The organism is Arthrobacter sp. G119Y2 (assembly GCF_038069765.1).
GTDB lineage: Bacteria > Actinomycetota > Actinomycetes > Actinomycetales > Micrococcaceae > Arthrobacter_B.
Window position 1 is genome coordinate 1 of the sequence record NZ_JBBPFS010000006.1, and the last position, 57,211, is coordinate 57,211.

49 protein-coding genes (1 of these 49 cut by a window edge) are annotated in these 57,211 nt (G+C 65.7%); 34 read left to right on the forward strand and 15 right to left on the reverse strand.

Going from position 1 to position 57,211, the window contains the following annotated elements; translation table 11 throughout:
• The 5 genes from WKB88_RS13650 to WKB88_RS13670 all read left to right on the forward strand — a co-directional run.
• A partial coding sequence (locus WKB88_RS13650; protein ID WP_341395103.1) for a transposase occupies window positions 1-440 on the forward strand: 440 nt, incomplete at its 5' end.
• Between the two features lie 104 nt (window positions 441-544).
• A complete protein-coding gene (locus WKB88_RS13655; RefSeq protein ID WP_445818934.1) occupies window positions 545-2,050 on the forward strand; it encodes an AbgT family transporter in 1,506 nt (501 codons plus the stop codon).
• A 113-nt stretch (window positions 2,051-2,163) separates the two neighbouring features.
• Complete coding sequence (locus tag WKB88_RS13660; protein ID WP_341395105.1) at window positions 2,164-3,126, forward strand: ATP-grasp domain-containing protein; 963 nt, start codon at window positions 2,164-2,166, stop codon at window positions 3,124-3,126.
• 102 nt (window positions 3,127-3,228) lie between these two features.
• Entirely contained in the window at window positions 3,229-4,917 is a 1,689-nt protein-coding gene (locus tag WKB88_RS13665) for a long-chain-fatty-acid--CoA ligase (protein ID WP_341395106.1), read from the forward strand.
• A gap of 248 nt (window positions 4,918-5,165) precedes the next feature.
• Window positions 5,166-6,089, forward strand: a complete 924-nt coding sequence (locus WKB88_RS13670) for a YsnF/AvaK domain-containing protein (protein WP_341395107.1) — start codon at window positions 5,166-5,168, stop codon at window positions 6,087-6,089.
• Window positions 6,090-6,156: 67 nt separating this feature from the next.
• Here the strand turns inward: WKB88_RS13670 and WKB88_RS13675 are convergent, their stop codons facing one another.
• A complete protein-coding gene (locus WKB88_RS13675) occupies window positions 6,157-7,059 on the reverse strand; it encodes a LysR family transcriptional regulator (RefSeq protein ID WP_341395108.1) in 903 nt (300 codons plus the stop codon).
• Between the two features lie 144 nt (window positions 7,060-7,203).
• Here WKB88_RS13675 and WKB88_RS13680 point away from each other — a divergent pair, with 144 nt between their 5' ends.
• The 3 genes from WKB88_RS13680 (at window position 7,204) to WKB88_RS13690 (ending at window position 12,299) form a co-directional block, all read left to right on the forward strand.
• Window positions 7,204-10,680 (forward strand): bifunctional proline dehydrogenase/L-glutamate gamma-semialdehyde dehydrogenase, encoded by a 3,477-nt coding sequence (locus WKB88_RS13680; protein ID WP_341395109.1) that lies wholly within the window; start codon window positions 7,204-7,206, stop codon window positions 10,678-10,680.
• A gap of 413 nt (window positions 10,681-11,093) precedes the next feature.
• Window positions 11,094-11,423: a hypothetical protein gene (locus tag WKB88_RS13685; protein ID WP_341395110.1), complete on the forward strand. Its 330-nt coding sequence runs from the start codon at window positions 11,094-11,096 to the stop codon at window positions 11,421-11,423.
• A gap of 120 nt (window positions 11,424-11,543) precedes the next feature.
• Entirely contained in the window at window positions 11,544-12,299 is a 756-nt protein-coding gene (locus tag WKB88_RS13690; RefSeq protein ID WP_341395111.1) for an SDR family NAD(P)-dependent oxidoreductase, read from the forward strand.
• A gap of 37 nt (window positions 12,300-12,336) precedes the next feature.
• Here the strand turns inward: WKB88_RS13690 and WKB88_RS13695 are convergent, their stop codons facing one another.
• The gene (locus WKB88_RS13695) at window positions 12,337-12,567 is read right to left on the reverse strand and encodes a hypothetical protein (protein WP_341395112.1); all 231 of its coding nucleotides are present in this window, start codon (window positions 12,565-12,567) and stop codon (window positions 12,337-12,339) included.
• Window positions 12,568-12,706: 139 nt separating this feature from the next.
• Here WKB88_RS13695 and WKB88_RS13700 point away from each other — a divergent pair, with 139 nt between their 5' ends.
• Both WKB88_RS13700 and malQ read left to right on the forward strand, forming a co-directional pair.
• Window positions 12,707-13,036 (forward strand): DUF6221 family protein, encoded by a 330-nt coding sequence (locus WKB88_RS13700; RefSeq protein ID WP_341395113.1) that lies wholly within the window; start codon window positions 12,707-12,709, stop codon window positions 13,034-13,036.
• Between the two features lie 58 nt (window positions 13,037-13,094).
• Window positions 13,095-15,275, forward strand: coding sequence for a 4-alpha-glucanotransferase (gene malQ, locus WKB88_RS13705; protein ID WP_341395114.1), 2,181 nt, complete (start codon window positions 13,095-13,097; stop codon window positions 15,273-15,275).
• Here malQ and WKB88_RS13710 read toward each other — a convergent pair.
• The 4 genes from WKB88_RS13710 to WKB88_RS13725 all read right to left on the reverse strand — a co-directional run bounded on the left by WKB88_RS13710 (window position 15,272) and on the right by WKB88_RS13725 (window position 19,759).
• Window positions 15,272-16,504, reverse strand: a complete 1,233-nt coding sequence (locus WKB88_RS13710) for an ABC transporter permease (RefSeq protein WP_341395115.1) — start codon at window positions 16,502-16,504, stop codon at window positions 15,272-15,274. The genes malQ and WKB88_RS13710 overlap by 4 nt on opposite strands.
• Window positions 16,501-17,382 carry an ABC transporter ATP-binding protein gene (locus tag WKB88_RS13715; RefSeq protein ID WP_341395116.1) on the reverse strand — a complete coding sequence of 294 codons (882 nt, stop codon included), beginning with the start codon at window positions 17,380-17,382 and terminating at the stop codon, window positions 16,501-16,503. Before WKB88_RS13715 ends, WKB88_RS13710 begins: the two co-directional genes overlap by 4 nt.
• A gap of 112 nt (window positions 17,383-17,494) precedes the next feature.
• Window positions 17,495-18,250: a response regulator transcription factor gene (locus WKB88_RS13720; protein ID WP_341395117.1), complete on the reverse strand. Its 756-nt coding sequence runs from the start codon at window positions 18,248-18,250 to the stop codon at window positions 17,495-17,497.
• 108 nt (window positions 18,251-18,358) lie between these two features.
• A complete protein-coding gene (locus tag WKB88_RS13725; protein WP_341395118.1) occupies window positions 18,359-19,759 on the reverse strand; it encodes a sensor histidine kinase in 1,401 nt (466 codons plus the stop codon).
• A 147-nt stretch (window positions 19,760-19,906) separates the two neighbouring features.
• Between WKB88_RS13725 and WKB88_RS13730 the strand changes: the two genes are divergently transcribed.
• Together WKB88_RS13730 and WKB88_RS13735 are read left to right on the forward strand one after the other, a co-directional pair.
• Window positions 19,907-21,082, forward strand: coding sequence for a M20 metallopeptidase family protein (locus tag WKB88_RS13730; RefSeq protein ID WP_341395119.1), 1,176 nt, complete (start codon window positions 19,907-19,909; stop codon window positions 21,080-21,082).
• Window positions 21,083-21,091: 9 nt separating this feature from the next.
• Window positions 21,092-21,550, forward strand: a complete 459-nt coding sequence (locus tag WKB88_RS13735) for a DoxX family protein (RefSeq protein ID WP_341395120.1) — start codon at window positions 21,092-21,094, stop codon at window positions 21,548-21,550.
• A gap of 262 nt (window positions 21,551-21,812) precedes the next feature.
• Here the strand turns inward: WKB88_RS13735 and WKB88_RS13740 are convergent, their stop codons facing one another.
• Window positions 21,813-22,901 (reverse strand): SMP-30/gluconolactonase/LRE family protein, encoded by a 1,089-nt coding sequence (locus WKB88_RS13740; RefSeq protein WP_341395121.1) that lies wholly within the window; start codon window positions 22,899-22,901, stop codon window positions 21,813-21,815.
• 304 nt (window positions 22,902-23,205) lie between these two features.
• On the opposite strand from WKB88_RS13740, the gene WKB88_RS13745 reads away from it, so the two are divergent.
• The 4 genes from WKB88_RS13745 to WKB88_RS13760 all read left to right on the forward strand — a co-directional run bounded on the left by WKB88_RS13745 (window position 23,206) and on the right by WKB88_RS13760 (window position 26,817).
• Window positions 23,206-23,913 (forward strand): DUF6308 family protein, encoded by a 708-nt coding sequence (locus WKB88_RS13745; protein WP_341395122.1) that lies wholly within the window; start codon window positions 23,206-23,208, stop codon window positions 23,911-23,913.
• Between the two features lie 275 nt (window positions 23,914-24,188).
• The gene (locus WKB88_RS13750; RefSeq protein ID WP_341395123.1) at window positions 24,189-25,559 is read left to right on the forward strand and encodes an HNH endonuclease; all 1,371 of its coding nucleotides are present in this window, start codon (window positions 24,189-24,191) and stop codon (window positions 25,557-25,559) included.
• Window positions 25,560-25,564: 5 nt separating this feature from the next.
• The gene (locus WKB88_RS13755) at window positions 25,565-26,113 is read left to right on the forward strand and encodes an acyl-CoA thioesterase (protein ID WP_341395124.1); all 549 of its coding nucleotides are present in this window, start codon (window positions 25,565-25,567) and stop codon (window positions 26,111-26,113) included.
• Window positions 26,114-26,190: 77 nt separating this feature from the next.
• Window positions 26,191-26,817: a dihydrofolate reductase family protein gene (locus tag WKB88_RS13760; RefSeq protein WP_341395125.1), complete on the forward strand. Its 627-nt coding sequence runs from the start codon at window positions 26,191-26,193 to the stop codon at window positions 26,815-26,817.
• Between the two features lie 108 nt (window positions 26,818-26,925).
• On the opposite strand, the gene WKB88_RS13765 is transcribed toward WKB88_RS13760, so the two are convergent.
• Window positions 26,926-29,739, reverse strand: coding sequence for a beta strand repeat-containing protein (locus WKB88_RS13765; RefSeq protein WP_341395126.1), 2,814 nt, complete (start codon window positions 29,737-29,739; stop codon window positions 26,926-26,928).
• A 396-nt stretch (window positions 29,740-30,135) separates the two neighbouring features.
• Between WKB88_RS13765 and WKB88_RS13770 the strand changes: the two genes are divergently transcribed.
• The 3 genes from WKB88_RS13770 (at window position 30,136) to WKB88_RS13775 (ending at window position 32,892) form a co-directional block, all read left to right on the forward strand.
• Window positions 30,136-31,536, forward strand: coding sequence for an OFA family MFS transporter (locus tag WKB88_RS13770; RefSeq protein WP_341395127.1), 1,401 nt, complete (start codon window positions 30,136-30,138; stop codon window positions 31,534-31,536).
• Window positions 31,533-31,643, forward strand: coding sequence for an MFS transporter small subunit (locus WKB88_RS18245; RefSeq protein ID WP_445818925.1), 111 nt, complete (start codon window positions 31,533-31,535; stop codon window positions 31,641-31,643). The genes WKB88_RS13770 and WKB88_RS18245 overlap by 4 nt, the downstream gene beginning before the upstream one ends.
• 214 nt (window positions 31,644-31,857) lie before the next feature.
• Window positions 31,858-32,892, forward strand: a complete 1,035-nt coding sequence (locus tag WKB88_RS13775) for an NAD(P)-dependent alcohol dehydrogenase (protein WP_341395128.1) — start codon at window positions 31,858-31,860, stop codon at window positions 32,890-32,892.
• Here the strand turns inward: WKB88_RS13775 and WKB88_RS13780 are convergent.
• The 4 genes from WKB88_RS13780 to WKB88_RS13795 form a co-directional block, all read right to left on the reverse strand.
• On the reverse strand, window positions 32,889-34,007 hold the full coding sequence (locus WKB88_RS13780) for a phosphotransferase family protein (protein WP_341395129.1): 1,119 nt from the start codon (window positions 34,005-34,007) through the stop codon (window positions 32,889-32,891). The genes WKB88_RS13775 and WKB88_RS13780 overlap by 4 nt on opposite strands.
• A gap of 3 nt (window positions 34,008-34,010) precedes the next feature.
• Window positions 34,011-35,270, reverse strand: a complete 1,260-nt coding sequence (locus WKB88_RS13785; protein WP_341395130.1) for an acyl-CoA dehydrogenase family protein — start codon at window positions 35,268-35,270, stop codon at window positions 34,011-34,013.
• A complete protein-coding gene (locus WKB88_RS13790; RefSeq protein ID WP_341395131.1) occupies window positions 35,267-36,070 on the reverse strand; it encodes an SDR family oxidoreductase in 804 nt (267 codons plus the stop codon). The genes WKB88_RS13785 and WKB88_RS13790 overlap by 4 nt, the downstream gene beginning before the upstream one ends.
• Window positions 36,071-36,292: 222 nt before the next feature.
• The gene (locus tag WKB88_RS13795) at window positions 36,293-38,266 is read right to left on the reverse strand and encodes an acyl-CoA dehydrogenase family protein (protein ID WP_341395132.1); all 1,974 of its coding nucleotides are present in this window, start codon (window positions 38,264-38,266) and stop codon (window positions 36,293-36,295) included.
• Window positions 38,267-38,526: 260 nt separating this feature from the next.
• On the opposite strand from WKB88_RS13795, the gene WKB88_RS13800 reads away from it, so the two are divergent.
• The 6 genes from WKB88_RS13800 to WKB88_RS13825 all read left to right on the forward strand — a co-directional run bounded on the left by WKB88_RS13800 (window position 38,527) and on the right by WKB88_RS13825 (window position 43,579).
• The gene (locus WKB88_RS13800; protein ID WP_341395133.1) at window positions 38,527-38,964 is read left to right on the forward strand and encodes a MarR family winged helix-turn-helix transcriptional regulator; all 438 of its coding nucleotides are present in this window, start codon (window positions 38,527-38,529) and stop codon (window positions 38,962-38,964) included.
• A gap of 84 nt (window positions 38,965-39,048) precedes the next feature.
• On the forward strand, window positions 39,049-39,387 hold the full coding sequence (locus WKB88_RS13805; protein ID WP_341395134.1) for a bifunctional 3-phenylpropionate/cinnamic acid dioxygenase ferredoxin subunit: 339 nt from the start codon (window positions 39,049-39,051) through the stop codon (window positions 39,385-39,387).
• A gap of 181 nt (window positions 39,388-39,568) precedes the next feature.
• A complete protein-coding gene (locus tag WKB88_RS13810) occupies window positions 39,569-40,618 on the forward strand; it encodes an iron-siderophore ABC transporter substrate-binding protein (protein WP_341395135.1) in 1,050 nt (349 codons plus the stop codon).
• Between the two features lie 134 nt (window positions 40,619-40,752).
• Complete coding sequence (locus WKB88_RS13815) at window positions 40,753-41,967, forward strand: mechanosensitive ion channel family protein (RefSeq protein ID WP_341395136.1); 1,215 nt, start codon at window positions 40,753-40,755, stop codon at window positions 41,965-41,967.
• Between the two features lie 116 nt (window positions 41,968-42,083).
• The gene (locus WKB88_RS13820; RefSeq protein WP_341395137.1) at window positions 42,084-42,395 is read left to right on the forward strand and encodes a PRC-barrel domain-containing protein; all 312 of its coding nucleotides are present in this window, start codon (window positions 42,084-42,086) and stop codon (window positions 42,393-42,395) included.
• Between the two features lie 107 nt (window positions 42,396-42,502).
• Entirely contained in the window at window positions 42,503-43,579 is a 1,077-nt protein-coding gene (locus WKB88_RS13825) for a YihY/virulence factor BrkB family protein (protein ID WP_341395138.1), read from the forward strand.
• Window positions 43,580-43,683: 104 nt separating this feature from the next.
• Here WKB88_RS13825 and WKB88_RS13830 read toward each other — a convergent pair whose 3' ends face one another.
• Window positions 43,684-45,015 carry an APC family permease gene (locus WKB88_RS13830; RefSeq protein ID WP_341395139.1) on the reverse strand — a complete coding sequence of 444 codons (1,332 nt, stop codon included), beginning with the start codon at window positions 45,013-45,015 and terminating at the stop codon, window positions 43,684-43,686.
• A 66-nt stretch (window positions 45,016-45,081) separates the two neighbouring features.
• Here WKB88_RS13830 and WKB88_RS13835 point away from each other — a divergent pair, with 66 nt between their 5' ends.
• On the forward strand, window positions 45,082-46,065 hold the full coding sequence (locus tag WKB88_RS13835; RefSeq protein ID WP_341395140.1) for an NAD(P)/FAD-dependent oxidoreductase: 984 nt from the start codon (window positions 45,082-45,084) through the stop codon (window positions 46,063-46,065).
• Here the strand turns inward: WKB88_RS13835 and WKB88_RS13840 are convergent.
• On the reverse strand, window positions 46,031-47,068 hold the full coding sequence (locus tag WKB88_RS13840; RefSeq protein ID WP_341395141.1) for an NAD-dependent epimerase/dehydratase family protein: 1,038 nt from the start codon (window positions 47,066-47,068) through the stop codon (window positions 46,031-46,033). The two genes, WKB88_RS13835 and WKB88_RS13840, sit on opposite strands and share 35 nt — an antisense overlap.
• 194 nt (window positions 47,069-47,262) lie before the next feature.
• On the opposite strand from WKB88_RS13840, the gene WKB88_RS13845 reads away from it, so the two are divergent.
• From WKB88_RS13845 to WKB88_RS13870, 6 genes are all read left to right on the forward strand, one after another.
• Window positions 47,263-48,321 (forward strand): glutathione S-transferase family protein, encoded by a 1,059-nt coding sequence (locus WKB88_RS13845; RefSeq protein ID WP_341395142.1) that lies wholly within the window; start codon window positions 47,263-47,265, stop codon window positions 48,319-48,321.
• 203 nt (window positions 48,322-48,524) lie between these two features.
• Window positions 48,525-49,547 carry a FecCD family ABC transporter permease gene (locus tag WKB88_RS13850; RefSeq protein WP_445818935.1) on the forward strand — a complete coding sequence of 341 codons (1,023 nt, stop codon included), beginning with the start codon at window positions 48,525-48,527 and terminating at the stop codon, window positions 49,545-49,547.
• Complete coding sequence (locus WKB88_RS13855; RefSeq protein ID WP_445818926.1) at window positions 49,544-50,590, forward strand: FecCD family ABC transporter permease; 1,047 nt, start codon at window positions 49,544-49,546, stop codon at window positions 50,588-50,590. Before WKB88_RS13850 ends, WKB88_RS13855 begins: the two co-directional genes overlap by 4 nt.
• A 1-nt stretch (window position 50,591) precedes the next feature.
• Complete coding sequence (locus tag WKB88_RS13860) at window positions 50,592-51,545, forward strand: ABC transporter ATP-binding protein (RefSeq protein ID WP_341395143.1); 954 nt, start codon at window positions 50,592-50,594, stop codon at window positions 51,543-51,545.
• On the forward strand, window positions 51,542-52,600 hold the full coding sequence (locus WKB88_RS13865) for a siderophore-interacting protein (protein WP_445818927.1): 1,059 nt from the start codon (window positions 51,542-51,544) through the stop codon (window positions 52,598-52,600). The genes WKB88_RS13860 and WKB88_RS13865 overlap by 4 nt, the downstream gene beginning before the upstream one ends.
• Window positions 52,601-53,031: 431 nt before the next feature.
• Window positions 53,032-53,712, forward strand: coding sequence for a M23 family metallopeptidase (locus tag WKB88_RS13870; RefSeq protein WP_341395144.1), 681 nt, complete (start codon window positions 53,032-53,034; stop codon window positions 53,710-53,712).
• Between the two features lie 23 nt (window positions 53,713-53,735).
• On the opposite strand, the gene WKB88_RS13875 is transcribed toward WKB88_RS13870, so the two are convergent.
• Window positions 53,736-54,695 (reverse strand): diacylglycerol/lipid kinase family protein, encoded by a 960-nt coding sequence (locus WKB88_RS13875; protein ID WP_341395145.1) that lies wholly within the window; start codon window positions 54,693-54,695, stop codon window positions 53,736-53,738.
• Between the two features lie 176 nt (window positions 54,696-54,871).
• Here WKB88_RS13875 and WKB88_RS13880 point away from each other — a divergent pair, with 176 nt between their 5' ends.
• Both WKB88_RS13880 and WKB88_RS13885 read left to right on the forward strand, forming a co-directional pair.
• Window positions 54,872-55,657 carry an SGNH/GDSL hydrolase family protein gene (locus tag WKB88_RS13880; RefSeq protein ID WP_341395146.1) on the forward strand — a complete coding sequence of 262 codons (786 nt, stop codon included), beginning with the start codon at window positions 54,872-54,874 and terminating at the stop codon, window positions 55,655-55,657.
• A 345-nt stretch (window positions 55,658-56,002) separates the two neighbouring features.
• Window positions 56,003-57,211 carry the 5' portion of an MFS transporter gene (locus tag WKB88_RS13885; protein ID WP_341395147.1) on the forward strand. It continues 291 nt past the right edge of the window, so 1,209 of the gene's 1,500 nt are visible here — the first part of the coding sequence; the start codon lies at window positions 56,003-56,005; the stop codon falls past the right edge of the window.

Sequence of the window (57,211 nt, forward strand, 5' to 3'; positions counted from 1 at the left end):
AAATCGCTTCCCAGGTCGAAGCACTCGTGGAGGCCCACCCTCTTTACGAGGTCCTGACCTCGATGCCCGGCATCGGCGTCAGGACCTGCGCACGAATCCTCACCGAAGTCACCGGCAAGCACTTCGCTTCCGCGGCCCATCTGGCCTCCTACGCCGGAATCGCACCGGTCACCCGCCGGTCTGGGACTTCCATCCGGGGTGAGCATCCGAGCCGGCGGGGCAATAAGAAACTCAAACGCGCACTGTTCCTCTCGGCCTTTGCCGCCCTGCATCATCCACCGTCCAGGGCGTATTACGACCGCAAACGCGCCGAGGGTAAACGTCATAACCAGGCAATCATTGCCCTGGCTCGGCGTCGTTCTGATGTCCTGTTCGCGATGCTCCGCGACGGGACTCTCTACGAGGACCCGGCACCAAAGAACCTGCCATCAGCCGCTTGACCAAAACCATAGAGGCACCCTCCCTGCACACCGGCCGCCGCAGCCTCCCCGACCGCCTCCTGGGCGGGGTGGAACGGATCGGCAACAAACTGCCGGATCCGTTCATGCTCTTCCTGTTCCTCTTCCTGGCCGTGGCCGTCGTGTCCACGGCCATGGCGTGGGCCAACGTTGTGGTCACCGTGCCCGGGGCAACCGAGGCAACGGTCATCAAGGGATTCTTCACCGCCGAAGGGCTGAGCTGGTTCACCACCACCCTCGGCGCCAACTATCTCGGATTTCCGCCGCTGGCCACGGTGCTGCCGATCCTGCTGGCCGTCGGAGTGGCGGAGAAATCGGGGCTGCTCTCGGCCCTGATCCGCAAGGCCTTCGGGTCGGCCCCGCGCTGGGCCCTGCCTTATGCGGTCGGGCTTGTGGGAGTGACCGGCTCAATCATGTCCGATGCCGCGTTCGTGGTTATTCCGCCGCTGGCCGCACTGGTCTTCAAGGCCGCGGGCCGGCATCCGGTGGCCGGGCTGCTCGGCGGTTTCGCCGCCGCCGGCGCCGGCTACTCCACCTCCATGCTGGTCACGAGCCTTGACGCGCTCTTCGCGGGAATTACGACGGCGGTCACCGAGACCCTGCCCAACCCAGGTGCGCCGGTAAACCCGCTGTCGAACTACTTTTTCAACTTTGCCTCCTCGCTGGTGCTGATCCTGCTGGCCGGGTTCATCATCGACAAGATCCTGGAGCCCCGCCTGACCCGCCAGGGCGTGCCCGTTGAGGAAACGGAAGACGACGACGACGGCGGCACGCCTGCCGGTGCGGCCACAACAGCAAGCGCACCTGCGCTGTCCTCCGTGCTGAGCCCGGTGGAGCGCCGCGGCGTGCTGTGGGCAGTCGTAGCGGGTGCCGCCGTCGCGGTCCTCATCCTGGTGGGCGCACTGCTGCCGGACTCCCCGTGGCGCAACGAGGAGGGCGGGTTCCTGCCCAAGTCCCCGCTGCTGGGCTCAATTGTTTTCATCGTGTTTGTCCTGTTCACCGTTCCGGGACTCGTCTACGGCAAGATCACCGGCACTATCGCCTCCGGCAAGGATGTTCCGCGGGTCATGGGCGCCTCGATCAAGGACATGAGCGGGTTCCTGGTGCTCGCGTTCATCCTGGGCCAGTTCATCGCGCTGTTCAACTGGTCCGGAATCGGCAACTGGATCGCCGTGGCCGGAGCGTCCGGGCTGGAATCCATCGGGCTGACCGGATACCCGGCAATCATCGGCTTCATCCTGCTCGCCTCGGTGCTGAACCTGTTCATCATTTCCGGCTCCGCCATGTGGACCCTCATGGCATCGGTGTTTGTGCCGATGTTTGCGCTGCTCGGGTTTGAACCGGCCTTCATCCAGGGCGCGTTCCGGGTGGGCGACTCCGCGACGCAGATCCTCACTCCGCTCAACCCCTACATGATTGTGCTGCTGACCATGCTGCGCAAATACGAGCCGCAGGCCGGTCTGGGCACCGTCATTGCGCGGATGCTGCCCTTCACCATCCTCTTCTGGCTGGCCTGGGTGGCGGTGCTGACGGTGTTTTTCATTTTCGACCTGCCCATGGGCCCGGGCAACGGAATCTACATCGGCGGCTAGGCGCTGCTTCACAGCAACGGCCGCCACGCCAACGACCGCCACAGTAACGACCGCCGACGCCACCCGCCACGCCATCGACCGCCACAGCAACGACCCGAGGAAAGGCACTTTTAATGAGCTCCGCCGCCCCCAAGATCTACGCCCTGCACGAGAACCCCGAGTGGTTCCCTCCGTTTGCCCGCGCCTTTGAAGCCGATGGGCTGGAGGTGGAGGAATGGTTGCTGACCGACGGCGTCCTGGACCTGGATTCGGTGCCGCCGGAAGGCATCTTCTGGTCCCGGATCAGCGCTTCTTCGCACACCCGGGACCACACCCTGTCCAAGGATTATGCGCGGGCCGTGCTGTCCTGGCTCGAAGCCCACGGCCGGCGCACCGTGAACGGCCGCCGGGTCCTGGAACTGGAAATGAGCAAGGTGGACCAGCTCACCGCCCTCCGGGCTGCCGGCATTGATACGCCGCGGACCGTCGCGGCCGTGGGCAGGGACTCCATTCTCGAGGCGGCCAGGGGATTCACGGCACCCTTCATCACCAAGCACAACCAGGGCGGCAAGGGCCTCGGGGTGCGGAAGTTCGAGTCCCACGGTGAGCTGGCCGAGTACGTGGCCGGTGATGAGTTTGAAGAGCCGGCGGACGGCATCACCCTGATCCAGGAGTACATTGTTGCTGCCGAACCCTTCATCACCCGCGTGGAGATTGTCGGCGGGGAATTCATCTACGCCATCAAGGCAGACACCGCCCGCGGCGGATTCCAGCTCTGCCCGGCGGACGCCTGCGCCATCGACCCGTCCACCGGCAAGCCGATCATGCCGCCGGGTGCCACCATCGCACCGGATGCGGACACCCAGCTCTTTAGCCTGCGCGAAGGATTCGATCACCCGATCATTGGAAAGTACCTCGACTTCGCCAAGCGCACCGGCCTGGAAATCTGCGGCATTGAATTCATGGAAACCGCAGACGGCCGCATCCTCACCTACGACGTGAACACCAACACCAACTACAACGCAGCGGTTGAAGCGGCGGCTCCCCGCTCGGCTCCCCGGGAGCTGGCCCGGTACCTCGGGGGCCTGCGGGCCTAGCCTGCGGGCACTGGTGCGGGCAGTGGTTTGGGACAACTTATTTATCCCTCGGCCCGGCCCGTCGATATAGTCGGGATTAATCGATCTGAAGGAGCTTGCTCAATGACTGCTGCCCAGGAACCGTTGTGGGTCAAGAACTACCAGCCCGGCGTTCCGGCAACTATTGAGCTGCCCACCGAGTCCCTGACCGCCATGGTGGAGGACGCCGTCGTCCGCTTTGGGCCCAAGGTGGCACTGGAGTTTTTCGGTGCCGAGACCACGTACACCGAGCTGGGCGAGAAAATCGACCGCGCTGCCGAGGGCCTGCGGAAACTGGGCGTGAGCCGGGGACACCGGGTGGCCATCGTGCTGCCGAACTGCCCCCAGTACCTCATCGCGTTCTACGCGGTGCTGCGCCTGGGCGCCGTCGTCGTCGGCCACAACCCGCTGTACACGGAGCGCGAACTGCGCCACCAGTTTGAAAACCACGGAGCCCAGGTCGCCATTGTCTGGGACAAGGCCGTGGAGAAGATCCAGGATTTCCCCGACGATATTGCGGTGAAGGCCATCATTGCGGTGGACATCACCAAGGCAATGCCGCGGATGAAGCGCATGGCCCTGCGGCTGCCGCTGCCGAAGCTGCGCCGGACCCGTGCCGGGCTGACCGCCAAAACCGAGAACACCATGTCCTGGGAGAAGCTGCTCAGCTCACCCCGGATCGACAGTGCCCACCCCCGCCCCTCCGTGAAGGACCTGGCGGCGCTGCAGTACACCTCGGGCACCACCGGCATCCCCAAGGGCGTGATGCTCACCCATTACAACCTGCGCTCCAACGCCCTGCAGGGCCAGGCCTGGATGCACGGCGCCGAAGAAGGCAAGGAAGTCATTTACGGCGTACTGCCGATGTTCCACGCCTTCGGCCTGACGCTGTATCTGACGTTCGCCATGCTCACGGGTTCCCGGCTGGTGCTCTTCCCCAAGTTCGACGTGGATCTGGTCCTGGCGGCAGCGAAGAAGTCCCGGCCCACCGTCTTCTGCGCCGTGCCGCCGATCTATGAAAAGACGGCGCTGGAATCGAAGAAGCGCGGCATCGACCTGTCCACCATCCGTTTTGCCATCTCCGGAGCGATGACGCTGCCGGCCGCCACGGTAAAGCTGTGGGAAGAAGTCTCGGGCGGCCTGCTGGTTGAGGGCTACGGCCTCACCGAGTCCTCCCCGGTGGCGCTGGGCAACCCGTTTGCCGATTCGCGCCGCAACGGAACCATCGGCGTCCCCTTCCCCAGCACCGAAATGCGGGTGGCCGATCCTGAGCACCCGGAGAACGACGTTCCCGCCGGAGAGCGCGGCGAGCTGCTGATCCGCGGGCCGCAGGTTTTCGCCGGCTACTGGAACAACACCGAGGACACCGAGCAGGTACTCCTCGACGGCGGCTGGCTCCGGACCGGCGACATTGTCACCGTTGATGAGGACGGGTTCGTGACGGTGGTGGACCGCCGCAAGGAACTGATCATCACCGGCGGCTTCAATGTTTCGCCCAGTGAGGTGGAAGAGGTGCTGCGCAGCAACCAGGACATCGCCGACGTCGCCGTGGTGGGTCTTCCCCGGGCCGACGGCGGGGAACAGGTTGTGGCCGCCGTCGTGCTGCAGGCGGGAACGGAACTGGACGAGGCAGGCCTCCGCGCCTGGTGCCGCGAGCGGCTGACGCCCTACAAGGTCCCGCGGCGCATCGTCGCAGTGGACGAGCTGCCCAAGTCGATGCTGGGCAAGGTACTCCGACGCGAGGTGCGCGAGCTCCTAGCTGACCCGAAGTAGGGCTGTCGAAACACTACCTATTGACGCTCTGAAGCTGTTGAGTTGGAATTGTAAGCAGGCTTGGGATTCCAGGCCGGGCCGCCAACGAGGGCCCTCACAAGGCTCAACCGGGGTTTGGCGTGTATATCCGTCAAGGCCGTTCGGCTCTGCATCTCTCCGCCGTTCGCCCTTCGGTGCACCGGCATACTCCGGCCCAACGTGAATAAGCACCGGACAACGGTGAAGGTTCGCAGCTGAAGGAGAACAACATGATCAGCAATCAGCAAGTCGAAGGCCTTATGGCCGGTTCAGGCAACGTGCTGGGCCCCAACGGAGACAAGATTGGCTCGGTGGGGACGTTCTACCTGGACGATCAGACCAACGAACCCGCCTGGGTGACCGTCAACACCGGTCTCTTTGGCACTAATGAGTCTTTCGTCCCGCTCAGTGAGGCAACCGTTGAGGGTGTTGACGTCCTGGTGCCGTATTCCAAGGATGAGGTGAAGAACTCCCCGCAGGTTGAGTCCGACGGATCCATTTCCCCGGAAGAGGAAGTGACCCTCTACCGCTACTACGGGTTCACCTACGACGACGGCTCGGCCGACACCAGCACCATGGGTGCCGGCACGGGCACCATGACGGACCGGAGCACCGACACGGGCGTGGGCAGCGGAATCGGGGATGACAGCGACATCACCCGTTCCGGCGTTGGAACCTCGTCGGGCAATGCCTCCGGAACGGTGGGGCGCGACACCTCGGGACCCACCACCGACGACGCGATGACCCGGTCGGAAGAACAGATTGATGTGGGAACCCAGACCCGGCAAACGGGCAAGGCACGCCTGCGCAAGTACGTTGTCACGGAAAACGTCACCACGCAGGTTCCGGTGAGCCATGAAGAGGTCCGCGTGGAGCGGGAGCCGATCACCGACTCCAATGTCGATTCAGCCCTGTCCGGCCCGGAGCTCAGCGAAGAAGAACACGAGGTGACGCTGCACGCCGAGGAGCCGGTGGTCGAGAAGAAGACCGTTCCGGTGGAGCGGGTTCGGCTGGACACTGAAACGGTTACCGACACGGAGAGCGTGACGGAAGAAGTGAGCAAGGAACAGATTGAGACCGATGTGGACGGCACCACGCGCCGGTCCGGCCGCAGCGGCACCGACGGCTCGGGCAGTTCCGGTTCCGGCCGGTAGCAACCCAGCCTGAAGACCTGTAGCCCCGGCTCCGGCCGGGGCTGCAGGTCTTTAGCGCTGCAGGTCTTTAGCGCTGCAGCGCCACCTGCCGCGCCGTCCGGTCCAGTACCTCACGGCAGGCCAGGACGGCAGGACGCCTGCTGCCTGCCCGTCGCACGGAGGTAAAAATACTGCGCCGGGGCCGGCCGTTCAGCTCCAGCAGCCGCACGCTCGGCTCTCGCCCGGTCCAGACCAGATCCGGCATCAGGGCCACGGCATTGCCGGACTCAATGAGGCGTATCTGGGCCTGAAGGTCAGCGGTTTCGTAGCGGACATCGGGTTCAAATCCGGCCCGCCGGCAGGCCTGTTCGGCCCAGTGCCGGGAAGCGGCTCCCCGCGGCTCCATGACCCACGGCAGGTCCGCGGTGTCCGCCAGCGAATCGACCGGCGAAAACCCTTCGTGCGGTACCGCCAGTCGGATGGCATCCGAGGTCAGATGTACCCGGTCCAGCTCCGGATGCCGGACGGCAGCGTGACCGGGGTACTGCTCCGCAATCACCACGTCGAAGTCGCGCGCCCACGTTTCGTACAGCGCGGTTTCCGGTTCGCGCTGCACCATTTCCACCCGCAGGTCGGGATGCTCCCGCCGCAGCAGCGACAGGGCGCCCGGCATCAGGGCCAGGGCCGCCGACTGGAACACTGCCACCCGGATCCTTCCCGTGACTGTCGTCAGCGACGAGGCCAGGTCCGCCTCCGCCCGTTCCAGCGATTCCAGGATGTCCGATGTGTGGGAAACCAGGATTTCGGCCTGCGGGGTCAGCTGCACACCGCGTCCGGTTTTCCGCAGAAGTTCCACCCCCACTTCCTTCTCCAGCAGGGCCAGCTGCTGGGACACAGCCGAGGGGCTAAGCCCCAGTGCTTCCGCCACGGCTGCCAGTGTTCCGCGCACTTTTACCTCGCGTAAAAGGTTCATCCGGCGCACGTCCAGCAAGGGCTTCCTCCGATGTTTATCCTGCTTCACTATTCATTAGTAAAAGTAACCTATATGCGTAAGAAAACTAACCTTTGTCTTACGGGAGTTTGCGCGGATACTTAGAGAAGTATCAATCAGTCGCACGTTGAAAAGAGCTGGCCCATGAGCAACACCGTCACCGAACCAAGCGCGGTACCGGGCGTACCGCAGGACCTGTCCGGGGAAGCGGTGGACCTCGTCCGCCGCTGGCTGGCCGAAGCCGCAACCGTGCCGGTGGACGCCTCGGCGGCCCAGCTGGCCGGCGTCCTGAAGGACCCTGCCGGGCTGGACTTCACCGTCGGATTTGTTGACGGCGTCATCCGCCCCGAAGACCTGCGCGTTGCCGGCCGGAACCTCGCCGCCCTGGCCCCGCAGGTTCCCGGCTTCCTGCCCTGGTACATGCGTTCGGCGGTCCGGCTGGGCGGCGTCATGGCCCCCGTGCTGCCCCAGGTTGTCATTCCCGTGGCCCGCAAGGTGCTGCGCCGGATGGTGGGCCACCTGATTGTCGACGCCACGGACGCCCGTCTGGGCAAGGCCATCAGCCGCATCCGGAAGGACGGCGTCCGCCTGAACATGAACCTGCTCGGCGAAGCAGTCCTGGGCGAGCGTGAAGCCAACCGCCGTCTGGAGGGCACCCATACGCTGCTGGCGCGGGACGACGTCGAGTACGTCTCCATCAAGGTTTCCTCCACGGTTTCACCTCATTCGCACTGGGCCTTTGACGAAGCCGTAGAGCATGTCGTGGAGAAGCTGACCCCGCTCTACCGCCAGGCGGCCGCCTTCAGCCCGAAGAAGTTCATCAACCTGGACATGGAAGAGTACAAGGACCTGGAGATGACCATGGCGGTCTTCACCAAGCTCCTCTCCATGCCGGAGTTCAAGGATCTGGAAGCGGGCATTGTCCTGCAGGCCTACCTTCCCGATGCCCTGTCCGCCATGATGCGGCTTCAGGAATTTGCTGCCGCCCGCCGGGCCGACGGCGGTGCCCCCGTCAAGGTGCGCGTCGTCAAGGGTGCCAACCTGCCGATGGAGCAGGTGGAAGCCTCGCTGCACGGCTGGCCGCTGGCCACCTGCGGCACCAAGGCGGAAACGGACACCAACTACAAGCGCGTCATCAGCTACGCCCTGCAGCCCGAACGCGTTGCCAACGTGCGCATCGGCGTGGCCGGCCACAACCTCTTTGACGTTGCCTTCGCCTGGCTGCTGGCCAAGCAGCGCGGCGTCACCGAAGGCATCGAGTTCGAGATGCTGCTGGGCATGGCCACGGGCCAGGCCGAAGTAGTCAAGCGCGACGTCGGATCGCTGCTGCTGTACACCCCCGTGGTCCACCCGGCAGAGTTCGACGTCGCCATCGCCTACCTCATCCGTCGCCTGGAAGAAGGGGCGAGCTCCGAGAACTTCATGTCCGCCGTCTTCGAGCTGAGCGAAAACGAGGCGCTCTTCGAACGGGAGAAGCTGCGCTTCCTCACTTCGCTGGCTGACCTGGACGACACGGTTCCCGCGTCCAACCGCGTCCAGGACCGCAGCCAGCCGCGCCCGGCGGACACCGCGGGAGTCGACGCCGCGCAGCAGGACTTCAGCAACACTCCGGACACGGATCCGTCCCTGCCCGCCAACCAGGCGTGGGGCCGCGCGATCCTGACCCGCGTAGCGGGCTCGGACCTCGGCGTCGCCGCCGTCGCCGAGGCACAGGTGGCCAGCGAGGACGCCCTGGAGACGGTTGTCCGCACCGGCGTGGAATCCGCCAAGGGCTGGGCTTCCCTCAGCGCAGCCGAACGTGCCGAAATCCTGCACCGCGCCGGCGTCGTGCTGGAGGAGAGGCGCGCGGATCTGATGGAGGTCATGGCCGCCGAGACCGGCAAGACCCTGGACCAGTCGGACCCCGAGGTATCCGAGGCCATCGACTTTGCGCACTACTACGCCGAGCGCGGCAAGGACCTGGAAAAGGTCGACGGCGCCCGGTTTGTGCCGGCAACGCTGACGGTGGTTACGCCGCCGTGGAACTTCCCGGTAGCCATTCCTGCCGGTTCAACCCTGGCGGCCCTGGCCGCCGGATCAGCCGTGATCATCAAGCCGGCCCGCCAGTCCGCCCGCAGCGGCGCCGTCATGGTCGAGGCCCTCTGGGAGGCAGGCGTTCCCCGCGACGTCCTGCAGATGGTGCAGCTGGGCGAGAAGGAACTGGGCCGCCAGCTGGTCGCGCACCCGTCGGTGGACCGCGTCATCCTCACCGGCGGCTATGAAACCGCCGAGCTGTTCCGTTCCTTCCGCTCGGACCTGCCGCTGCTGGCCGAAACTTCCGGCAAGAACGCCATCATCGTCACGCCGAGTGCCGATTTCGACCTGGCAGCGCGCGACGTCGTCGCCTCCGCCTTCGGCCACGCCGGCCAGAAGTGCTCCGCCGCTTCCCTGGTGATCCTTGTGGGTTCGGTGGCCAAGTCGCCGCGCTTCCGCAACCAGCTCGTTGACGCCGTGCAGTCCCTCAAGGTGGGCTACCCGGTGGACGCCGTCACCCAGATGGGCCCGGTTATCGAACCGGCCGCCGGCAAGCTGCTGCGCGGGCTCACCGTCCTGGGCGAGGGCGAATCCTGGCTGATCGAACCCAAGCAGCTCGATGACAGCGGCCGGCTGTGGAGCCCGGGCGTGCGCACCGGCGTTCGCCGCGGCTCCGAGTTCCACCTCACCGAGTACTTCGGTCCGATTCTCGGCGTGATGACGGCTGAGACCCTGGAAGAGGCCGTCGCCCTGCAGAACCAGATTGAGTACGGGCTGACAGCTGGCCTGCATTCCCTGGACCCGGCTGAGATGGATGTCTGGCTGCAGAACATCTCCGCCGGCAACCTCTACATCAACCGCGGCATCACCGGGGCCATTGTTCAGCGCCAGCCGTTTGGCGGCTGGAAGAAGTCGGCAGTGGGCGCGGGAACGAAGGCCGGCGGCCCCAACTACCTGATGGGCCTGGGCGAATGGGAACCGGCTGTAGCCGCCGGTGCAGGAGCCCCCGTCCGGCATCAGGGTGCCGCCAAGATCCTGGCCGCCGCCGGCTCGGGCAGCTTCGACGCGGACACGGACTTCCTGCACCGTGCGCTGAGCAGTGACGCGGCAGCATGGGCCGAGGAATTCGGCACCGCCAAGGACGTTTCTGCGCTGAGCGCCGAACGCAATGTCTTCCGCTACCGGCCCTTGCCCGTCACCATCCGCCTGGCCGAAAACCAGCCGCTCACGCCCCTGCTGCGCGTTGCGGCAGCGGGACTGCTGGCCGGATCCGCACTGCGGGTCTCCACCGGCGTCGAATTGCCGCTGGCGCTGCGGGCGCTGCTGACTGAACACGGAATTTCCGTGACGGAAGAGGACGACGCCGCCTGGCTGGCTGCCGCTTCCAGCTACGATCCCGCGGTCCACGGCCCGCGGATCCGCCTCATCGGCGGCGGCGCGTCGGCACTGGCTGACGCACTGGGCGGACGTCCGGACGTTGCGGTGTACGCCAACCCGGTCACCGAAGCCGGACGGGTTGAACTGCTGCCGTTCCTGCACGAGCAGGCCGTCAGCATCACGGCCCACCGCTTCGGGACGCCCAACCACCTTTCCGACACCCTGATCTAGGGCAGGACGGGCAGCAGCAAGGCCAGTCACCAGGAGTAAGAGCGTCGGTTAAAGCCGGCAAAAGACGGCATCGGGTCTACCCGGTGCCGTCTTTTCCTGTTAAGGTCTCCCCATGGAACTCATTTACGAGTAGGGCCGTGCCCTGACCGGGCTCCGGATCCGCCGGCCTCATCCGCTGCAGCTGATCCCCCGGTCGCACGCACCCGCTTTTCGCAGACAGCATCCACCCACCGCCGGGTGAGCTTGTCGATGGTGCGTGTTGCTGACCGTGCTTCCCATCCAACCATCCCGCTGCAGGTGCTGCCGCCGCTTCAACAGTGCCGGCAGCCGCTGATGCCGGATGTTTTCAGGACGCATCGTCCGCACCATACCCAGCGAAGCTCCCGGCCCGTACTGCATGTCAGGAGACCACCATGACGCAAAACAAGAAAAACCGCGCTAAGCCTTTGCCCGGAAACTCCCCGTTGTCCGGTTCATCTTCCCCCGCGTCCGTTTCCTCGCCGGTGTTGCCGGTTCCGGCTTCGGCCGGGCCGGTGCTGCCGGCGTCGGACGCACCGCTGGAGGCAGCGGTCAGTCTTGCCCCCGCCGTAGCCGCCAAGCTGGCAGCCGAGGCGTCGGACAAGGCGGCTGCCGCCATGGCGGCGGAGAACGCGCTTCCCGGCTGGCAGAGCCTGGGCAAGGACCACAAGCCTACGCACACCAACGGCAAGCAGGGCCGGCGGGAGAAAAAAGTGCGCTGGTAAGAAGCCGGCGCGTAAAGGAAAAGTGCACAGGGGTACGGGCCTGCTCCCGGACCCCTGTGCACGGCCGGGCGGCAGTGCCATCATTGACAGCCACAGCCACAGCGGACCGAAGAGGCTCACATGCTGCTTAACGGGAAAACCGCCGTCATCTACGGCGGCGGCGGATCAATCGGGGGAGCGGTGGCCAGGGCCTTCGCACGGGAAGGCGCCCGGGTTTTCCTGGCCGGCCGCAGTCCGGAGAGTCTGGAGGCCGTTGCCGGGGACATCCGCGCGGACGGAGGGCTGGTTGAGACGGCTCTGCTGGACGCCACCAACGCCCGGGCGGTGGATGAGCATGCCGACGATGTTGCCGCTGCCGCCGGCAGCCTGGATATTTCACTGAACGTCATCCAGCACGGTGACGTGCAGGGTTCGCCCATGGTGGACATGTATGTGGAGGACTACCTGCGCCCGGTTTCCACCGCGGTGCAGACTCTGTTTCTGACTGCCCGGGCAGCCGCCAGGCACATGATGCGGCAGCAGTCGGGGGTCATTCTGGTATTCGGCGGATCGGGAGATCCGAGTCCCGGAAACTACTTCGGCGGACTCATCACGGCGTTTGAGGCCATGGAAGCGATGCGCCGCCAGCTGGCGGTGGAGCTCGGGGAACACGGAATCCGTGTGGTCACTCTTCGCAGCGGCGGAATTCCCGAATCCCTTGCAGCCATGGACGGCCGGGAAGACATCGCCAACAGCATCGTCGATGCCACGCTGCTCAAGCGGGCGGCGACCCTGGAAGAGGTGGGGAATGCGGCGGCGTTTGCGGCATCTGACAAGGCTGCCAGCATGACGGCCGCTACGCTGAACATCAGCGCCGGCGCCCTGATGGACCGATGAGATGGACTGATGAGCGCCGGGCCGGGAAAAACGGGGGCTAGGCCGGGACCTTCCAGATGGTGAAGTCCTCAACGCTGACTGCGATGCGGTTTCCTTCATCTTCGCGGATCCACAGGGTTCCCAGTCCTGGTGCGGTATCCCTGACTTCTCCGCGGTAGTAGACCTCGCTGCCGCTGCGGACTTCAACGTGGTCGCCGCGGCGGATGGAACGGATATTACGGACCCGCTTGGGGCGGGCAACCTTCGAACGTGTGGGCGTACTGGGCATGCTGACCGGTGGCACGGACTCTCTTTCTGTTGACTAGTTATGTCAACCAAACGGGCCGGGAAGTTATTCCCGCCTTCAGCACGCGCTTTTGGGGCAGTGTGCCTGACGCCGTGATCTGCCCCGGCGTACGATCGGGACCATGGATATCGTGGACTTCCTGTTGACCCGCTTCCAGGACGATGCCGCGGAGTCCCGCAAGCTCCTGACGGCCCGGGGCGTTTCCCCTTCCGACCGGTGGTACGAGGAACGGCTGCTCCGCGAATGCGAAGCCAAGCTGATGCTCATTGAAATCATCGGCGGCGCCAGGCGGAACGCACTGGCCCGGATGGTTCTGGATGCGGACGGCCAGGGCAAGCAGTTTGCAGATGAGCTGGAGTGGACCACCCTGGCACTGGCGGCCATGGCTGCCGCGTACCAGGATCATCCCGACTACCAGGACGTTTGGCGGCTCACCGAGAAACGCAGCTAACCGCGCCGGGCCGCTGCAGACTGGGCACCCGGGGGCGGCACGCCTTAGATTAGCTGTCATGACTGTAGCGAATTCTCCTGACCAGGCGACCGGCAGCAGCACCCTTTTGCGCGAGCTTGCCGCACACCATCACGTTGTCACCACGTTCAAGGGCTGGGACGGCTCTCCCCGCGAGGTCTCTGACGAGAGTCTGCGCCGGGTCCTCGAAGCACTGGGAGTCGCAGCGGGATCCGAAGAAGAGATGGCGGCTTCCCTGGCTGACGGACGCCTTTCCGAGTGGCGCCGCACCCTGCCCGGCGCCGTCGTCGTGCGCCGGGGCATGAGCCATTCCGTTGCCGTCCACACTGCGGTGGGGGACGGGGCAGGGGACGAGGCGGGAGACGAGGTTAGGGTATGGATCACGCTGGAGGACGGCAGCCGCCGGGAGCTGGAATGGCCCCGGATTCCCGCCGAGGAACGCGATATTGACGGAACCCTGACCGGCCGCACCCTCGTTCCGCTTCCGGACGACCTGCCGCTGGGATGGCACCGGCTGGAAGTCGCATCCGTCGGCGGGCAGGCCGATACTGTCCTGGTGGTAACGCCGGCACGGCTGTCGACGGCGGAGAAACTGGCGCGGCGCCGTGCCTGGGGGCTGATGGCACAGCTGTATTCGGTGCGGTCTTCCCGCTCCTGGGGCATCGGCGACCTCAACGACCTGGCGGATCTGGCTGCGCTCTCCGGCGCCGGACACGGTGCCGGGTTCATCCTGATCAATCCACTTCACGCTGCGGAACCGGTCCCGCCCCTGGAGCCGTCGCCGTACCTGCCCACCACGCGGCGGTTCTTCAACCCGCTCTATATCCGGGTAGAGGATGTCCCCGAGTACAGCTATCTTTCCGACGAAGCGCGGACGCAAGCGGAGGATTCGGCACGCACCCTGGGCGCGGCGAACCGTTCCGCCGACCTGCTGGACCGGGATGCAACCTATGCGGCCAAGCTTTCAGCGCTGGAGCAGGTCTTCTTGGTGCCGCGCAGCATTGCCCGGGAGCAGCAGTTTGAGCGGTTCTGCGCCGTGGAAGGGCCGGGGCTGGACAACTTTGCCCTGTGGTGCGCACTGGCGGAGAACCTTCCGCCCGGAGCGCCCCAGTGGCAGGAGATTACCGGGCCGGACAGCTCCTATGTGCGGGAACACGAGAGCGTGCTCGCTCCGCGCGTGCTGTTCTACAAGTGGCTGCAGTGGATTTGTGACCAGCAACTGGAAACGGTGCAGTCCGCTGCCCGCTGTGCCGGCATGTCCATCGGCGTTGTGCATGACCTCGCGGTGGGAGTGCATCCGGCCGGAGCCGATGCCTGGATGCTGCGGCCGGTGCTCGCCCCCGGCGTTTCGGTGGGAGCACCGCCGGACATGTTCAACCAGCAGGGGCAGGACTGGAGCCAGCCGCCGTGGCACCCCGAGCGGCTGGCCGACGCGGGTTACCTCCCCTACCGGGACATGCTGCGCACCGTGCTGCGGCATGCCGGCGGGATTCGGGTGGACCATATTCTGGGCCTGTTCCGGCAGTGGTGGATTCCGGCCGGTTCGGCTCCAAGTGAAGGCGCCTACGTCAACTTCGACCACGAAGCCCTGATTGGAATCCTGGCACTGGAGGCGGAGCGCACCGGCGCCGTCGTGATCGGCGAAGACCTGGGCGTGTTTGAACCCTGGGTGCAGGAGTACCTCGGGGAGCGGGGCGTGCTGGGCACGTCCATTCTGTGGTTCGAGCAGACCGAGACCGGTCCGCGCGTTCCGGAAGAGTACCGGCAGGGAGCACTGACGACAGTGAACACGCATGACCTGCCGCCGGCGGCCGGCTATCTGGCCGGCGAACATGTGGACCTTCGGGCGTCCCTGGGGCTGCTGAGCCGTCCGGTGGAGGAAGAACGGGAGATGGACGCCGCCGCTCAGGAAGCGCTGTTGTCGCTGGTGCGCGACCGCGGGCTCCTGCCTGATTCCGGGGCCGATGGCGCCGAGAAGATTCAGCAGACGGTCGAGGCCCTGCATTCCTTCATCCTGCAGACGCCGTCGGTGCTCCTTGGAGTGTCGCTGACCGATGCGGTGGGGGAGCGGCAGACGCAAAACCAGCCGGGCACGGGGGACGAATATCCCAACTGGCGCATCCCCCTGTGCGGGCCGGACGGGCAGGCCATCCTGCTCGATGACCTGCCGTCCAATGACCGCTTCAACTCCCTGGCGGACCTGATGAAGCGCTCGATCTAGGACTCCAGCTTCATGGCCTTGCGGAGGGTCAGCGCGCCTCCGCTCTGCATCACGGCGCGGCGGTAGACATTCTCGCTGAAGCGCAGCAGGGCGTAGGCCGCGGCCAGGGCGAGAGCCAGGGACAGGAACGTCTCCCAGAGCGGAACCTCGGTGTTGAGCATCCGGATCGGCATCGCAACCGAGGACACCACCGGAATGTAGGACGCGACCACCAGCAGCTGCCCCTTGGCGAACAGGCCGGCAAACAGTGCCGCGAAGACGACGGCTAGCACCGGGGTGGAGCTGTTGTTCAGGTCTTCGCTGCGGCTGGCCATGGCGCCGAGCATGGCCCAGGCCGATGCCAGGATGAGGAACCCGGCGAGGAAGAACACCAGGAACCAGCCGGAGGCAGGAATGATCATTCCCACCATGTCCGCTGTATCCGTGAGGTTCAGCGCGAGCAGGGCGGCACCGCCGTACAGGGCAAGCTGGATCATGGCGAGGACGGTGTTGCCGGCCACCTTGCCGTAGAGCAGCTGACGGATGGGAATGGCCGTGGCCAGGATCTCCACGACCCGGTTCTGCTTTTCCTCCAGGACCGAGCTGGCGATGGCCATGCCGAAGATGATGGCGGACATGTAGAACAGGAAGCTGAAGGCAAAGCCCACCACGGTGGCCAGCAGGGCGTTTTCAGCGTTGCCCTCAATCAGCTCTTCCTTGAGCTCGCTTCCGGCCAGCAGCTCCGTGCCGGTGGTTCCGGCCGCTTCGGCGTTGTCATTAATGACGGTCAGCCGCAGTGCTTCGGCAACTGCGGAGCGCAGGCCGCCGTCGATTTCCTCGTTCCCCACCAGGGTCCAGGCGCCGTCGGAATCCTGCAGCAGGGCGGCGTCGGCGTCTCCATTGCTGACCAGGTCCCGTGCCGCCTCCGGTGAGTCGGCGGTAACCGCCTCGAACGTGGTGTTGTCATCGGCGCCGGCATCTTCGCCTGCGGTTTCCACCACCGACTGCCCGGATGCCCCGGCCACGGCCACCGTGTAGTCGGTGCCGCGGTTGGCCATGTAGGCGTTGAACACCACGGCACCGATGATCAGTACCAGGGTGACCAGAGTGGAGATCAGGTAGCTGCGGTCGCGGGCCTTCACCATGACTTCGCGCAGGGTGACGATCGCCCACGGCGGGGTGTTGTTGGCCGCCGCTTCCGGACGCGGGGACGCGGAGGACTCAGGGCGGCGGGTCTCGGTGGTGCTCATGCTGATACCTCCCGGTAGATTTCGCTGAGGGACGGCCTCAGTGGCGTGAATTCTTCAACGGTGCCCCGCGCCATGGCGGTGCCGAGCACGCGCTGGGCCGCGGCGTCGCCGTCGAACTCCAACACTGCTGTTGGCCCGGCTACATCAATGACCTGCAGCCCGGGCTCGTCACGGAGCCAGCCGGCGTCCGGGGAAACGGTGAGGCGGTGCCGGCGGGGTGCGCTGGCCCTGAGCTGCTCGCTGGACCCGGCTGCCATGACCTTTCCGGCCTTGAGGACCACCAGGTTGTCGCAGAGCCGGTCCACCAGGTCCAGCTGATGGCTGGAAAACAGGACGGGGACCCCTTCGCGGGTGCGTTCGCGCAGCAGTTCCACCATGGAATCGACGGCGGCAGGGTCCAGTCCGGAAAACGGCTCGTCCAGGATCAGCACGTTGGGGCGGTGCAGCAGCGACGCAGCAATCTGCACCCGCTGCTGGTTGCCCAGGGACAGCGACTCCAGCTTGTCCTTGAACCGGTCCGCAAGCGTGAACCGCTCCAGCAGGTCCATGGCCTCGCGCCGCGCGGCTGCCGAACTCATCCGGTGCAGCTGTCCGAGGTAAATGAGCTGGTCCAGGATCGGCTGCTTCGGGTAGAGGCCGCGTTCCTCGGGCATGTACCCGAACTGGGCGCGGTCGGCGGCGGTGACGGGCGACCCGTCGAGGAACACCTCGCCGCCGGTTGCCGTCAGAACCCCCATGATCATGCGCATGGTGGTGGTTTTGCCGGCGCCGTTGCCGCCTACAAATCCGGTCATCTGCCCGGAGGGGACGTCAAAGGTGACGTTGTCCACCGCCGTTTTGTCCCCGAATTTTCGGGTGAGGTTGGAGACCTGCAGCATGGTGGCTGCTCCTTTCCCGGAGATCCCGGGTGTTGTCAGGGGAAAGCTTCTCCCTCAACCCTAGGGGCGGCAGCAGCAAAGGTAATCGGCCGGGCGGGTGAATCCTTCCGGGTTAGGGACGCCGGTCGCCGGAGGGCCCGGCGGCACTCTCCCCCGGAAGGATGAGGCCGGATTCGTAGGCGAACACCACGGCCTGGACGCGGTCGCGGACCTGAATTTTGGCGAGCAGGTTCGATACATGCGTTTTGACCGTCGCCTCGGCGACAAACATGCGGGCGGCGATCTCGGCGTTGCTGCATCCGGCGGCAACATTCACCAGGACTTCCCGCTCCCGGGAGGTCAGGGAGGCCAGGAGCTTCTGCTGTTCCGGGGAAACAGGCCGGGCCGCGGCGGGGGCCGCACCGGGGCCGGCACCTGAGGGATTCTGCGAGGATTCGGCTCCGAGCTGACGAGCGAAGCGTTCAATAACGCGGACGGTGACTTCCGGTGCGAGCAGGGCATGGCCGCCGGCGACGGCGTGGACGGCGGCAACCAGGTCATCCGGATCGGCGTTCTTGAGCAGGAATCCGCTGGCGCCGGAGCGGATGGCATCAAAAAGATAGTCGTCGCGCTCAAAGGTGGTCAGAATAATCACCTTGGCCGTGCCCGCCTGGACTACGGCTTCCGTGGCCCGGATGCCGTCGAGCACCGGCATCTGCACATCCATCAGGATGACATCCACGGGATTGGCGGCAGCGAAGTCCACGGCTTCCAGGCCGTTGGCCACCTGCCCCACCACCGTGATCTCTTCCTCCACGGACAGCATCATGGCAAAACCCGCCCGGACCAGTGCCTGGTCATCCGCCAACAGGACCCGGATTGGTTCCATCGCGTGCGTTCACACCCTTTCGCGCAAGGAAAGCCCCTCGGCACCGGCTGAGGTCCCACCGGCCCCGCCATTACCGTACCGGTAAAGCCGCGGAAACAGAGGGAGCGCTCAGCGCACGGGAAAGCGGACGCGGACCCGCCAGCCCCCGCCTGCCCGGGGGCCAATTTCGGCAGTTCCCCCGTGCAGCGCCGCTCGTTCGCGGATTCCCCGGAGGCCGAAGCCCGAGCCGGCAGTGCTTCCCGCCCGCGGCCGGCCGTCGTCGACCGTCTCGACTTCCACCCACTCGCCGTTCTCCGACCGGCCGGTGCGCAGCGCCACCACCGCTGAACCTGCCGTGGAATGCCGCCGCACATTGGCGAGTGATTCCTGCACCGTCCGGTAAATGGACAGGCCCAGCGGCGCAGGGATGCGGTCAAGAACCGAATGCGGATCCTGTGCTTCATGAAAGGAAACGCGCAGTCCCATTGCGTCATGTTCGGCGACCAGCGCGGGGAGGTCAGACAGCCCTGGCTCCGGATGCCGCTGTGCGCCGCCGTCGGAGTCGGTGGCCGTTTCCTGTCCGCCCCGCAGCACGCCCAGCAGCGACCGCATCTGGGCCACTGCTTCCCGGGACGAGGCCTCGATTGTCTGCAGGGCGCCGGCGGTGGCGGCGGGCTTCTTCTCCAGAACCCGGCGTGCGGCTCCGGCCTGAATGCCAATCACCGCAATGTGGTGGGCGACGACGTCGTGCAGTTCGCGGGCGATGCGCAGGCGTTCATCGATCACGGCCTGCCGGGCCAGCTCCGTGGCCTGCTCCTCAAGCTGGGCCGACTGCTGGGCAAGCTGCTCCCGCTGATGCGCGCTGCGCCAGGAGGTGATGCCAAAGAGGATCGCTCCGCCGAAATAAGCGGCATTAAGGAGGAAGGTGTAGATGGCATAGGAAGCCAGCGGCGGGAGCAGGCCGCGGGACGGGTTTTCCTGCTCCTGGACTTCCCGCAGGAGAGACTCGTAAGAGTTGGAGACGGTGAAGGACAGCAGCAGCCACAGGGCCATTGCCGCTATCACCAGCACCAGGGCCAGACGCAGCAGGCGGCGGTTCCGGGCCCAGGCCACGCCCGAATATATGGCGGCAAAGTACGCGCCCTGGAAGGTGAGCTGGACGGCGAGAAGGGGCATGTACATGCCCAGTACCAGGAAGAGCGCCGATGATATGAGCAGGACGGTGACCGGAAAGCGGCGCCGCACGGCCAGCGGCAGCACCATCAGCGCCATTACCAGGTGCTGGAGCCAGATCGGGCGGTCCTCCGCGCCCATGGACCCGACGCCGCGGACGCTCTCGAGCGCCACCGCGCTGAGCAGCAGCACGACGGCGGTGCCGATCAGGTCCCGGCGCAGCTGCTCCCGCGTGGGCCCGGGCCGCTCCCAGTCTTCGCCGTTTTGTTCCGGCCGGACGCCGGGGAAACGCGGCCGGAAAAGACTGCGGGGCCGGGAGTCCCGGGTGTCGGAGCCGAGGGCGGGGGTTTCGATCATGCAGCCAGTCTAGGAGCCGGTGTGCACTGCCGGCTCCGCCGCAGGGATGACCGGGTGCCGCAGGAGGGGAAGGAGTGATTTACTTCAAGGTACTGACACGGCAGCCAGGCGGCGGCCGAAAACCGCGCTGACGACAGGACTGCACGCATGTTTGTTGACGAAGCACAGGCGATTCTCCCTGAACTGGTGGCGCTGCGGCGCGCCCTTCACTCCGACCCGGAAACGGGGAATGACCTGCCCCGCACGCAGGAGAAGATCCTCGCGGCGTTGGAGGGGCTGGGGCTGGAGATCACGCTCGGCGTGAAGTCGACCTCCGTGGTGGCAGTGCTCCGCGGTGCCGAGCCGGGCCCGGCCGTGCTGCTGCGCGGAGACATGGATGCCCTGCCGGTCCTTGAACTGACCGATCTGGACTATGCCTCCACCAACGGCAACATGCATGCCTGCGGCCATGACCTGCACGTGGCCGGGTTGGTGGGCGCGGCCAGACTGCTCAGCGCGCAGCAGGAAGACCTTTCCGGCAGCGTCATCTTCATGTTTCAGCCGGGGGAGGAAGGCCACGACGGCGCCAGTCTGATGCTCGATGAAGGGGTACTCGACGCCGCGGGGGAACGTCCCGTCGCCGCCTACGGGATCCATGTGCGCCCCGGTCCGCTGGGTGTTTTCCGGACGAAGCCGGGCACGCTGATGGCCGGTGCCAATGAACTGCGGATCACCGTGAAGGGATCCGGCGGCCACAGCTCCCAGCCGCAAACCGCCGTCGACCCCGTTCCTGCCCTCACCGAAATTGCCACCGCGCTGCAGACCATGGCCACCCGGCGGTTCTCCGCCTTCGACCCGATTGTGCTCACCGTGACCCAGCTCCGCGCGGGCGAAGCCATCAATGTCATTCCGGACACCGCCAGCCTGGGCGCCTCCGTCCGCACGCTGTCCGAGGAATCGCTGGACCGGGTGGTGGTGGAATCCAAGACGCTCGCCGAAGGCATTGCTGCCGCCCACGGGTGCAGCGTGGACGTGGACTTCACCGTGCGGTATCCGGTGACCAGCAATGACGCCGGCCGAACCCGTGAAGCGATCACCGGGCTGCGGGAAATGTTCGGCGAAGACAGGGTGCTCGAGTCCCGTGATCCGTTGATGGGCTCCGAGGATTTTTCCCTGGTCCTCAATGAAGTTCCCGGCACCTTCATTTTCCTGGGAGCGACGCCGCCGGACCTGGATCCGGAAACCGTGGCCTGGAACCACTCTCCACGGGTGGTTTTCGATGATTCGGTGCTGGGCGACCAGGCTGCTGCGCTGGCCCAGCTGGCGTACAACCGGTTGACGTAGTCTGTGCCCATGCCTATCGCGAACCTGATAACTGCAGCAGCCCGGCCCGCTCCGCCCACCTCGAAGCGCCGGCGGCTGGGCGCCATCGCGCTGGGTTCGTTCCTGGCCTTTGCCGGCACCTCGCACCTGACCTTTGCGCGGGAGGAATTCCAGGCCCAGGTGCCGGGCTGGGTTCCGGTGGACCCCGACGTCGTCGTGCTGCTTTCAGGGGTAGCCGAGCTCAGCCTCGGGGCAGCACTGATCCTGCTGCGCAGGCGCCGGGTTCCGGTGGGCCTGGCTGCTGCAGCGTTCTTTGTTGCCATTTTCCCGGGCAATATTTCCCAGTACGTCACCCACACCGACGCTTTCGGGCTCGATACTGACCGTGCCCGCCTGGTGCGGCTGTTCTTCCAGCCGCTGCTCGTGATCTGGGCGCTGTGGTCCACCGGTGCCTGGAAGGCAGTGCGCGCTGCGCTGAAAAAGGGCTAGCTGCGGGCGGCCGGCTCCTTCGCTTCCGGAGTTCCTCCCGACGTCGTGTTCGCCTCGCACGGTGCTCTGCCTCCATCTGCTCCTCCAGCTTGAACTGCGCAGCCTCCCATTCCGGTACCACCGGGGCAGCGCGACGGTTGCTCTAGGGGATCCCGAGGCCTTCCGTGCACCGGTTCCCACTCTTCGTTGCCCTTGTGGCAGGTGTGGCCCCGGCAGCACCAGCAGGCAACAGAGGGTGGGAACCTGTGCGGCGGTTCGGTGCTTAGCCGCCGTTGGACTGGCGGATGCCGGTGCCCAGCGCCTCGAACGAGTAGACGAAGCCGCCGTCCGCGCCGCTGACCGTCAGGTAGGCCTCGGTGGTGCCGGGCTTAATCGCCACGTTGGTGGCCGATGACAAGCCCTCGGCGTCGTCGGCCGGAACCGAGACCGTGCCGATGTGCCTGCCCTCCGGGCTGTAGACGAAGATGCTCGGCTGGCCGTGCACCGCCTGGTAGATGTTTCCGTCGGCGTCCACGGCGTTGGAATCGATCTGGCTCTTGCCGCCGCTGAAATGGACACCCGGATGGGAGTTTGCAACACCGGTCCGGTCCTCGTTCAGGCCGAGGTAGTCGATGCGGTTGTCAGAGTACTGGCTGACCCAGAGCCCCTTGAAGTCCTCGGTGAAGGAGATTCCGTTGGGTGCGGGAAGATCCTTCGCCAGGACAGTCGTTTCGGCGGTGTCCTTGTCGATCCGCACAATCCTGCCCTGTGCCTCTTCTGCCGGCCCGTCATGTCCGGTGGTGTCGCTGAGGAAAAGATGGCCGTCCTCGTCGAAGGCCAGATCATCGAGCTTCATCGGGGTTCCCTCGACGTTGCCCGCGAAGAATGTCTGCGGATCGGTGCCTTCGGCGGTGATGCTGGTGACCTTTCCGCCGAGGAAGTCCGTCAGGTACAGCCGGCCGTCCTGCGGGCTGAACTGCGCCGAGGTGTAGACGCCGGTGTCGTCGGTGTAAATCCCTTCGGCGGTCCCTTCCTCGACGTCGATCTTGTGGACTTTCGGATCTCCGGGGGGCGCGGTGACATCGACGACGAACAGGCCGCCGTCGGGGCCGAAGGTTGGTCCTTCCAACAGGGTCATGCCCGTTTCCGGGTGGACCTCGCTGACCTGAAGAACCTTTTCGGCGGTGATGTCGGCGGTGTTTTTCGCGGCCGTGCTCTGAGTGTCATTCTCCGTTCCGTTCTCCGGGGAAGTTGCCGGGGCGGCCTGGCCTGCACAACCGACGAGGGCACCGATCAACCCCAGGGCTGCTGCTCCGCGCCAGATCGGAGTGGACTGATGGGCGCGCTGCGTCTTTCGGGGGTGCTGTGACATTTCGGTGCTCCGTTACGGGACGTGGGGGTCCTTCGGGTGGCCAAATAGCGCGCAGTCCTTCGCAGGCTGCAAAGCGCGGCCACCCAAAGTGCTTAGGATCATCCTAACTAGTTTGGGTGGTTGCCCTGCAATTGCTGCTGCACCTGCAGGGCGTCGACTACTTGCTTCCCGAATATGCCGGGAAAGGTGAGCATTAGGTAGGCCGAATTACTGAATTCGATCACAAAACGTCGCCAGTGAGGTTTGGGTCTGTACCATCAGCGAAATGGGGAGCGCCGCTGCCCTACATTACTGGGGGAGCGCCGTGCGAATTCCGGAAATACTCACTAAAGACCAGATTGATAATGCCGTTCTTCTTCTGCGGAGTTACTACACCGAACCGCAGCATGCAAAGAGCGGACTCCGGAGCGGAGCTCGCTTTGATACATGGGGTGGTGGCGGTGATGCCGCCAGTATTTGCAACACCCTCACGGCGGACGATCTGCTCGCCGCATCATTTCTCTCCGTTCGTTTTTCCCCGAAGGCAGTCATTGGCATTCTGGGGGATCGCAGGGAGGATGTCACTGCACTGCTCTCGGCTATTCCAGTCGACCTGGACTTGGTTGATGTCAGCCACGATGACTTCAAAGCCGTACTCGGGGAAGAAAGTCCTGCTTGGCAACTGTGGGACCTCCTGCGTGGAAAGGATCAGTTGAACGGCAAGGGTTGGGGCGTAGGTCCGACCAAAGCCAGCAAACTGCTGGCCCGCAAGCGGCCACGGTTGATTCCGATCTGGGACTCAGTGGTGAAGCGAGAGACTGAATTGAAGAACTCCCAGACTCAGTGGATCGACTGGCACCAGGCGCTCACCGAAGATAATTGCGCGCTCACCATGCACTTGAATGAGGTGCAGCGCCGTGCCGAGCTGCCCCATCCGGTTTCCACGCTCCGTGCAATGGATGTTGTCCTGTGGATGCGCGGCACGGGTGGAGGAATAGTGCAGCCTTCAACGGGCGAAGACGAGGCTTCCTGAGACTAGGCAGAGAGGGGCCTGTGTTCCGGCACCTCGAACTTTTCGTAATCTTCTGGCAGGTATCTGCAAGGGCCAATGAATTGGGCTGAATTACTCGAGTACTTAGTGGGAATAGTCCCGTATGTCGTTTTTTGCGGAATGCAATACTTTTGCGGCCCACAGCACATAAAATAGAACACATGTACGGACCTCAGGAGAATCCCAGAAGCTCGCGACCTTCGGGCTCTTTCCCCTTGGTCCCCAAAGTCCCAAGAGGTCAGATCGCCGCCGAGCGGTTGGCAGCAGAAACCCCTGACTCTGCGTCCGGATTTATCCGTCCCAGCAATCACGGGGAGCCCGCCGCAGCAGAAAGTGCGCTGCTTGCCGGGCTGATTGATCAGATCCGGGCGCTGGAGGAACTGAAGGCAGCAGCGTCCGCGGCCCAGGCCAGGGCAACGGCTCTCTTTGACGCGGTGACTCGGCAGGCGCAGGCAGCCGCGGGACTGAAAGCAGACCAGCTCGGCAAGGGCGTCGGTGCCCAGATCGGCTTCGCCCGCCGCGAGTCACCCAACCGCGGGACCCGGCTGCTGGGGCTGGCACGAATCCTCACCGCGGAAATGCCCCATACGCTCCACGCCCTCACGATCGGGGTGATCAGTGAATACCGGGCCACGATCCTGGTCCGGGAGACCGCGTGTCTGTCCCTGGCCGACCGGCAGCGTGTTGATGAGCTGGTTGCCGGGGATCCGGGTGAGTTGGAGCAGCTCGGGGACCGGCAGCTGATCGCGAAGATCAAGTCCCTGTCCTACTCAATGGACCCCCATGCAGTCGTGAAACGGGCTGCGCATGCGGTCTCGGAGCGGTTTGTGTCCTGCCGGCCTGCACCGGACACCATGACGTGGGTGACGGCCCTGCTGCCGGTCGCCCAGGGGGTGGGCGTGTATGCGGCCCTGACGCGGGAAGCGGACAGGCTCCGGGCAAGCGGGGATCCCCGGTCGAAGGGTCAGATCATGGCCGATACGTTCGTGGAACGCACCACCGGGCAGGCTCGGGCGGAGGATGTCCGGGTTGAGGTGCAGCTGATCATGACGGACCGGGCCCTGCTGGCCGGATCTGCGGAACCGGCTGTCCTGCCCGGCTACGGGGTGGTTCCGGCGCAGTTCGCCCGGGACCTGGTCCGGAACAGGGCAGGTGCGGATGACGTACCTGATGACGCGCCTCCGGACAAGACCGCCAGAACCTGGCTCCGGCGGCTCTACGCCGCTCCCACCAGCCACCAGCTGGTGGCCATGGACTCCAGAGCCAGGCTGGTGCCCGAGGGCATGGCCCGGTTCATCGCCGCCCGTGACCAGACCTGCCGGATGCCGTGGTGCGGGGCACCGATCCGGCACTATGACCATGTCCGCCCCGTCCGTGACGGCGGGACAACCAGCATCGAGAACCTCCAAGGGCTCTGCGAGGCCTGCAACCAGGCCAAGGAAGCGCCCGGCTGGACCACACGCACCGTCGACGCCCTCCCTGCCGTCGAACCTGCAGCAGCAAGGCCAATCGGCGGACACACGGTGGAGACGCGCACCCCAACGGGCCATTCTTACCGCGCTACTGCTCCGCCATTGCCGGGAGCCTGTAACACTGCAGGACATCTAAGTTACCGACCAGTAATATAGCGTCCATGCACCTTCTCCTTCGTACCCTCCTGGTCCTCTTCCGCTCCCGCCGGCGACCCAAAATCGGTTTTTTCGACACTTCGTCGCTGCCCATGCGGGTGCTCCCCACAGACATCGACATCGCCATGCACCTCAACAACGGGATGTATCTGTCGCTGATGGATCTGGGTCGGTTCGACCTCATGGTTCGCAGCGGTTTCTGGGCGGCAATGCGCCGGAACGGCTGGAACCCGGTAGTGGGCAATGAGACCATCAGCTTCCGCAAATCGCTCGAACTGGGCCAGCGCTACACGATCGAAACCAAGGTCATCGGCTTCGACGAGCGGGCCAGCTACATCGAGCAGCGGATGGTGGCCGACGGCGAGATCTACGCCCGCGCGTACATCGCCGCGCGCTTCGTTTCCAAGAAGGGCCCGGTGAGCAACGAGGAGATCTTTAAGGCTGCAGGCGTCCAGCCGCCGGCGGACCTCGAGCTGCCCGAGTGGATTCGACAGTGGCGGGAGGACGGCGCCCTGCCGAGCACGCGCCGTCCGGCTCCCCACACCTGGAGCTGATTCCGGCCCGCAGCATCCGGTGCCCAAAACCGGGTAGACGCATATCGCCCGCCTGCCCGGCGGCGTAAATTGGCGCCATGACACTATCCCTCAATATGTTCCTGAGCCTGGACGGGGTGATGCAGGCTCCGGGTTCCGCAGACGAGGACATGTCCGGCGGGTTCGAGCGCGGCGGATGGCTGGTGCCGCATATGACGACGGACGTGAGCCAAACGGTCACCGGGTGGTTTGCAAAGGGCGACTCGCTGCTTCTCGGGCGGGGCACGTATGAGATGCTGCAACCCTTTTGGGAACTTGTCACAGATCCGGACGATCCCGTGGCTTACGCCTTCAACCACTTACCCAAGTATCTGGTGTCGTCGACTGTGGTTAGCCCGACGTGGCATAACACCAAGGTGTTGGCGGGGGACCTGTTGTCGGCCGTTGCGGGGCTCAGGGGACGCCGCGGGGAAGTGCAGGTCCACGGCAGCTACCGGCTTGCCCGTGCACTGCACGACGCAGGGCTGGTGGATGAATACCGGCTGCTCGTATTTCCCGTAGTGGTCGGAGGGGGCAAGCGCCTCTTTGATATGGGGGCCGCTCCGTCGGGGTTCCGCCTCATTGAATCCGAGACCCTGGACAGCGGAGCCCTGCACCTGCGTCTGCAACCCATCCCTTTTGGTACGGCGGACCATGGGAACGGGCGGACCGGGAGGAACACTTAACTGCTGAGGAAACGCCGGCCCTCCGTGTCGATGAAGAGCAGTAAAGATGAAGGGCGGAACCGCTGCTGCGGTTCCGCCCTTCATCTTTGCTGCTGGTGCCGCTGCCGGCTAGTACTGCGTCCTGCGTGAGCGCCCGCTGATCAGCATGACCAGGGGAACCATCAGAAGGAGCAGCGGGATGAGCACTGCCAGGACCTTCGGAGAAGTGACAATCTCACCGGGAGTCATGGCCGAGGTGCTGGCCCGCATGGTGTCTGCACCTTCGGAGATTTCCCCGTTGCCGCCGTCGAGCGTCTCGGTGCCTTCGGCCAGCTTCTTGTTGCCGTCGGCCAGCTCCGTTGCACCTTCCTTCAGGTCACTGGTTCCGGTGGTGAGCGTCTTGCCGCCGTCGTCGAGCTTCACGACGCCTTCGGCAAGGCTGCCGCTGCCAGTGACGAGTTTGCTGGTGCCTTCCGACAGTGTGGTGGCACCGGTCGCGAGCTGGTCATTTCCGTCCGCGAGGGTTGCTGCTCCGGCTTCCAGCGTGCCGAGGCCGGTGGAGAGCGTCTGGGCGCCGGTGGCAAGCTTTGCTGCACCGGTTACCAGATCGGGAGTCTTGGCAGCCAATTCGGAGGCACCTGCGTTGAGCTTGCCGGCGCCTTCGGCGATGGCGGTATTGCCCGTGGCCAGGGTTCCCGCACCGGCACGCAGTGTACCGAGCCCGGCGGAAAGCTCTCCGGCTCCCGCAGAGAGAGTCACCGCTCCGGTGTTGAGCGTTCCCGCTCCGGTTGCCAGCTGGCCGGCACCAATTTCCAGTGCCTGTGTGCCGGTGGCCAATTCGGAGGCTCCGGTGTTGAGCTGCCCGGCGCCTTCGGCGATGGCCCCGTTGCCCTTGGCCAGATCTCCGGCTCCGGCACGCAGCGTAGCGAGACCGGTGGACAGATCCGATGCGCCGGTGGAAAGTTCTCCCGCTCCGGCGTTGAGCTTTCCTGCACCTGCGGCAATCTGGTCGGCGCCGGCGGCAAGAGCCGGGGTGCCTGCGGCCAGGGTCGCAGCACCGGTCTTCAGGTCTCCGGCACCGGTGGCGAGCTTTTCATTGCCGGCCGCCAGAGTGCTGGAGCCGGTTTCCAAGGCGCCGGTTCCGGCAGCCAGTTCGCCAATTCCGCTCTCCAGGCTGCCCGTTCCGTCCAGGACCTGCTGGGCGCCGCCCTGAAGTTTCAGGGCTCCTTCTGCAAGAGCTGCGGCACCGCCGGCAACTCCTGCCGCACCGTTGCGCAGACCCGGTTCTTCAGCAGTTCCCTGACCGTCGAAACCGGCCTTGATCGTCAGGATTCCACCGTTGAGTGCTTCTGCTCCGTCAGCAACCTGCACACCGCCGTCCTTGACCAACGGGACGCCTGCGGCAAGGGCTGTTGCCCCGGCGCCGGCAGTGACAGCGCCGGCCCGGACGGTTTCCAGCCCGTCCTTGAGCTGGGTGTTGTAGCTGTTGCTGAAGTTCGTGGCTCCTGCAGCGATGGTGTCTACACCGTCTCTGGTGCCGACGGCCTGCGCCGTGACGGCGGCAAGGCGTTCCTGGAGTTCAGCATCGGTGAGGGCCGCGGCGTCATTCTGCAGCGCCTGCAGCTTTGCCACCATGTCGGCAGCGGCCGCTGAAGCATTTCCTGCACCCGTGGCCACCGTGTCGGCGCCCAGGGTAAGCCCGGCTGCGCCACCGTTTACCAGTGGAATTCCGGCGGAAAGCGCCAAAGCCCCCTCTGAAAGCTGCGGCCCGCCGTTGACCAGGGCATTGATGCCGTTCGAGAGGTTCCGTGCACCGGTGGCGAGTTCAGCAGAGCCGGCAGCAGCATCGTTGACGCCGTCCCCCAGCTGCTCGGCACCGGCGTTGACCCGGTTGGCGCCGGCCACGAGGTCCTTGGTGCCCTGAACTGCAGCTCCGGTCCCCTCGTGAAGCGTGGCAGCACCGATCCGAAGGTCTCCGGCACCCTTGGCCAGCTTGGAGACGCCGGCATTTACGCCGGCAGCACCGGCGGCTACCTGTGATGCTCCAGCGTTCGCCGTGTCGGCGCCGGTCTTCAGCTCACCGGTTCCGGCGGCAATCTGCTGGGCTCCGGCGTCGGCGTTCTGGGCGCCCGCGGCAAGAGCAGTGCTGCCGTCGTTGAGCCCTTTCGCTCCGACAGCAAGCTCGCCTGCTCCGGCAGAGATCTGATCGGCGCCGGTCTTGGCGCTTCCGGCTCCGGTGTTCAGCAAGTCCGCTCCGGCTTTCGCATCATTGGCTCCGGACCGCAGTACTCCGGCACCAGCGGCAAGCTTGCCGGCGCCCTCGTTGGCAGCCTTCGAGCCGTCCCGGAGCTTGAGACCGCCGTCGTTCAGCTCCTTCGCTCCGCCGGCGATTTGATCGGCACCGTTCCGAAGGGCCAGTCCTCCGTCGTTAAGCTGTCCCGCACCGGCGTTCAGTGTCTTGGCACCTTCGGCGGCACTCAGCGCGCCCGTGTTCAAGTCCCCGGAGCCGACAGCAAGCTGGCCGGCGCCGTCGGAGGCCCGCACTGCCCCGTCGCGGAGCTGGATGCCGCCGGTGGCAAGCTGACCGGCACCGGCATTGGCCGTTCCTGCACCGGTGGCGAGTTTGAGCGCACCCTCGGATGCGGAATCGGCGCCGGTCTGCAGCTTCAAGGCGCCCTCGTCCAGGGAAACCGCGCCGTCCTTCAGCGATGTCGCACCGGTTTTGGCGGAGGCAATGCCCTTGGCCAGCGTGTTCGCTCCGGCGTCGACCTTTTCGCTGCCGGCCGCAACCTTGTCCGCGCCGTCGCGGGCCTTGGCCGCCCCGTCCCTCAGGTCACCCGCGCCTGTGGACGCCTTCGTGGCGCCCTCGCTGAGCTGGCTGGCTCCGGCTGCAACGCGGCTGCTGAAAAGAACAAAAAAGGCGAGAAGGAGTATGAGGAACAAAGCTAGAAGAGCTGTCAGGAGAGTATGCGGCCGGGATCCAGCCCGGCCGGACGGAGAACTCGTCATTGAAATTCCTTTTTCTGGTCATAGTCCGGTCCCGCGACCGGCTGGGTGCGAGGGGCGCCGGTGGGCTCCCGCTCTCAGTGGTGCCGGACCGAAAGCGCCTCTGCTCTGATGACGAATTCCCCCGACATAAGTGTGATGTCTGTTACATCTAACTTACTGGTCGGTAACAAAGCAAGGATTTTAGAAAATAAGTTACCCGCGAGTAGGTTGCGGTCGCGGCGAAATTCAGTTAATGGCCCCGGCGTGTCCGGATGACGACTGCGGCGCCATGGTGAATGCTGGCGGCAATGGCAGTTTGCAGGCGCTTCACCATGGACCAGGGAGTTATGGATGAGCTGGCTTGACCGTGAAAACACCATCGCACCGCCCGGTTTCAACCGCTGGCTAATCCCGCCCGCAGCATTGGCGGTCCACCTCTGTATCGGCCAGGTCTATGCCACGAGCGTGTACAAGAACGCACTGGTGGAACATTTTGACGCCAGCCTCACGCAGATCGGCATCATTTTTTCGGTCGCCATCGTGATGCTGGGTCTCTCTGCCGCGGTCATGGGAACCTGGGTGGACCGCAACGGCCCGCGCAAAGCGATGTTTGTTTCCGCGGTTTTCTGGACGGGCGGCTTCCTTGTTGGCGCCGCCGGAATTTTCACCGACCAGCTATGGCTCCTTTACCTCGGCTACGGAGTAATTGGCGGCATCGGACTCGGCATCGGGTACATTTCTCCGGTCTCCACCCTGATCAAGTGGTTCCCCGACCGGCCCGGCCTGGCCACCGGAATGGCCATCATGGGCTTCGGCGGCGGTGCGCTGATCGCCAGCCCGCTCTCCTCGGCGCTGCTGACCTTCTACGATCCCGACTTTGGCACCGCGGGAGGCGAGGCAGGACAGGCAGTGGGCAAGCTGTTCCTCACTCTCGCAGCGGTCTATCTCGTTTATATGCTCTATGGCGCATGGACCATTAGGGTTCCTGCGGACGGCTGGCACCCCGAGGGATTCGATCCGGCCGCAGTGGCAAGCAAATCCCTGGTCACTACCAATCACGTCTCGGCTGCCAACGCCATTAAGACCCGTCAGTTCTGGCTGGTGTGGATTGTCCTTTTCTGCAACGTGACGGCGGGCATCGGCATCCTGGAACAGGCCGCGCCGATGATCCAGGACTTCTTCCGCCAGCCCGACGGCGTCTCCCTGGTCAGCGCCGCGGTGGCCGGCGGCTTCGTGGGGCTGCTCTCGATCGGCAACATGGGCGGACGCTTTGTCTGGTCCGCGACCTCGGACGTGATCGGCCGCAAACGCATCTACATGGTCTACCTGGGCGCCGGAGCGGTGCTGTATCTGATGCTGGCTCTGTTCGGAAACGTCTCAACAATCCTTTACGTCCTGCTGGCCTTCGTGATCCTGTCGTTTTACGGCGGAGGCTTCGCCACGGTGCCGGCCTATCTGCGGGACCTCTTCGGCACCTATCAGGTGGGCGCCATTCACGGCCGCCTGCTGACGGCCTGGTCCGCCGCCGGCATTGCCGGGCCGCTGATCGTGAACTCCTTCCTGGATGCCCAGGGAACTCCCGGCGAACTGGACGCCGGCGCATATCAGCCGGCGCTGCTGACAATGGTCGCCCTCCTGGTCATCGGTTTTATCGCCAACCTGCTGGTCCGCCCGGTTGACGCGAAGCACCACGAACCGCAGGCAAAAACCGATCCGGAGACCGCAACCGAATTGGAGGATGAGCACAAATGAAAAAATCCACGAATGTACGGGTAGCGGTGAGCTGGCTGCTGGTGGGCGTGCCGCTGGGGTACGGCGTCTTCCAGACCCTCTCCCGGGCGGCGGCCCTGTTTGGCTGATGCCCGTGCCCTGCGGCCCCAAAGCCGGAGCCTCCCGCTCCGCCAGCCCCGTAGTCCAGCCAGCCCCGTAGCCCAGCCAACCCCGCAGTCCGGAAGCCGGGCAGGTGGTGCGGGGGCTGTGCAACCAACTGATGAGTGCAACGATTAAAGCGCCACAGCCATCCACCCACACCGGTCGGACCAGTGTCTCCGGCACGGAGAGCAGGAGTTTGCCATGAAGGCCCTTCAGTACCGCACGATTGGTGCCCCGCCGGAAGTAGTCGAGATTGACACTCCGGAGCCCGGGCCCGGGCAGGTCCGCATCAAGGTGACCGCCGCAGGCGTCTGCCATTCGGATGAGTTCATCATGAGTCTTCCCGAGGACCAGTACGTGTACGGAGTCCCGCTGACTTTGGGGCATGAGGGCGCAGGGCTGGTGGATAAGCTGGGCGACGGCGTGGAGCACCTGGAGCTGGGAACTTCCGTGGCGGTGTACGGCCCCTGGGGCTGCGGCCGTTGTTATGAGTGCTCCAAGGGGAGCGAAAACTACTGCACGAATGCGGCCAAGTTCGGCATCATGCCTCCGGGCCTGGGAGCGCCCGGAGCGATGGCCGAATACATGATCGTGGACGACCCCAGGCACCTGGTGCCGCTGGGGGACCTCGATCCCGTGCAGAACGTGTCGCTGACGGATGCGGGCCTCACCCCGTACCACGGGATCAAAGGATCCCTGGACAAGCTGCATGCCGGTGCCACCTGCGTGGTCATCGGCGTCGGCGGCCTGGGACATGTCGCCGTCCAGCTCCTGCGGGCCATGACTCCGGCGACAGTCGTGGCGCTCGACATCAGCGAGGACAAGCTGAACCTTGCCTCGGACGTGGGTGCGCAGTACACATTCCCCTCCGAACCCGGGACCGTGGATCTGGTGCGGGACCTGACCCACGGCGAGGGGGTCAACGCGGTGTTCGACTTTGTGGCGAACCAGGCCACGATGGATCTGGGCAAAGCCATGATCCGCACACAGGGCGACCAGGTGCTGCTCGGGGTCGGCGCCGGGGTGCTTCCCGTAGGGTTCATGTCCGGAGCTTTGGAGGCCACGATCCGCTCGCCGTACTGGGGAAGCCGGCCGGAACTGATTGAAGTTCTCGATCTGGCCCGCTCCAGCGGGATCAACGTGCACACCGAGGTCTATTCCCTGGACGATGCGCCCAAGGCATACGAGAAATTGAAAAACAACAGCATCATCGGGCGTGCGGTCATCGTCCCCTAGCCGGCGGCGGGGGACAGGCCCGCGAACACCCGGGCCTGGGCCAGGAGCTGCGGCACGCCGGCCTCCATGGACGGGGCGAACAGTGTGTCGTGGGGCCGCTCGCCCTTGAGCCACCGGGTGTAGATGGCTTCGCAGAAAATCGATGCCTTCCACAGGGCCAGGGCCTGATACCAGGGGAGGGCATCGAGCGACAGGCCGGTCTGCGACTGGTACCGCGCAATAACGTCATCGCGCCGCAGATACCCCGGGCTGCGGGTGACGGCGGTCAGTTCCAGCGGACTCGGCGGGCTGCCCGGCTCGGCGTAGGTAGCCGTCAGGTAGCCCAGGTCTGCGAGCGGGTCGCCTACGGCGGCCATTTCCCAGTCCAGGACGGCGGCCACCCGCGCCGGTGCGCCGCGGTGGAACATCAGGTTTCCGGGGCGGTAATCGCCGTGGAGAACGGACGCCTGCTGGCTGTCCGGCAGGTTGTCGGCCAGCCACCGGCCCAGAAGGGCGACGTCGGGAAGGGAACGCGTGGTGTTGATGTCCCACAGAGCGGAAAACCGCTCCACCTGTCGGCGCAGGTAGCCCTCCGGGCGGCCAAACGAGGCAAGGTCGCCCGACGTCACGTCCACCTGGTGCAGCTGCACCAGGGTGTCGACGACGGCGTTGCTGGTTGCCAGCCGCTGTTCCGCAGAGCCCAAAGCCGCCGGGATGGTGTTGGTAATAACGAGGCCGTCCAGATACGTCATGACGTAGAACGGCACACCGAGGACTGATTCGTCCTCGCACACCGCGAGGATGGCCGGGACGGGAACGCCGCGGGTCTTCAGGATCTGCTGGATCCGTGCTTCTCGGACCATGTCGTGCGTGGAGGGCGGCAGCGGGGGGCGCGGGCCGCGCCGGAGTACGAACACGTCGCTGCCGCGCTGGATGCGGTACGTAATGTTCGACTGCCCGTCACCGATTTGCGCCCAGGACAGCGGCCCCGAGCCAAGGTTGTGGGCGTCCAGAAATTCCGTCACCGCATCGAGGATGAGCAGTGGGGGTAAGGGCATCGCGTCGGCCTCGGCCCTGGTGGACACCACCTCGGTGCCGTCCGGTACGGAGAGCAGTGCCGCAGTGCCTGTTGCCATGTTCTATGCCTCCGCTGCGCTGTAGGAGGGCGTGCCGTCAACATCGGCCTGGAAGGGGGCGCCTTCCTCCACCGCTCGCCGGCGGGCAGCCGAAGCCCTGCGGGCCATTGCCCACTTGTGCGTTTCATTGGAGCCGTCGTAGATGCGGAAGGCACGCACCTCGTTGAGGTAGGAGGCCAGCGGCAGCCGGTCGGAGACGCCGTCGCCGCCGCACAGCTGCAGCGAACGGTCGATCACCCGGTAGACGGCTTCGGACGTGTGCGCTTTGGCCACCGAGGACAGGGCCGAACCGGCCTTGGGATCGGTATCCAGCAGCAGGGCGGTCTTGGTGATGATGGCATCGGATGTTTCCAGATCCATCACGTTCAGCGCCAGCATGTCCTGGGCTATCCCCAGCTCGTGCATGGCCGAGCCGAAAATCTCCCTGGTGTTCGTCCGGTCCAGGGCAATGTCCATGGCCCGCCGGGCGAGGCCGAGCCAGCGCATACAGTGGGTCAGCCGGGCCGGGCCGAGGCGCACCTGCGCGTACCGGAATCCCTGGCCCGGCGTTCCCAGGACGGCGGCGTCGGGCAAAAACACGTCCTCGAAATGCACATGCGGGTGGCCGCCGCCAATGGCGCGGTCCATGGTGGAAATCTGCTCGCCGATCCGCACTCCGGGGGTGTCCATGTCCACAAGGAGCATGGTGGCCCCCGCGGGGGCGGCGCCGCCCGGAGCGGATGCACCGAGGGCCGGTGTGCGAACCATGGCGATGCAGAAGGCGGCGTTGTTGGCACCGCTGGTGAAGCGTTTGTGGCCGTTAATGACCCAGCCGCCGTCCACCTTCGCCGCTGAGGACTGCAGCGCGGCCGGATCTGATCCGGCTCCCGGATGAGGTTCCGTCATCCCGAAACAGGATCTGGCTTCCCCGGACACCAGGGGGCGCAGATACTGCTCCTTCTGCGCCGGGGTGCCGATCAGTTCAAGCATGTGCATGTTGCCTTCATCGGGCGCCTGGCAGTTCAGGACGGTCGGTCCGATCAGGGAGTAGCCGGCTTCCTGGAAGATCGGCGACCAGAAACGAAGCGGCAGGCCCTGGCCGCCGTATTCCTTCTGGGCGTGCGGCGCGTAGACGCCGGCGTCCTTTGCGGCGGAGCGCAGCCGGCGGAGGACGTCCTCGTCCAGCCGCCCGCCGGGCGAAGGTTCCGCGGGGATAACCACAGAGCGGATGAAGTCCCGGGTGCGGACGCGCAGATCCTCGACCTCGGAGGGCAGGGTGTTCATGGAGTGTCCTTCGCTGCCCAGGCGTTGCCGCCGGCAGCCAGCAGGCCGCCGTCGAGGTTCAGGATCTGGCCGGTGATCCAGGCTGCGTCCTCGGACGCCAGGAAAGCCGCGGCGGCAGCCACGTCGTCCGGGGTCCCAAGCCGGCCGAGGGGATAGGCCGCGGCTACCTGTTCCTCCCTGCCTTCGTAAAGTGCGCGCGCAAACTGTGTCTTGACGACGGCGGGTGCGAGGGCGTTGACGCGGATGGCGGGCCCCAGCTCCACTGCCAGCGACCGGGTGAGCTGCTCAATGGCTGCCTTGCTGATTCCGTAGAAGCTGATGCCCGGCGAGGGGGTCTGCGCGCTGACGGAAGACAGATTGATGACGGAGCCGCCCCGGCCGGCAAAATCGAGTTTGGCATGGTGATAGGCATCCTGAACCCAGCCGAGCGTGCCGTAGAGGTTCACGTCCATGATCTTTCGGGCGGCTTCAGGTTCCAGATCCATCAGCGGGCCGTACACCGGGTTGATACCGGCATTGTTGACCAGGATATCCAGCCGTCCGAAGACCCCGGCCACGGCATCGAGGACTTCTGCGCGGTGCACGGCGTCGTCCGACCTTCCGGCAAGAGCCAGGACGGAGCCTTCCGGGAAGGACGCTGCCGCCTCCTCCAGCGGGCCGGGCTTGCGGGCCGTAATACAGACCCGGGCGCCTTCTGCGGCGAAACGCCGGGCAACGGCAAGGCCGATCCCGCGGCTGGCTCCGGTGACTATGGCCGTTTTGCCCTCCAGCCGGCGGACCTGGACGGTATTTTCCTGCACGCGAACTCCTCTGTCATTGCCTGGTGCGCCGCGTCATCATACCAAGCAACCGCTTGGTATGATCTGCGCTAAGACAAGTCTCATGCAGTACCAAGAGTGTGTCAAGCGTCACAGGGCACACCGGCGGGCGGCCCGCCAACGGGGAGGCGGGCCGCCCAGGGGGCTCGACGACGGAGAGTCGACGGAGAGTCCGGGGGGGAGCCGGGGGAGAGCCGGGGGATTCTAGCGGTAGCGGCGGTGCAGGTTCTCTCCGGCATCTGGGCCGTTTGCCCACTCCGAAATCCAGGGCCCGGTTCCTTCGGACTGGTCCAGGACGCCCTTCTCCAGCCAGGTGTAGCGTCCCGCGAGGACCCCCTTGGCAAGCCGGCGGTCCTCGGCATCCGAGTTCCGCCACAGGTCCTCGAAGAGTGTGTCGGTCCGCGCGCGGGACTGGGCGCAGAATGCCTTGGCCAGTTCATAGGCCGGGGCGCCTTCGGCCGGGTTGTTCCGGCGCATGGTTTCAGCGCGCATGCATACGGCGGAGATTGCGAACAGCTCCGCGCCGATGTCCACGATCCGGCCCAGGAACACTTGGTGGTGCTCCAGCCCTGCCTGCCACCGGGCCATGCCGTAGAAGGTGGACCGGGCCAGCCGGCGGGAAGCGCGGTCTGCGTAGCGCAGGTATACGGCGAGCGGGCCGAACTCCGCATATGCGGTAGGCACCGAACCGCGTCCGGCAGCCAGGGTGGGAAGCCAGCGGCCGTAGAAGCCGCTGGCTTTCACGGCGGCCAGGGCCTTCCTGCCCAGCGTGGCGTCGGCGACGGCAAGATCGCCGGCGGCCTTGAGATGGGCGTCAACGGCCTCGCGGGCGATCAGCAGATGCATGATTTCGGTGCTGCCTTCAAAAACCCTGTTGATCCGCAGGTCGCGCAGCTGCTGCTCCGCAGGCACCGCCCGCTCGCCCCGCGCCGCCAGTGAGTCCGCTGTTTCAAAGCCCCGGCCGCCGCGGATCTGCACCAATTCGTCGCCGACCCGGTAGGCCATCTCGGAGGCCCACAGCTTGGCGAGGGCGGCTTCGATCCGGATGTCCTTGGTTCCGCCGTCGGCCATGCTGGCCGACAGTTCAAAGACGCTCTCCAGGGCGAAAGCGGTGGCGGCGATAAAGGCCACCTTTTTGGCGACGGCTTCATGCTGCCCGATCGGCCGCCCCCACTGCTCCCGGGTTCCGGTCCAGCCGCGGGCAATCTTCACCGACCATTTGGCCGAGGCCGCACACAGGGCGGGAATGGAGAGGCGGCCGGTGTTCAGGGTGGTCAGGGCGATCTTCAGGCCCTGCCCCTCCCGGCCCAGCCGGTTCGCTGCCGGGACCCGGACTCCGCGGAGCCTGGTGACGCCGTTTTCGATCCCGCGCAGGCCCATGAAATTGTTCCGGTTCTCCACGGTAATCCCCGGTGAATCCATCTCAACCACGAAGGCGCTGATCCCGCCCTTTTCCGTTCCGTGCGGCGGCACGGCTGCCATGACCACCACCAGTTCCGCGATCACGCCGTTGGTGGTCCAGAGTTTCACTCCGTCCAGCACGTATTCGCTGCCGTCCTCGGAGGGCACCGCGGTGGCCCGCATCCGCGCCGGGTCGGAACCGACGTCGGGTTCGGTCAGCAGAAAGGCCGATATCGCGCCGGTGGCGCAGCGCGGCAAATACTCGTCCTTCTGCGCTGCGGTTCCAAAAACCTTGACCGGCTCGGGTACGCCGATGGACAGGTGCGCGGAAACCAGCGCGCCGAGGCTGGGGTGCACGGATCCCAGAAGCATCAGTGCCCGTCCGTAGGCGAGCAGGGACAGGCCAAGGCCGCTGTTCTGGCGCGGGATCTTCATTCCGAATACGCCCAGCTCGGTCAGGCCGCGGAGGTACTCGTCGGGAATCACGCCGGTGCGTTCGATGAGCCGGCCGTCCAAAGTGGCGCAGTACGTCTCCAGCTGGTCCAGGAAGTCGCGCTCCCGGATCGCCGCTTCGGGATCCGCGGGCTGCGGGCGGATGAGGTCCAGGTTGTAGCTGCCCATGTAAATGCCCTTGGCAAAGCTGGGCCGCCGGTCCTCGGCTATTCGGGAGTCCTCGGCCAGCGCCCGGGCGTCCTGTGCGGTGACCACGCGCTCCTTGACCTCCCGGACGCCGTCGTCTCCGGTGGTGCGGGCATCCGGCAGGTCCTTTGTGCTCATGGCAGTTCCCCTCGGTCCGGGCTGCACCAGACAGCCTCCGTTGGTTGTGCCGCCCCAGCCTACGCTCCGCCGGCGTCTGCAGAAAGGGTGCTGGGGCGGCGGGTGAGGGCGGGGTGAAAATGGAGCTGCCGTAACTGGCACCAAGGCGAGAATTCTTGACAAGTGCCCCCCTTATAGCGTTGGAATGGTAAGCACACTGATTATTTCCGATGCTAACCGCAGACCTCTTCAAGGGGCGATGGATACAGGGAAGCAGGCTGATGCAGAACGAGGGGGATTGGGAAGCGGTCCGATTGCTGTCCACGGCGGCCCGGCTTGTGCGGCGCGAGGTGGATAACCGGCTGCGGGAAGTGGGGCTGACGCAGGAGCGCGTGACAGTGCTGCGCGTGCTGGTGTCGGAGGGGCCGATGAAGCGGGCGGAGCTGGCCCGCCGGTTGAGGGTTACGGCACAGACGCTGGGAACCTCGCTGGTGGCCATGTCGCGTCAGGGGCTCGTGGCTGAGTTGCCGCCGAGCGCCGAGGGAGCTGCGCGCCGGATGGTGGGCATCTCCGATTACGGGCGCCGGATGCTGAGGCAGGCCGATGACATTGAACGCACGGGATTCAGTGCCGACATCAGACCCGAACTCCGCCGGGAGCTTGTTAGCCTGATCCGGGAGCTGGAAGTTCACAGGGCCGGAGCGTCGGCGTCGCTGTAGCCGGCAGCAGGGCTTCCCCGGCCCGAGGTAACGTGATGAGTAGTCCACTAAGACATCACGGCCCCGGCCGGAAGAGGGTAAAAAATGAGCGAAGGCATTCGAGTTGCTGCTGCGGATGAGATTGACGAAGGAACTGCGCTGAAGGTCGACGCCGAGGTGGCCGGCACCGCGGATGACATTGCGGTTTTCCACAGCGATAACGGGGGTTTCTACGCCCTTAATGACACCTGCACGCATGAAGAGGCATCGCTGTCGGAGGGGTGGATCGAGGATACCGAGGTGGAATGTCCCATTCACTCGGCCAGGTTCTGCCTCCGGACGGGTGAAGCGCTCTGCCTTCCCGCGCTGGTAAACGCCAAAGCGCACCGGGTCGAGGTGCGCGGCGGAGAGGTGTACCTCTACCCCGGGGAAGCCCCCGAGTAGTTCGCGCTCCTGGTCTTTGGCGGGCTCCGGGGATGATCTCGGGGTGTGTCGGGGCTTTGCGGAGGAATACGCAAGACTCATGTTGCCTAATTAGGGCAAGGGTAGGGTACCCTTACTTTGTCCGGCTTCCCGGACGCTGGTCAGAGTGAAAACTTTCCTTCCCTTCAGTCAAGGAGCCCCCATGGCCCTGTTCCGGATGCGCCGCGCTGCGGCCGTTGCCGCCGTCGCCGCACTGTCCCTTTCCGCCTGCTCAACCGGTTCAGCCGGAGGGGAAGCCGATGCCGGCAGCGGTTCCTCCGCCGCAGCTGATGCCTTTCCGGTCACCATCGAGCATGTCTACGGTGAAACAACCATCGACTCGGCTCCCGAACGTGTAGCAGCCGTCGCCTGGGCGAACGCGGAAACCGCACTTGCCCTCGGCGTCGTTCCGGTGGGCATGCCAATCATCGAATACGGCGGAAACGAGCAGGGCACAACTCCGTGGATTGACGAGGCGCTGGAAGAACTTGGCGCGCCGATCGGATCCGAGGACGCCCCGGCTCAGTATTCGGAGGCGGACGGCATCGCCTTCGACGACGTCGCGGCCACCAACCCCGACGTCATCCTGGCTGCCTTCTCCGGGCTGTCCCAGGAGGACTACGACAAGCTCTCCAAGATTGCGCCGGTTGTGGCCTACCCGGAGGCCCAGTGGGGCACATCGTGGCAGGACACCGCCGCATTGACAGGTGATGCCCTGGGCCTGTCGGACAAAGCGGACGAGCTGATCGCCGAGACCGAGCAGTCCATCCAGGATGCTGCCGCAGAACACCCCGAGCTGGACGGCAAGACCTTCATCTACGGAAATCTTGCCCCGGCCGGTTCCTCCATCTACACCGCCCTGGACAACCGCCCCAAGTTCCTCACCGAACTTGGTATGGTCCAGGCGCCGATCGTGGAAGAGAATGCTCCGGACGGTGAGTTCTACTACCCCTGGGCCAATGAAAACGCCAACCAGCTGGACTCCGACGTCTTTGTGACCTGGGTGCAGGATGACGAAGCTGCCGCTTCCCTCGCCACCGACCCGCTGCTCGGCCAGATCCCCGCGGTAAAGAACGGCGGACTGGTTGCCGACTCCAATGCAGAGCGCATCTTCTCCGTCTCCGCCATCAACGTCCTGAGCATTCCCTATGCTCTCGACAATGTGGTGCCGATGGTCGCCGAGGCGGCTGCGGCAGCCGACGGCGACAGCTAGTTCCTGCGTGAAAAGAACGCCCCCGGAAAGCTCCGGGGGCGTTCTTTTGCATCTGCGGGCTGTTGCCGTTCTCACGTCCCGGCGGCGCCTCCCGATTGGACAGGACCCCCGGGGAAGCTGACACGATCGGAAGCATGCAAGATCTGCTCAGCATTGCCTCCGGCCTCAAGCCCGTATTTGCCGTCCTGCTCGCCGTGGGGGCGGCCCTGCTGCTCGCGCGGATAATGCGGGAGTCCACGGCCAGGATTTTCCGGCGTGTTCCCCGGATCCGGGAGGCCATAGCGCTGGGCCGCAATCCGCTGCGGCTGGTGCTGTCCCTGATCGGCATCCGGATCGGCCTGGGTGCCACGGCCTCCGGCGCCGACTGGTTTGGGCCGGTCAGCTACGTGCTCACGCTGGGACTGATCGCGTCGCTGGCTTGGCTGGCCGTCGTCGTCCTGCTCATCATCGAGGTGATGCTGCTGAGCAAATACTCCACGGACAGCAAGGACAACCGCCGGATGCGCCGGTTGAAAACGCAGATCATGCTGGGCCGCCGGGTGGGTGTGGCCGTCATTGTCACCATTGCAGTGGCGTTCGTCCTTCTCACCATTCCCGAAGTCCGGGCGCTTGGAGCCGGTATTCTCGCCTCCGCCGGCCTGATTTCCATCGTCGCGGGCCTCGCGGTGCAGAGCACCCTCACCAACGTGTTTGCCGGCATGCAGCTGGCCTTTACGGACGCGATCCGGGTTGACGACGTCGTGGTCGTGGAAACCCAGTGGGGAACCATCGAGGAAATCACCATGACCTATGTAGTGGTGCACCTGTGGGATGATCGGCGGCTGATCCTGCCCTCGACTTACTTCACCACCACCCCGTTTGAGAACTGGACCCGAAAGCAGTCCGCGATTCTGGGCACCGTGGAACTGGATCTGGACTGGCGCGCCCCCGTGGGCGATCTGCGCAAACACCTGAAGGAGACCCTCGCCGCGACCGAGCTGTGGGACGGCCGCACCGGAGTGCTGCAGATTACCGACGCGGTCAACAGCCTGGTGCGGGTGCGCATCCTGGTCAGCGCGGAGGACAGCGGGGCGCTTTTCGACCTGCGCTGCCTGGTTCGCGAAGCCATGGTTACCTACCTGCAGGAATGGCATCCCGGAGCCCTGCCGCGCCAGCGCTGGGAAGAAGTCCGGGCCACGGCACCCGAGGTGCACAGCGCTCCCCGTTCCCATCCGGGCGGAGATCCGGAAGACACCAGCACTTCGCAGTTCTTCACCGGCTCGATCGAGGCCATTGACCGCCGCCACTCCTTCGCCGGCCCGGGCAAGCAGGTCTTCGACGAACGGGAAGAGAACTCCGCGGACGACTGACCAAAACCGTTAACCCTGCTTTGATCTGTTGACAGACGGAGATCCTTCTGGCTGGCTGGCAGCAGGGCCCGGCACTTTTTGGCCGGGCGGCCGGGCATCGGAAAAGGGGAGCAGCAATGGCAGATGAATTTGTGGTCCATGAACTTCAGGGTTCCAACGTGTGGGCCAAGGACGGAGAACGGCTGGGCCTGGTGGGGCAGGTGCACCTGGACCGGGCCACGGGGGAGCCGGAATGGATTACCGTTGCACTGGGCCTCTTTGAAACGCGGCAGCATTTTGTTCCGCTGGCCGGGGCACGCCGGGACGAGGATGACATTTACGTCAACTACAGCCGAAAAGCGGTTGATGACTCGCCCGCCGTCGACCCGGACGGCGCACTCAGTCCTGAAGAGGAAACCCTGCTCACCGACTACTACAAGAAGTTTTGACCCCCCGAGGCCCGGACGGGGCCGCAGCCGCACCGTGAACCCTTTGGTAGTAAGCCCCCTTACCAATAGGATGAAGGTCTGTAATCCAACGCACCCAGGAGGCCGTCATGGCGCAGCAGGACAGTGGAGGACGGGCCCAAACGGCGCCGGATCCCGAACACGCGAGCAAACCGGACAGCCCGGCCGATGTGACAAAACCCAGCTGGAAATACATCCTGCGTAAGACGATCCGGGAGTTCAGCAAGGACCAGTGCACCGACCTCGCTGCTGCCCTGACCTATTACACGGTGCTGGCGATGTTCCCGGCCCTGCTGGCTTTGGTGTCCATACTCGGCCTGGTGGGGCAGGCCGAAAGCACCACCAACACCATGCTGGAATTCCTGGAGGAGTTTGCGCCCGGCAGCGCCGTGGAAGTCCTCGAAGGGCCGATTACGCAGCTGACCACGTCCGGTGCCGCCGGATTTGCGCTGATTGTCGGTATTGCCGGTGCGCTCTGGTCTGCCTCCGGCTATGTGAAGGCCTTCGGCCGGTCCATGAACCGGATCTATGAAGTGGATGAAGGCCGGCCGGCCTGGAAGCTGCTGCCCACCCAGCTGCTGGTGACGCTGGTGCTGATCCTGCTGGTGGCGGCACTGCTCATCATGCTGGTGATCAGCGGTCCCATTGCCGAAACGCTGGGGAACGTCATTGGCCTCGGCCCCGAAGCCCTGATCGTCTGGAACATCGCCAAGTGGCCCGTCATGGTGATCTTCGCTGTGCTGGTTATTGCGATCCTCTACTACTCCACTCCCAACGTGAAGCAGCCCAAGTTCCGCTGGATGAGCATGGGCGCGCTTATTGCGCTGGTAATCCTCGCCATCGTCACTCTGGGCTTCAGCTTCTACGTGGCAAACTTCGGCAACTACAACGCCACCTACGGTGCCATCGGTGGTGTGATCGTCCTGCTGCTGTGGCTCTGGCTGGCCAACCTGTCGCTGCTGTTCGGCGCCGAGTTCGATGCCGAGGTGGAGCGCGGGCGTGAACTGCAGGCCGGGATCCAGGCTGAAGAGAGCGTGCAGCTGCCCCCGCGCGACACCCGCCAGACGGAGAAGCGCCAGGAGCAGGAAGAAGAAGACATCGAGCAGGGCCGGAAGCTGCGCCAGCAGCACGCCGGCAAGGACTACGACGACCACCTCCACGAGTAGCCCGGCGGTTCCGTAAGCCGGCTCGGTAAACCTAAACCGGCCCATTAAATTAGACTGCCCCGGACCGTTGGGTCCGGGGCAGTCTTTTTTGCTGTCGGGGTTCGCTACTTGCTCCTCGACCCAAGATTCTTGCCCTTGGACAGGAACCTGGCTCCGAACAGCAGAAGCCCGACGGCCATCAGGATGCCGGCCCGCAGCCACACGGTGGCATCCTGCTGGGTCAGGAGGAGCACGCAGGAGGCGATGGCCAGGTACGGCACCACAATGGGGGCCTGGAAGTGCTTTTCCTCCACCTTGTCCCTGCGCAGCACAATCACGGCAATGTTGGTGCTCAGGAAGACAAACAGCAGCAGCAGGACCACGGTCTCGGCCAACGAAGCCAGCCCGCCGGTCATGGTCAGGATCATGGCCACTGCGGTGGTGGCGGCGATGGCAACCCACGGGGTCTTCCGGTTGGGCAGGACCTTGCCGAAGACGCCCGGGAGCAGGCCCTGCTCCGCCATGCCGAAGGTCAGCCTCGAGGACATGATCATGGTCAGCAAGGCTCCGTTGGCGACGGCAACCAGGGCGATCAGGCTAAAGAGCCAATCCGGAACGCCGAAGCCGGTGGCGCTGACGACGTCGAGCAGAGGTCCGGAGGACCCGGCCAGGTCCTCGGTGGGCAGGGCAATGGAAGCAGCCAGCCCGATCAGGATGTAGACAAGTCCGGCGGTGAGCATGGCTCCGAAGATGGCCCGGGGGTAAACCCGGCGCACATCGCGGACCTCCTCGGCGATGTTGGCTGAAACCTCAAAACCCACGAAGGAGTAGTAGGCAATCACGGACGCTGCCAGAACCGCGGTTCCCGGGTTCACATCGGCCGGGAACCGGGTGATCTGCTCCGTGTAGCCCTCACCCTTGCCCAGCATCAGGCCCACCAGCACGATCACGAGCACGAGTCCCGACACCTCGATGACGGTCATCACCACGTTGCTGCGCACCGACTCGGTAATGCCGCGGGCGTTGAGCAGTGCCACCAGCAGCAGGAAAATGATGGCTGCAGGAACCGGGGGAACATCCAGGAACGGGCTGAGGTAGTCACCCGTGAACGCCAGCGCCAGGCCCGCGGCACTGGTGACGCCGGCCGCCAGCATGGCAAAACCCACCAGGAACGAAACCGCCGGAACCTTGAAGGCCCGCTGGGCGAAAACCGCGGCACCCCCGGCCTTGGGGTATTTCGTGACAAGTTCGGCGTACGAGGCGGCGGTCAGCAGCGCGAGGACGAGAGCGACCACCAGCGGCACCCAGATCGCGCCGCCCACTTCACCGGAAACCTCGCCCACGAGGGCGTAGATGCCCGCGCCCAGGACATCACCCAGAATGAAGAGGTACAGCATGGGACCGGTGATCCCCTGCTTGAGTTTTGAGGCAGGCGGCGCCTGCGTGCTGTTATCCATGTCGAAAAGTCTAGGGCAACTATAAGGGTGCTGACGATTTCCGAATTATGCGGTAGAAAAAGATGCATGAGTTTTGCACCCCACGCTCTTCCCGCACGGTACGACGTGGTTATTGTCGGCGGCGGAATCGCCGGACTCACTGCTGCGACTGTGCTCGGGCGCGCCCGGCGCCGGGTCGCCGTTGTTGATGCGGGCCGGCCGCGCAACGCCCCCGCTGACCATGTCCATGGGTTTCCCTCCCGGGACGGCATCCCGCCTCGTGAGCTCCTCCGCTTGTGCCGGTCGGACCTGGAGCAGTACGACGTTGACCTCGTTGATGCAGAGGTCACCGGCCTGAGTGAAGACCGCACAGTGGAACTGGGTGACGGCCGGGTGCTGCAGGGCCGGCACGTAGTGGTGGCCTCCGGTCTCCGGGACGTGCTGCCGGATATCGCCGGCGCGGCGGAACGCTGGGGCAGGGACCTGCTGCAGTGCCCCTACTGCCACGGCTGGGAAGTGGCGGACCTCCCCCTAGCTGTCCTGGGAACGGGGCCGGATTCAGTGCAGCAGGCATGCCTGGTGCGCACCTTCTCCCCGGAGGTCACGCTGATCCGGCGGGAGGGGCTGGAATTGACCGATGAGGACTCGCGGGCTCTTGCAGCCATGGGCATAACAGTGGTGGAAGGCACGGCCGTTGAGCTGCAGGTTCAGGACGACACCCTGGCGGCAGTGGTCCTCGCGGACCGCCGCACGGTTCCGTGCCGGGCTGTGTTCTGTGAACCCGGTGCCGAAGTGGACCCGGTGCTCTCCGGAGTGTCCGGATGCAGCCGGGACGCCGACGGCTGCCTCGAGACCGACGAAGCCGGACGGACGGGCGCGGAGCGCATTTGGGCCGTCGGCAACGTCGCCGATCCCTCCAGCCAAGTGGTGGCTGCAGCGGGGGATGCTTATCGCCTGGCTGTGGCCCTGAACGCCGAGCTGCTGGAGGAAGACGTGGCAGCCGCGGTCCGGACGGCAGAGGCGGAAGGGCCGCTGCTCAGCGCCGGGGAGCCAGCAGCGGCGAACCGGTAACCCCGTCGCCGCCGGACATTCCGTCCAGGACATACCGCAGCGATTCGACGGAGGTCTTCCGCGGACGCCAGCCCAGCAGCTCCCTCGCCCGCGAGGTATCCATCAGCGGAGCCCCGGCTGCCATATCGATCCAGCCGGGATCGGTGCGCTGCAGGTGCGCCGCCCAGGTGAGGCCGACGACGGCGCGCACCAGCTTCACGGGAATGTTCAGCAGCCGCCGGGCGCCGAGGACTCCGGCCAGCAGTTCCGGCGTGATGACCGGGTCCGCGGCGATGTTGAAGGCGCCCTCGGCCCGCTGGTCCACCACCCGCCAGTATGCGTCGGCAATGTCATCTGCGTGGACAACCTGGAAGGAGAATTCCTTCGGCAGCGGGATCAGCGGCAGCCTCAGCTTGTTCAGGATGAACTTCGGCACCAGCGGGCCCAGAAAATAGTTGCCGATCTCGGTTCCGGCGTCCGTGGAGAAAATCAGGCCCGGCCGCAGACGCGCCACGGGGATCTCGGGATACTCCCGCTCGAACTTGTCCAGCAGGGCTTCCTGCTCGCCCTTGTGGCGGCTGTAATGCGAACTGGCGATGCCGCGTGCCGGCCAGGACTCGTCGGTGAGCCGGTCCTTCGGGGCGGGGGAGTAGGCGCCCACGGAGGACGCGCAGACAAACTGGCGCACTCCCGCCGCCGCCGCCGCGGCAAGGGCGTTTTCCGTGCCGTAAACATTGATGCGGTGCAGCTCGGCTTCATCATGGTTGGGCTGGATGGCCCAGGCAAGATGGACGACGGCGTCGGCGCCGCGCAGGGCTTCCGTCAGCTTTTCCCGGCCCTCCCCGGTGGCGATGTCGATGCTGTGCCACTGGACGCCGTCGTACGGCGGTGCGCTGGTTTCGGGCACCCGCCGGGCAATGCCTACAATTTCCAGACCTTCCGGGCGTTCAGCGCGGGCCTGGGCAAGCCGGCGCAGCAGTGCCGTGCCGACATTCCCGGTTGCTCCAATAACAGCTACTCGCATCTGGCTGGGTCCTTCCCCGCCAAAGGGTCCGGGCCGCGGATCCTCCGGCTGTTGGTTCGTGGCTAAGCAGGCAATGTCCTCCTGACTCTACCGTTGGCAGCGGCTGAACACATCGGGAAAGCAGGCAGTGAACGAGTTGCCGTTAGTCTGGGAAGGAAGCATCACCACCAGAAATTACACCTTCAGGGAGCGTCATGGCTGAGACTACGGGAACTGACCAGGACAACGGCTCCGGCTTCAGCACGCGAGGGGCCTATGTCACCGGCGGCGCCGAATACACCCGGGACACCAACTACATCGAAACGCGCATCACCCGTGACGGCCGCGACGGGTATCCGGTGGAGGCCGGACGGTACCGGCTGATCGCGGCCCGTGCCTGCCCGTGGGCGAACAGGGCAATCATCGTCCGCCGGCTGCTGGGACTGGAAGATGCCATCTCGCTGGGCACCCCCGGGCCTACCCACGATGCCCGCAGCTGGACCTTCGACCTGGACCCCGACGGCAGGGACCCCGTCCTGGGCATCGAACGCCTGCAGGAGGCCTTCTTCCGGCGGACGCCCGGCTACAGCCGCGGCATCACGGTTCCGGCTATCGTGGACGTTCCCAGCGGCGCCGTTGTCACCAACAATTTCCCGCAGATTACCGAGGACTTTTCCACGGAGTGGACGGAATTCCACCGCGACGGCGCTCCGGACCTGCTGCCGGCCGAGCATCTGGAGGAGATGCGCGCGGTCAACAAGCGGGTGTTCACCGAGGTCAACAACGGCGTTTACCGCTGCGGGTTCGCCGGCTCCCAGGAAGCCTACAACGCCGCGTATGACCGGCTGTGGGCCGCCATGGACTGGCTGGAGGACCGGCTGTCCAGGCAGCGCTACCTTGTTGGCGACACCATCACGGAGGCCGATGTGCGGCTCTTCACGACGCTGGTCCGCTTCGATGCGGTCTACCACGGCCACTTCAAGTGCAACCGGAACAAGCTCACCGAGATGCCCAACCTCTGGGGCTACGCCCGGGACCTGTTCCAGACCCCGGGCTTCGGCGACACCATCGACTTTGAGCAGATCAAGGCGCACTACTACATCGTTCACGAGGACATCAACCCGACCGGCATCGTGCCCAAGGGTCCGGATGTGTCGAATTGGCTCAGCGAGCACCACAGGGAGCAGCTGGGCGGCCGGCCCTTCGGATCAGGGACCGCACCGGGACCTGTCCGGGCAGGCGAGGAAGTGGTGCCCGGGCACGGCGCCGTCTGACCCCTGCGGATAGCTGCCCGGTGTAATACGGCACAGCGGTGTGTAATAGGGCACAGAAGTGTTTCTTAACCACCCGGACCGTAGGTTAGCCTTACTTAAGATTATTCCGTCTTGAGGGAGGTGCCGCCGTGGGCGTGAACGTCAGTTCCTCCATCCCGGCATCCCGCAGCACTCTGCAGCCCCCGTCCTTACAGCCGCTGTCCGTGCCGAACGCCCGGGGCCGCGGCGTCCGCCCGGCCGTCCGGACCGCCCTGCTGGCCGCTTCGATTGCCGTGCTGGCGCTGGCCTGCCTGGCATCCGTCGCTTTTGGCGCGCGGGCGCTGTCCTTCGCCACTGTCTTTGAGGCGCTCACCGCGTACGACCCTGGAAACGGTGACCACGCGGTGGTGGCCTCCCGGATTCCCCGCACCGCCCTGGGGCTGCTGGCCGGCGGTGCGCTGGGCCTGGCCGGCGCCGCGATGCAGGGAGTGGCCCGCAATCCGCTGGCCGATCCCGGGATCCTCGGCGTCAACGCCGGCGCCGCATTTTTCGTGGTCCTCGGCATCTACGGCTTCGGGGTGGGCAGCTTCGCCGGGTACATCTGGTTTGCGCTGGCCGGCGCCGCCCTGGCCGCCGTCGTCGTCTACACCGTCGCCAGCCTGGGCCGCGAAGGCGCCACCCCGGTGAAACTCGCGCTGGCCGGCGCCGCCCTGTCCGCAGGCCTTAGCTCCCTCATGAGTGCACTGCTGGTCTCGAGCCAGCAGACCTTCGACGTCTTCCGCTTCTGGCAGGTGGGCAGCGTTTCCGGCCGGGGCTGGGACGTGATCACCGCCGTACTGCCGTTCCTGGCGGTCGGCGCCGTCATCACTCTGGGAGCCGGCCGGGCCCTGAACGGGCTGTCGCTCGGGGACGACCTGGCCCGGGGACTGGGCCAGCGGGTGGGGCTGAGCCGGGGCATCACGGCGCTCGGTGTGGTCCTGCTGTGCGGTGCAGCCACTGCCGCCGCCGGCCCGATCGGCTTTGTTGGCCTGGTCATCCCGCACATGGTGCGTTCCCTGACCGGCCCCGACTACCGGTGGATCCTGCCCTTCTCCCTCGTCCTGGCACCCATCCTGCTGCTCACGGCCGACATCGCCGGACGGCTTGCGCTCCCGCCCGCGGAAATTCCGGTGGGTGTCATGACCGCCGTCATCGGTGCTCCGGTGTTCATCTGGCTGGTCCGGCGCCGGAAGCCGGCCCAACTGTGAGCGCGCTGCTGGAGAAGTCCGCGGCCGCCGTCGTCTCTTCCGCCCGCCGCAGATCCGCCCGTCGGGTCCGCACGGTCACAACTGCCCTGGCCGGCGCCGTCGTTCTCCTCTTCGCCGTCAGCATCCTGCTCGGCACCTACACCGTGACCGTTCCGGACTTCTTCCGGATCCTCGCCGGGGAGCAGATACCGGGAGCCACCTACATCGTGATGGAGAGCAAGCTTCCGCGGGCCGTCACCGCGATCATGGTGGGTGCCGCGCTGGGCATTGCCGGCAGCATCTTCCAAACCATGCTGCGCAATCCGCTGGCCAGCCCGGACATCATCGGCATCAGCTACGGCGCCAGCGCCAGCGCAGTTGTGGGGATCGTGGTTTTCGGGGCAACGGGAACGGCTGTTTCCCTGTCGGCGCTGGCCGGCGCGCTGGTGGTGGCGCTTGCCATCTATCTGCTCTCCCGGCAGGGCGGGGCAGCGGGGTACCGGCTGATCCTGGTGGGCATCGGGTTTGCCGCCGTGATGCAGGCAGTGGTCATGTTCCTGATGACCCGCACCGATGTCCGCACAGCCTCCCAGGCGCTGGTGTGGCTGAACGGGTCCCTGAACTCCGCCAGCTGGGACCGCGCCGGCGCGCTGGCCCTGTCCCTGCTGGTCCTGCTGCCGGCCGCCGCAGTGCTCGCACGGCAGCTTCGCGGCCTGGAGCTGGGCGACGACACAGCCGCCGGACTGGGCGTGCGTGTGGAAGCGTCACGGCTCGGGCTGTTGGTCACCGGCGTGGCCCTGGCCGCCGTGGCCACCGCTGCGTCCGGTCCGGTCTCCTTCATCGCCTTCCTGTCCGGGCCCATCGCCCGGCGGCTGCTGGGCGGGCGGCAGTCCCTGGCTGCCGCCGCCCTGGTGGGAGCGGTGATTGTGCTGGCCGCTGATTTCGCCGGCTCCAACCTGGTTCCCGGCGTGTCACTGCCCGTGGGCGTTGTGACAGGTGCGCTGGGCGCGCCGTTCCTGCTGTGGCTGCTGGTCACATCCAACCGTGTAGGCCGAGGAGGCTGAGATGGGAAACCCCCAGAACGTATCCGGTGCGCAGATCCCGCCGACCCTGAGCGCACAGGACCTGGTGCTTTCCTACGGGGAGCGCCTCGTGGTGGACGGGCTTTCCGTCACGCTGCCGGCCGGCCGGATCACGATGATCGTGGGTGCCAACGCCTGCGGCAAGTCCACGCTCCTGCGCGGCCTCTCCCGGCTGCTCAAGCCTGCCGGGGGATCTGTGCTGCTGGGCGGCAGGGATATCCATGCCCGGCCCGCACGCGAGGTGGCGCGGACACTGGGGCTGCTGCCCCAGACACCCACAGCCCCCGACGGCATTACCGTTGCGGACCTCGTGGGCCGCGGCCGGTACCCGCACCAGGGCTGGTTCCGCCAGTGGACACCGGCCGACGACGCCGCCGTGGCCGCCGCACTTCAAGAGACCGGCACGCTGGATCTGGCGGAACGGAACGTGGATGAACTCTCCGGAGGCCAGCGCCAGCGTGTCTGGATTGCCATGGCACTGGCCCAGGACACGGACATCCTGCTGCTGGATGAGCCCACCACCTTCCTCGACGTCACGCATCAGATTGAAGTGCTTGACCTCGTCACCGACCTCAACCGCCGTTCCGGCACCACCGTGGTGATCGTCCTGCACGACCTGAACCTGGCCGCCCGTTACGCGGACCACCTGATTGCCATGAAAGCCGGAGCGATCGCGGCACAGGGCGCCCCGGCCGAGGTGGTCACCGAGCAGCTCGTCCGTGACGTTTTTGGTCTTGAATCCCGGGTGATCAGTGATCCCGTAGCGGGGACGCCTATGGTGGTTCCTTTGGGCCGCCATCACGCAGCACTTCGTGAGGAAAAGCTCCCGGAGGAAGAACCGGCAGAAAAAGTGCGCCCCGCGGGCGCCGTGGGATACCTGCCCAATCCGCAGGACAGCCAATCAGCATCCGACAACCGCCTGGAGGCAGCATCATGACGCAGGTCCGCACCGGCAACGGAGCCACAGCCGCTCCCCGCAAGGCACGCCGTGCCTCCAGCGCAGGGGCCGTGATGTGCTTCGACGTCGAGGTGAAGCGGGTGCAGCGCCTGAGCGGGAACTTCCAGCGGATCACCTTTGCCGGTTCCTGCCTCTCCGAGTTTGGAGTGCAGGGACAAACCCACGACCTGCGGATCAAAGTTGTGGTGCCCTCCGTCGCCCCTGACGGCCGGAAACTGCCGATGCCGGTGTTTGATTGCAGCGACACCGGCTGGTACCGCAACTGGCTGCAGCTCGACGCCGGCGTGCGCGGCTCCATGCGCACGTACACTGTCCGCGCAGCGCGCTGCGGCGGTGCGGAACCGGAGATCGACGTCGACTTTGTGCTGCACTTTGACGAACAGGGCCGAGGCGGACCGGCTTCCAGCTGGGCTGCTGCCGCGCAGCCGGGCGACCGGGTCAGCATCATCGGACCTAACGCGGCGCACTGCGTCACCGCGGAAAGCTACGGCGGCATCGAGTGGCGGCCGGGCATGGCACGGCACATCCTGCTTGCCGGTGATGAAACAGCGGTTCCCGCCATCACCGCGATCCTCGAATCCCTGCCTGCCGACGTGACAGGGCATGCCCTGCTGGAGGTTCCTGCGGCTGAAGATGTGCTGCCGGTATCCACGGATTCCTCGGTCCGGGTGACCTGGCTGCCCCGCGGCGGCCGCCCCCACGGCGAGCTGCTGGAGGAAGCCGTCCGGGGCGCCGTCGCCCTGCCGGGCTGGGCTTCCGTGGACGGTGCGCCGGTACCGCCGAGGCCGGTCATCGAAGACGTCAACATCGACGAGGCCATCCTGTGGGAGACCCCGCAGCGGCTGACCCCGGCCGCCGTAAAGGCCACCCCGAACCCGGACACCCCTTCCGGCGCCCTGCCGTTTTATGCGTGGATTGCCGGTGAGGCGGCGGTGGTCCGCGGACTGCGCCGGTACCTGGTCTCGGAAGCGGGCATTGACCGCAAGCAGGTGGCCTTCATGGGCTACTGGCGCAGCGGCCGGGCTGAGCTTTAGGACGGGACGAGCTTTAGGACGGGACGAGCTTTAGGACGGGCTGAGCTTTAGGACGGGACGAGACGCGCTTCAGGACGCGATGAGCTTTGAGGGCCGGACGCGCTTGAGGGCGTGACGGCCGCCGCGCCGTGCCCGGTTATTGCTCACAATTCTTTCCGGACCGCAGTCCTTTTCCCGTAAAATTAAGGGAGTCGGAGTGCCGCTCCGTGCGCTTTTTGCGGGAGTAAAACTCCGTGCTTTTTACCACAGCATTCTTGTTCCCTGCCCCTTTGCCGAACATTGCACAGAGGTGATGGATTACGAAGAACCCCACGCAGCCCCTGCGTTATCTGACGGAATTACGGCAGCGGGTCCTTAGCTGGGCCACGGAAAACCGTCCGCCGGGTAAACACGTTGCGTCGACGGTCCGGAGATATGTGCCGGCCGGGCTTTTGCAGGCGGCACAGTCACTGCCGCTGAACCCGCAGTGGTTTGCCGCTCCCGGACGCAGCACCTGCGCCATGGGCGCCGCGGCCGCACTGGTGGTGGGAACCGCCGTCGTCGGAACCGCCCACGCGGCGCACGAGCCCGCAGAGCTGCAGCGAACCACAGTGGTGTCGGAGCTTCCCGCCAAGGAAGAAACTGAATCGGACGAGCCGTCCGACGGCGAAGCGGCGTCCGACGGGCAGGGCTCCACCACTCCCGTGGCGGCCCCGCCCGAGCCCGTGCCCGAAGAAGTGCCGGCATCCGTGCCGCTGGATGAGCTCCGCGTGACCTCGCCGTTCGGCTGGCGGGAGAACCCGCTGCTGGCCGCCGGCACCCTGGAATTCCACACCGGCATCGACTTCGGCGCTGTCACCGGCACCCCGGTAAAGGCAGCGGCCGCGGGCACGGTGACCTACGCCGAATACCACCAGTACGGCGGCCTGCGGATCGTGGTCGACCATGGCAACGGCACCGAAACCACCTACAACCACCTCAACGAGATCCATGTGGAGGTGGGGCAGTGGGTGGACTTCAACACCGTGATCGGTGCCATCGGCAGCACCGGGAACTCGACCGGCCCCCACCTGCATTTTGAAGTGCTGGCCAACGGTGAATACCAGGACCCCGCCGTTTGGCTGGGCATCTAGCTTCCCGGCCCGGAGGCCCGGTCCTAGACCCGGGGATTTGTCAGGATCGCCGGGTCTTTCTTCCCGTGCGGCATCCGGACCCGAAGGGCGCTGGGATCCACCCGGAACGCCACATGGGACGCCTTGCCCAGATGGTCGCCGTCAACCTCGAACTCCTGCGGAACCTCGGTGAAGATCTCGGCTTCCTTGCACTGGTAGTAGTCCACCGACGTGCTTCCCTTGCCGCGGCGCAGCAGGCCGGCAACAACGCTCAACCAGCCGAACCGCCCCTTGGGGGCCATGGTCATGACATCCAGCAGTCCGTCGTCGATGCGGGCGCCGGGGAAAATCTCCAGCCCGCCCATGATCTTTCCGCAGTTTCCACCCATGACGCTGCGCGGATGACCGTGGATTTCCTTGCCGCCGTCGAGCCGGATGGTGCTCTTGACCGGCTTGCCGGGGAGGTTCCGGATGCCGGCGTCGACGTAGGCCAGCCAGCCGACGTTGTCCTTCAGGGTGTCATTCGTGTCGCCCATCAGCGCCGCGTCATAGCCGAGTCCGGCCATGACCAGGAAGACGTCACCCTTCAGCGCGCGGTCAAGGGTGACATGAACGACGTCGATGTTGCGGTCCGCTCCGGTCAGGGCGGCGGTGACCGCACCCTCGGGATCGTCGACGGCGATGTCCAGGTTGCGGGCCAGCAGGTTGCCGGTGCCCAGGGGCAGCAGCCCGAGGGGAGTGTCGGTACCGGTGAGCTCAGCGGCCACGCAGCGGACCGTGCCGTCGCCGCCGGCTGCAATCACGAGGTCAACCCCGGCGTCCAGGGCCTCGCGGGCCATGCCGCGGCCCGGGTCTTCTTTGGTGGTCTCCAGCCACAGCGGCTCTTCCCAGCCTTCATTCCGGCAGATCCTGTCGACCAGGGCGCGGATGTCCACATCCGTTTTCTTGATGGGGTTCATGACGACGGCGGCGCGCTGGCGCGTTCCTGCGGGTGAGGTAGGCATGGGATCCTTTGGGCGGCGAAGGCTTGGCGGTTCAGTGCGGGGGGCTGGTGCAGCGCGGCGGGAGGGTGCAGGCGGGAGCCTGCGGCCGGAGTGCAGCTTGCTTCAGAGTCTAATCCGCCCCGGGCCCGCGCGCTGGCAGGTGCAGGAACTGTCCAATCAACTTGTAACCTGTGGGAGTGACTTTTACTTCTCGTTATGTGGCCCTGGGGGATTCCTTCACCGAAGGCGTGGGGGATTGGGACGACTCCCGGCCCAACGGTGTCCGGGGCTGGGCGGACCGGGTGGCGGAGCAGCTGATGCTCGCCGACAACTCCTGGGGCTATGCAAACCTCGCCATCAGGGGCAAGAAGCTGCATCAGGTCCTCGCCGAGCAGGTGGACGCCGCCGTCAGGCTCCAGCCCACCCTGGTCACCATTTACGCGGGCGGCAACGATATTTTGCGGCCCAAAGTGGACATCGATGCGCTGGTCGGTTCGTACGACGCCGGCATCGCGGCTTTGCGGGCCTCCGGAGCTGCAGTTCTCGTCTTCACCGGATTCGACTCCGGCCGCGCCCCGGTGTTCGGTGCCACCCGGGGCCGTACCGCCCTGTACAACGAACTGGTCCGGGAGTCCGCGGACCGCCACGGTGCTGAGCTGGTGGACTACTGGCGGATGAAGGAACTTCAGGATGAGCGGTACTGGGACGTTGACCGGCTGCACATGTCGCCGGCAGGGCACATGCTCACCGCCAAGAAGGTCCTGGAAGTCCTGCGCCGCACCGACGCCATAGACGTTCCGGAACTGGACGCGCTGCCGTCCCGGACCCGTGTTGAACAGCTGCGCCGCGACGCTCAGTGGGCCCGCGAGTATCTGGGCCCGTGGGTCGGGCGCCGCCTGCGCCGGGTTTCGTCGGGTGACAACCTCAGCCCCAAGTATCCCGTCCCGGTGCGTCTCGACGTGCCGGCCGGCGTCGGAGACTGACACCGGCCAACCTCCACCACCGGTGTCGGGCCGGCGCGGCTGCAGGGCAGCCCGCCGTGGATTTTCGTGCTGCAGTATTCCCGGAATAACGCTCTCCGGCGGCTTTTCGGGACGAAAATGAGGCCTCTGATGCGCTGCGGTGAGGCGTTTCACAATTTCCGCCGTAGTCCATATGCTGACGCGGATTAAGCTGCCGGCTAAAGCCCGCCACTGGCTCCGGCCGCCCCCTGCAATTCGGTGAGGGGGGCTGTTTTTCCTAAACTTGATGGTCTGCCCGGCGCCTATTACGGCGTCCGGCCGGTTGCTTCCGATACACGCAGCTGACTTCTAGGAAAGAAAGCCAACATGCCTAAAGATGCACCGACTAAGCGCCGCCCCGTTCTGGGCCGCAGGCGACTGAAGGTCGATGACGTGAATGTCGTTGACAAATCGATGATGAAAAAGGCCGTCGGCGGAACCGTCGTCGGCAACACCATGGAATGGTTCGACATCGGTGTCTACGGCTACCTCGCCGTCACCATGGGTGCCGTGTTCCTCTCCGAGGCTGATGCCTCCGCCCAGCTGATCTTCAGCCTGGGCGTTTTCGCCGCCACCTTCCTGGCCCGTCCGCTCGGCGGCATCGTGTTTGGCCGGCTCGGCGACAAGATGGGCCGCCAGAAGACGCTGGCCACGACCCTGATCCTGATGGCCGCCTCGACGTTCGTCATCGGGCTCCTGCCCGGCTATGACCAGATTGGCATGTGGGCACCGGTCCTGCTGATCCTGATGAAGCTCCTCCAGGGCTTCTCCACCGGCGGCGAATACGCAGGTGCCACCACCTTTGTGACGGAGTATGCCTCGGACAAGCGCCGCGGCTTCCTCTCCAGCATCCTGGACACGGGCAGCTACCTGGGCTTCGCCCTGGGCGCCGGTGTCGTTTCCGTCATGCAGCTGACGTTGAGCCCCGAGACCATGCTGGACTGGGGCTGGCGCATTCCGTTCCTGATCGCCGGCCCGCTGGGCCTGATCGCGATTTACTTCCGCCTGAAGATCGAAGAATCCCCGGCGTTCCAGGCGACCCTGGATGCCCAGGAGGCAAACGCAGCCTCGGACAACCCCGACGATTCGGTCACCCCTCCAGGCACCCTGGCCATGATCGGCCTCTACTGGCGGCCGATCCTCGTCGCCATGGCCCTCGTTGCCGCAGCAAACACCGTCGGCTACACGTTGACGTCCTACATGCCGTCATACCTCACGGACTCCATGGGCTATGACGCCCTGCACGGGACGCTGCTGACCATCCCGGTCCTGGTGCTGATGGCTGCCTGCATCCCGCTGGCCGGGAAGCTGTCGGACCGCATTGGCCGCCGCCCGGTCCTGCTGATGGGTGCCGGCTGCACCATTGTGCTGGCCGTGCCGGCATTCCTGCTGATCGCCCTGGGCCCAATCTGGTCCACGCTGCTGGGCCTGGTCCTGTTGGCCGTGCCGGTGACGCTGTATGTGTCCAACCTGGCCTCGGCGCTTCCGGCCCTGTTCACTACGGCCAGCCGCTACGGTGCCATGGGCATCTCGTAC

Bases quoted from the DNA above. Each gene is read 5' to 3' on its own strand.
- WKB88_RS13825 (WP_341395138.1), top strand. From the start codon at position 42,503: ATGGCGCAGCAGGACAGTGGAGGACGGGCCCAAACGGCGCCGGATCCC.
- WKB88_RS13815 (WP_341395136.1), top strand. From the start codon at position 40,753: ATGCAAGATCTGCTCAGCATTGCCTCCGGCCTCAAGCCCGTATTTGCC.
- malQ (WP_341395114.1), top strand. From the start codon at position 13,095: ATGACTGTAGCGAATTCTCCTGACCAGGCGACCGGCAGCAGCACCCTT.
- WKB88_RS13660 (WP_341395105.1), top strand. From the start codon at position 2,164: ATGAGCTCCGCCGCCCCCAAGATCTACGCCCTGCACGAGAACCCCGAG.
- WKB88_RS13795 (WP_341395132.1), bottom strand. From the start codon at position 38,266: ATGAGCACAAAGGACCTGCCGGATGCCCGCACCACCGGAGACGACGGC.
- WKB88_RS13685 (WP_341395110.1), top strand. From the start codon at position 11,094: ATGACGCAAAACAAGAAAAACCGCGCTAAGCCTTTGCCCGGAAACTCC.
- WKB88_RS13715 (WP_341395116.1), bottom strand. From the start codon at position 17,382: ATGCTGCAGGTCTCCAACCTCACCCGAAAATTCGGGGACAAAACGGCG.
- WKB88_RS18245 (WP_445818925.1), top strand. From the start codon at position 31,533: ATGAAAAAATCCACGAATGTACGGGTAGCGGTGAGCTGGCTGCTGGTG.
- WKB88_RS13740 (WP_341395121.1), bottom strand. From the start codon at position 22,901: ATGTCACAGCACCCCCGAAAGACGCAGCGCGCCCATCAGTCCACTCCG.
- WKB88_RS13800 (WP_341395133.1), top strand. From the start codon at position 38,527: ATGCAGAACGAGGGGGATTGGGAAGCGGTCCGATTGCTGTCCACGGCG.
- WKB88_RS13780 (WP_341395129.1), bottom strand. From the start codon at position 34,007: ATGGCAACAGGCACTGCGGCACTGCTCTCCGTACCGGACGGCACCGAG.
- WKB88_RS13690 (WP_341395111.1), top strand. From the start codon at position 11,544: ATGCTGCTTAACGGGAAAACCGCCGTCATCTACGGCGGCGGCGGATCA.
- WKB88_RS13830 (WP_341395139.1), bottom strand. From the start codon at position 45,015: ATGGATAACAGCACGCAGGCGCCGCCTGCCTCAAAACTCAAGCAGGGG.
- WKB88_RS13670 (WP_341395107.1), top strand. From the start codon at position 5,166: ATGATCAGCAATCAGCAAGTCGAAGGCCTTATGGCCGGTTCAGGCAAC.
- WKB88_RS13710 (WP_341395115.1), bottom strand. From the start codon at position 16,504: ATGAGCACCACCGAGACCCGCCGCCCTGAGTCCTCCGCGTCCCCGCGT.
- WKB88_RS13735 (WP_341395120.1), top strand. From the start codon at position 21,092: ATGCCTATCGCGAACCTGATAACTGCAGCAGCCCGGCCCGCTCCGCCC.
- WKB88_RS13835 (WP_341395140.1), top strand. From the start codon at position 45,082: ATGAGTTTTGCACCCCACGCTCTTCCCGCACGGTACGACGTGGTTATT.
- WKB88_RS13820 (WP_341395137.1), top strand. From the start codon at position 42,084: ATGGCAGATGAATTTGTGGTCCATGAACTTCAGGGTTCCAACGTGTGG.
- WKB88_RS13700 (WP_341395113.1), top strand. From the start codon at position 12,707: ATGGATATCGTGGACTTCCTGTTGACCCGCTTCCAGGACGATGCCGCG.
- WKB88_RS13840 (WP_341395141.1), bottom strand. From the start codon at position 47,068: ATGCGAGTAGCTGTTATTGGAGCAACCGGGAATGTCGGCACGGCACTG.
- WKB88_RS13655 (WP_445818934.1), top strand. From the start codon at position 545: ATGCTCTTCCTGTTCCTCTTCCTGGCCGTGGCCGTCGTGTCCACGGCC.
- WKB88_RS13860 (WP_341395143.1), top strand. From the start codon at position 50,592: ATGGGAAACCCCCAGAACGTATCCGGTGCGCAGATCCCGCCGACCCTG.
- WKB88_RS13725 (WP_341395118.1), bottom strand. From the start codon at position 19,759: ATGATCGAAACCCCCGCCCTCGGCTCCGACACCCGGGACTCCCGGCCC.
- WKB88_RS13665 (WP_341395106.1), top strand. From the start codon at position 3,229: ATGACTGCTGCCCAGGAACCGTTGTGGGTCAAGAACTACCAGCCCGGC.
- WKB88_RS13775 (WP_341395128.1), top strand. From the start codon at position 31,858: ATGAAGGCCCTTCAGTACCGCACGATTGGTGCCCCGCCGGAAGTAGTC.
- WKB88_RS13845 (WP_341395142.1), top strand. From the start codon at position 47,263: ATGGCTGAGACTACGGGAACTGACCAGGACAACGGCTCCGGCTTCAGC.
- WKB88_RS13695 (WP_341395112.1), bottom strand. From the start codon at position 12,567: ATGCCCAGTACGCCCACACGTTCGAAGGTTGCCCGCCCCAAGCGGGTC.
- WKB88_RS13865 (WP_445818927.1), top strand. From the start codon at position 51,542: ATGACGCAGGTCCGCACCGGCAACGGAGCCACAGCCGCTCCCCGCAAG.
- WKB88_RS13680 (WP_341395109.1), top strand. From the start codon at position 7,204: ATGAGCAACACCGTCACCGAACCAAGCGCGGTACCGGGCGTACCGCAG.
- WKB88_RS13755 (WP_341395124.1), top strand. From the start codon at position 25,565: ATGCACCTTCTCCTTCGTACCCTCCTGGTCCTCTTCCGCTCCCGCCGG.
- WKB88_RS13810 (WP_341395135.1), top strand. From the start codon at position 39,569: ATGGCCCTGTTCCGGATGCGCCGCGCTGCGGCCGTTGCCGCCGTCGCC.
- WKB88_RS13730 (WP_341395119.1), top strand. From the start codon at position 19,907: ATGTTTGTTGACGAAGCACAGGCGATTCTCCCTGAACTGGTGGCGCTG.
- WKB88_RS13875 (WP_341395145.1), bottom strand. From the start codon at position 54,695: ATGCCTACCTCACCCGCAGGAACGCGCCAGCGCGCCGCCGTCGTCATG.
- WKB88_RS13805 (WP_341395134.1), top strand. From the start codon at position 39,049: ATGAGCGAAGGCATTCGAGTTGCTGCTGCGGATGAGATTGACGAAGGA.
- WKB88_RS13720 (WP_341395117.1), bottom strand. From the start codon at position 18,250: ATGGAACCAATCCGGGTCCTGTTGGCGGATGACCAGGCACTGGTCCGG.
- WKB88_RS13760 (WP_341395125.1), top strand. From the start codon at position 26,191: ATGACACTATCCCTCAATATGTTCCTGAGCCTGGACGGGGTGATGCAG.
- WKB88_RS13770 (WP_341395127.1), top strand. From the start codon at position 30,136: ATGAGCTGGCTTGACCGTGAAAACACCATCGCACCGCCCGGTTTCAAC.
- WKB88_RS13785 (WP_341395130.1), bottom strand. From the start codon at position 35,270: ATGAACACCCTGCCCTCCGAGGTCGAGGATCTGCGCGTCCGCACCCGG.